At 71.0% G+C, this 50,209-nt stretch carries 54 protein-coding genes and 1 pseudogene; 29 read left to right on the plus strand and 26 right to left on the minus strand.

The genetic code is table 11. The features are described 5' to 3' along the window. Window positions 1–22 precede the first annotated feature (22 nt). Complete coding sequence (locus tag AC3EUV_RS27590; protein WP_435604132.1) at window positions 23–610, plus strand: Uma2 family endonuclease; 588 nt, start codon at window positions 23–25, stop codon at window positions 608–610. Window positions 611–686: 76 nt separating this feature from the next. Here AC3EUV_RS27590 and mctP read toward each other — a convergent pair whose 3' ends face one another. From mctP to AC3EUV_RS27605, 3 genes are all read right to left on the minus strand, one after another. Next, window positions 687–2,354 carry a monocarboxylate uptake permease MctP gene (mctP, locus tag AC3EUV_RS27595; RefSeq protein WP_435604133.1) on the minus strand — a complete coding sequence of 556 codons (1,668 nt, stop codon included), beginning with the start codon at window positions 2,352–2,354 and terminating at the stop codon, window positions 687–689. Next, window positions 2,351–2,611 carry a DUF3311 domain-containing protein gene (locus AC3EUV_RS27600; RefSeq protein ID WP_432144669.1) on the minus strand — a complete coding sequence of 87 codons (261 nt, stop codon included), beginning with the start codon at window positions 2,609–2,611 and terminating at the stop codon, window positions 2,351–2,353. Before AC3EUV_RS27600 ends, mctP begins: the two co-directional genes overlap by 4 nt. Window positions 2,612–2,818: 207 nt before the next feature. Beyond that, window positions 2,819–3,577: a GntR family transcriptional regulator gene (locus AC3EUV_RS27605; RefSeq protein WP_432144712.1), complete on the minus strand. Its 759-nt coding sequence runs from the start codon at window positions 3,575–3,577 to the stop codon at window positions 2,819–2,821. Between the two features lie 246 nt (window positions 3,578–3,823). Between AC3EUV_RS27605 and AC3EUV_RS27610 the strand changes: the two genes are divergently transcribed. From AC3EUV_RS27610 to AC3EUV_RS27625, 4 genes are all read left to right on the plus strand, one after another. Continuing rightward, the gene (locus AC3EUV_RS27610) at window positions 3,824–5,092 is read left to right on the plus strand and encodes an extracellular solute-binding protein (protein ID WP_435604134.1); all 1,269 of its coding nucleotides are present in this window, start codon (window positions 3,824–3,826) and stop codon (window positions 5,090–5,092) included. A gap of 125 nt (window positions 5,093–5,217) precedes the next feature. Further along, a complete protein-coding gene (locus AC3EUV_RS27615; protein ID WP_432144667.1) occupies window positions 5,218–6,210 on the plus strand; it encodes a carbohydrate ABC transporter permease in 993 nt (330 codons plus the stop codon). After that, window positions 6,207–7,037: a carbohydrate ABC transporter permease gene (locus AC3EUV_RS27620; RefSeq protein ID WP_432144666.1), complete on the plus strand. Its 831-nt coding sequence runs from the start codon at window positions 6,207–6,209 to the stop codon at window positions 7,035–7,037. The genes AC3EUV_RS27615 and AC3EUV_RS27620 overlap by 4 nt, the downstream gene beginning before the upstream one ends. 8 nt (window positions 7,038–7,045) lie before the next feature. Continuing rightward, window positions 7,046–8,596: a glycoside hydrolase family 3 protein gene (locus AC3EUV_RS27625; protein ID WP_435604135.1), complete on the plus strand. Its 1,551-nt coding sequence runs from the start codon at window positions 7,046–7,048 to the stop codon at window positions 8,594–8,596. A gap of 56 nt (window positions 8,597–8,652) precedes the next feature. Here AC3EUV_RS27625 and nagB read toward each other — a convergent pair whose 3' ends face one another. Both nagB and AC3EUV_RS27635 read right to left on the minus strand, forming a co-directional pair. Then, entirely contained in the window at window positions 8,653–9,435 is a 783-nt protein-coding gene (nagB, locus tag AC3EUV_RS27630) for a glucosamine-6-phosphate deaminase (RefSeq protein ID WP_432144664.1), read from the minus strand. A 192-nt stretch (window positions 9,436–9,627) separates the two neighbouring features. After that, window positions 9,628–10,401 (minus strand): SDR family oxidoreductase, encoded by a 774-nt coding sequence (locus AC3EUV_RS27635; protein WP_435604136.1) that lies wholly within the window; start codon window positions 10,399–10,401, stop codon window positions 9,628–9,630. A 161-nt stretch (window positions 10,402–10,562) separates the two neighbouring features. Between AC3EUV_RS27635 and AC3EUV_RS27640 the strand changes: the two genes are divergently transcribed. Continuing rightward, complete coding sequence (locus AC3EUV_RS27640) at window positions 10,563–11,192, plus strand: TetR/AcrR family transcriptional regulator (protein WP_435604137.1); 630 nt, start codon at window positions 10,563–10,565, stop codon at window positions 11,190–11,192. Window positions 11,193–11,519: 327 nt separating this feature from the next. Continuing rightward, a complete protein-coding gene (locus AC3EUV_RS27645) occupies window positions 11,520–12,992 on the plus strand; it encodes a sensor histidine kinase (protein ID WP_432144711.1) in 1,473 nt (490 codons plus the stop codon). Window positions 12,993–13,167: 175 nt separating this feature from the next. Here the strand turns inward: AC3EUV_RS27645 and AC3EUV_RS27650 are convergent, their stop codons facing one another. Both AC3EUV_RS27650 and AC3EUV_RS27655 read right to left on the minus strand, forming a co-directional pair. Continuing rightward, on the minus strand, window positions 13,168–13,425 hold the full coding sequence (locus AC3EUV_RS27650) for a WhiB family transcriptional regulator (RefSeq protein WP_003983230.1): 258 nt from the start codon (window positions 13,423–13,425) through the stop codon (window positions 13,168–13,170). Window positions 13,426–13,745: 320 nt separating this feature from the next. Further along, window positions 13,746–14,729: a diacylglycerol/lipid kinase family protein gene (locus AC3EUV_RS27655; protein ID WP_432144661.1), complete on the minus strand. Its 984-nt coding sequence runs from the start codon at window positions 14,727–14,729 to the stop codon at window positions 13,746–13,748. Window positions 14,730–14,825: 96 nt separating this feature from the next. Here AC3EUV_RS27655 and AC3EUV_RS27660 point away from each other — a divergent pair, with 96 nt between their 5' ends. After that, window positions 14,826–15,296 carry a hypothetical protein gene (locus AC3EUV_RS27660; RefSeq protein ID WP_432144660.1) on the plus strand — a complete coding sequence of 157 codons (471 nt, stop codon included), beginning with the start codon at window positions 14,826–14,828 and terminating at the stop codon, window positions 15,294–15,296. A gap of 90 nt (window positions 15,297–15,386) precedes the next feature. Here the strand turns inward: AC3EUV_RS27660 and AC3EUV_RS27665 are convergent, their stop codons facing one another. From AC3EUV_RS27665 to AC3EUV_RS27680, 4 genes are all read right to left on the minus strand, one after another. Next, on the minus strand, window positions 15,387–16,346 hold the full coding sequence (locus tag AC3EUV_RS27665) for an RNA polymerase sigma factor SigF (protein WP_432144710.1): 960 nt from the start codon (window positions 16,344–16,346) through the stop codon (window positions 15,387–15,389). 43 nt (window positions 16,347–16,389) lie between these two features. Beyond that, window positions 16,390–16,803 carry an ATP-binding protein gene (locus AC3EUV_RS27670; protein WP_042148531.1) on the minus strand — a complete coding sequence of 138 codons (414 nt, stop codon included), beginning with the start codon at window positions 16,801–16,803 and terminating at the stop codon, window positions 16,390–16,392. A gap of 292 nt (window positions 16,804–17,095) precedes the next feature. Then, window positions 17,096–17,584, minus strand: a complete 489-nt coding sequence (locus tag AC3EUV_RS27675; RefSeq protein WP_432144659.1) for a GNAT family N-acetyltransferase — start codon at window positions 17,582–17,584, stop codon at window positions 17,096–17,098. A gap of 32 nt (window positions 17,585–17,616) precedes the next feature. Then, entirely contained in the window at window positions 17,617–17,877 is a 261-nt protein-coding gene (locus AC3EUV_RS27680) for a UBP-type zinc finger domain-containing protein (RefSeq protein WP_432144658.1), read from the minus strand. A gap of 58 nt (window positions 17,878–17,935) precedes the next feature. On the opposite strand from AC3EUV_RS27680, the gene AC3EUV_RS27685 reads away from it, so the two are divergent. Next, window positions 17,936–19,537, plus strand: a complete 1,602-nt coding sequence (locus AC3EUV_RS27685; RefSeq protein ID WP_432144657.1) for a Na+/H+ antiporter — start codon at window positions 17,936–17,938, stop codon at window positions 19,535–19,537. Window positions 19,538–19,661: 124 nt separating this feature from the next. On the opposite strand, the gene AC3EUV_RS27690 is transcribed toward AC3EUV_RS27685, so the two are convergent. Together AC3EUV_RS27690 and AC3EUV_RS27695 are read right to left on the minus strand one after the other, a co-directional pair. After that, window positions 19,662–20,585 carry a 1-aminocyclopropane-1-carboxylate deaminase/D-cysteine desulfhydrase gene (locus tag AC3EUV_RS27690; protein ID WP_435604138.1) on the minus strand — a complete coding sequence of 308 codons (924 nt, stop codon included), beginning with the start codon at window positions 20,583–20,585 and terminating at the stop codon, window positions 19,662–19,664. Window positions 20,586–20,686: 101 nt separating this feature from the next. After that, entirely contained in the window at window positions 20,687–20,926 is a 240-nt protein-coding gene (locus AC3EUV_RS27695) for a hypothetical protein (protein ID WP_387247580.1), read from the minus strand. 79 nt (window positions 20,927–21,005) lie between these two features. Between AC3EUV_RS27695 and AC3EUV_RS27700 the strand changes: the two genes are divergently transcribed. From AC3EUV_RS27700 to AC3EUV_RS27710, 3 genes are all read left to right on the plus strand, one after another. Continuing rightward, window positions 21,006–21,758 (plus strand): helix-turn-helix transcriptional regulator, encoded by a 753-nt coding sequence (locus AC3EUV_RS27700; RefSeq protein ID WP_435604139.1) that lies wholly within the window; start codon window positions 21,006–21,008, stop codon window positions 21,756–21,758. A 10-nt stretch (window positions 21,759–21,768) separates the two neighbouring features. Continuing rightward, window positions 21,769–22,692, plus strand: a complete 924-nt coding sequence (locus AC3EUV_RS27705; protein WP_386443488.1) for a glutaminase — start codon at window positions 21,769–21,771, stop codon at window positions 22,690–22,692. Window positions 22,693–22,799: 107 nt separating this feature from the next. Next, complete coding sequence (locus AC3EUV_RS27710; protein ID WP_042148548.1) at window positions 22,800–23,033, plus strand: hypothetical protein; 234 nt, start codon at window positions 22,800–22,802, stop codon at window positions 23,031–23,033. A 13-nt stretch (window positions 23,034–23,046) separates the two neighbouring features. Here the strand turns inward: AC3EUV_RS27710 and AC3EUV_RS27715 are convergent, their stop codons facing one another. From AC3EUV_RS27715 to AC3EUV_RS27730, 4 genes are all read right to left on the minus strand, one after another. Next, window positions 23,047–23,469, minus strand: coding sequence for a VOC family protein (locus AC3EUV_RS27715; protein ID WP_432144654.1), 423 nt, complete (start codon window positions 23,467–23,469; stop codon window positions 23,047–23,049). Between the two features lie 147 nt (window positions 23,470–23,616). Beyond that, window positions 23,617–24,555: a beta-ketoacyl-ACP synthase III gene (locus tag AC3EUV_RS27720; RefSeq protein ID WP_432144653.1), complete on the minus strand. Its 939-nt coding sequence runs from the start codon at window positions 24,553–24,555 to the stop codon at window positions 23,617–23,619. A 159-nt stretch (window positions 24,556–24,714) separates the two neighbouring features. Next, window positions 24,715–26,982, minus strand: a complete 2,268-nt coding sequence (locus AC3EUV_RS27725; protein ID WP_435604140.1) for a heavy metal translocating P-type ATPase — start codon at window positions 26,980–26,982, stop codon at window positions 24,715–24,717. 77 nt (window positions 26,983–27,059) lie between these two features. Then, window positions 27,060–28,052, minus strand: a complete 993-nt coding sequence (locus tag AC3EUV_RS27730; protein ID WP_435604141.1) for a helix-turn-helix transcriptional regulator — start codon at window positions 28,050–28,052, stop codon at window positions 27,060–27,062. 146 nt (window positions 28,053–28,198) lie between these two features. On the opposite strand from AC3EUV_RS27730, the gene AC3EUV_RS27735 reads away from it, so the two are divergent. From AC3EUV_RS27735 to AC3EUV_RS27745, 3 genes are all read left to right on the plus strand, one after another. Beyond that, the gene (locus AC3EUV_RS27735) at window positions 28,199–29,854 is read left to right on the plus strand and encodes an MFS transporter (protein ID WP_435604142.1); all 1,656 of its coding nucleotides are present in this window, start codon (window positions 28,199–28,201) and stop codon (window positions 29,852–29,854) included. 52 nt (window positions 29,855–29,906) lie between these two features. Continuing rightward, window positions 29,907–30,053 carry a hypothetical protein gene (locus AC3EUV_RS27740; protein ID WP_432144649.1) on the plus strand — a complete coding sequence of 49 codons (147 nt, stop codon included), beginning with the start codon at window positions 29,907–29,909 and terminating at the stop codon, window positions 30,051–30,053. Between the two features lie 117 nt (window positions 30,054–30,170). Beyond that, on the plus strand, window positions 30,171–31,256 hold the full coding sequence (locus AC3EUV_RS27745) for a magnesium and cobalt transport protein CorA (RefSeq protein WP_432144709.1): 1,086 nt from the start codon (window positions 30,171–30,173) through the stop codon (window positions 31,254–31,256). A 116-nt stretch (window positions 31,257–31,372) separates the two neighbouring features. Here the strand turns inward: AC3EUV_RS27745 and AC3EUV_RS27750 are convergent. Together AC3EUV_RS27750 and AC3EUV_RS27755 are read right to left on the minus strand one after the other, a co-directional pair. Continuing rightward, window positions 31,373–31,474, minus strand: a pseudogene (locus tag AC3EUV_RS27750) (NUDIX domain-containing protein); the annotation flags it as partial. 15 nt (window positions 31,475–31,489) lie between these two features. Further along, window positions 31,490–31,717 (minus strand): hypothetical protein, encoded by a 228-nt coding sequence (locus AC3EUV_RS27755; RefSeq protein ID WP_432144648.1) that lies wholly within the window; start codon window positions 31,715–31,717, stop codon window positions 31,490–31,492. A gap of 389 nt (window positions 31,718–32,106) precedes the next feature. Here AC3EUV_RS27755 and AC3EUV_RS27760 point away from each other — a divergent pair, with 389 nt between their 5' ends. The 4 genes from AC3EUV_RS27760 to crcB all read left to right on the plus strand — a co-directional run bounded on the left by AC3EUV_RS27760 (window position 32,107) and on the right by crcB (window position 34,218). Further along, window positions 32,107–32,832 carry a protein kinase domain-containing protein gene (locus AC3EUV_RS27760; RefSeq protein WP_432144647.1) on the plus strand — a complete coding sequence of 242 codons (726 nt, stop codon included), beginning with the start codon at window positions 32,107–32,109 and terminating at the stop codon, window positions 32,830–32,832. A 194-nt stretch (window positions 32,833–33,026) separates the two neighbouring features. Further along, entirely contained in the window at window positions 33,027–33,464 is a 438-nt protein-coding gene (locus tag AC3EUV_RS27765; RefSeq protein ID WP_432144646.1) for a fluoride efflux transporter FluC, read from the plus strand. Beyond that, window positions 33,461–33,847, plus strand: a complete 387-nt coding sequence (locus tag AC3EUV_RS27770; RefSeq protein ID WP_432144645.1) for a DUF190 domain-containing protein — start codon at window positions 33,461–33,463, stop codon at window positions 33,845–33,847. Before AC3EUV_RS27765 ends, AC3EUV_RS27770 begins: the two co-directional genes overlap by 4 nt. Further along, window positions 33,844–34,218: a fluoride efflux transporter CrcB gene (gene crcB, locus AC3EUV_RS27775; RefSeq protein WP_432144644.1), complete on the plus strand. Its 375-nt coding sequence runs from the start codon at window positions 33,844–33,846 to the stop codon at window positions 34,216–34,218. Before AC3EUV_RS27770 ends, crcB begins: the two co-directional genes overlap by 4 nt. A 233-nt stretch (window positions 34,219–34,451) precedes the next feature. Here crcB and snpA read toward each other — a convergent pair whose 3' ends face one another. Beyond that, window positions 34,452–35,117, minus strand: coding sequence for a snapalysin (snpA, locus tag AC3EUV_RS27780; protein ID WP_432144643.1), 666 nt, complete (start codon window positions 35,115–35,117; stop codon window positions 34,452–34,454). Between the two features lie 219 nt (window positions 35,118–35,336). On the opposite strand from snpA, the gene AC3EUV_RS27785 reads away from it, so the two are divergent. Beyond that, window positions 35,337–36,296, plus strand: coding sequence for a LysR family transcriptional regulator (locus AC3EUV_RS27785; RefSeq protein ID WP_432144642.1), 960 nt, complete (start codon window positions 35,337–35,339; stop codon window positions 36,294–36,296). 145 nt (window positions 36,297–36,441) lie between these two features. Then, window positions 36,442–37,728 carry a cation:proton antiporter gene (locus AC3EUV_RS27790; protein ID WP_435604143.1) on the plus strand — a complete coding sequence of 429 codons (1,287 nt, stop codon included), beginning with the start codon at window positions 36,442–36,444 and terminating at the stop codon, window positions 37,726–37,728. Between the two features lie 142 nt (window positions 37,729–37,870). On the opposite strand, the gene sodN is transcribed toward AC3EUV_RS27790, so the two are convergent. Continuing rightward, complete coding sequence (gene sodN / locus AC3EUV_RS27795) at window positions 37,871–38,266, minus strand: superoxide dismutase, Ni (protein ID WP_030085982.1); 396 nt, start codon at window positions 38,264–38,266, stop codon at window positions 37,871–37,873. Between the two features lie 196 nt (window positions 38,267–38,462). On the opposite strand from sodN, the gene sodX reads away from it, so the two are divergent. Further along, window positions 38,463–38,927: a nickel-type superoxide dismutase maturation protease gene (gene sodX, locus AC3EUV_RS27800; protein ID WP_432144640.1), complete on the plus strand. Its 465-nt coding sequence runs from the start codon at window positions 38,463–38,465 to the stop codon at window positions 38,925–38,927. Here sodX and AC3EUV_RS27805 read toward each other — a convergent pair. Then, the gene (locus tag AC3EUV_RS27805; RefSeq protein WP_432144639.1) at window positions 38,831–39,496 is read right to left on the minus strand and encodes a CGNR zinc finger domain-containing protein; all 666 of its coding nucleotides are present in this window, start codon (window positions 39,494–39,496) and stop codon (window positions 38,831–38,833) included. The two genes, sodX and AC3EUV_RS27805, sit on opposite strands and share 97 nt — an antisense overlap. 94 nt (window positions 39,497–39,590) lie before the next feature. Here AC3EUV_RS27805 and AC3EUV_RS27810 point away from each other — a divergent pair, with 94 nt between their 5' ends. Next, window positions 39,591–40,352: a class I SAM-dependent methyltransferase gene (locus AC3EUV_RS27810; RefSeq protein WP_435604144.1), complete on the plus strand. Its 762-nt coding sequence runs from the start codon at window positions 39,591–39,593 to the stop codon at window positions 40,350–40,352. Window positions 40,353–40,428: 76 nt separating this feature from the next. Here AC3EUV_RS27810 and AC3EUV_RS27815 read toward each other — a convergent pair whose 3' ends face one another. From AC3EUV_RS27815 to AC3EUV_RS27825, 3 genes are all read right to left on the minus strand, one after another. Then, the gene (locus tag AC3EUV_RS27815) at window positions 40,429–41,181 is read right to left on the minus strand and encodes an amino acid ABC transporter ATP-binding protein (RefSeq protein WP_387244287.1); all 753 of its coding nucleotides are present in this window, start codon (window positions 41,179–41,181) and stop codon (window positions 40,429–40,431) included. Between the two features lie 53 nt (window positions 41,182–41,234). After that, window positions 41,235–42,164, minus strand: a complete 930-nt coding sequence (locus tag AC3EUV_RS27820; RefSeq protein WP_435604145.1) for an amino acid ABC transporter permease — start codon at window positions 42,162–42,164, stop codon at window positions 41,235–41,237. A 62-nt stretch (window positions 42,165–42,226) separates the two neighbouring features. Further along, window positions 42,227–43,198 (minus strand): ABC transporter substrate-binding protein, encoded by a 972-nt coding sequence (locus AC3EUV_RS27825; RefSeq protein ID WP_432144637.1) that lies wholly within the window; start codon window positions 43,196–43,198, stop codon window positions 42,227–42,229. A 531-nt stretch (window positions 43,199–43,729) separates the two neighbouring features. Between AC3EUV_RS27825 and AC3EUV_RS27830 the strand changes: the two genes are divergently transcribed. The 5 genes from AC3EUV_RS27830 to AC3EUV_RS27850 all read left to right on the plus strand — a co-directional run bounded on the left by AC3EUV_RS27830 (window position 43,730) and on the right by AC3EUV_RS27850 (window position 47,626). Continuing rightward, entirely contained in the window at window positions 43,730–44,953 is a 1,224-nt protein-coding gene (locus tag AC3EUV_RS27830; protein WP_435604146.1) for an NAD(P)-dependent malic enzyme, read from the plus strand. A 160-nt stretch (window positions 44,954–45,113) separates the two neighbouring features. Further along, complete coding sequence (locus AC3EUV_RS27835) at window positions 45,114–46,076, plus strand: zinc-binding dehydrogenase (RefSeq protein WP_387244266.1); 963 nt, start codon at window positions 45,114–45,116, stop codon at window positions 46,074–46,076. Window positions 46,077–46,119: 43 nt separating this feature from the next. Continuing rightward, a complete protein-coding gene (locus AC3EUV_RS27840) occupies window positions 46,120–46,740 on the plus strand; it encodes a HutD/Ves family protein (protein WP_435604147.1) in 621 nt (206 codons plus the stop codon). Window positions 46,741–46,853: 113 nt separating this feature from the next. After that, window positions 46,854–47,063: a helix-turn-helix domain-containing protein gene (locus AC3EUV_RS27845; protein WP_018087470.1), complete on the plus strand. Its 210-nt coding sequence runs from the start codon at window positions 46,854–46,856 to the stop codon at window positions 47,061–47,063. Then, window positions 47,063–47,626 (plus strand): Clp protease N-terminal domain-containing protein, encoded by a 564-nt coding sequence (locus tag AC3EUV_RS27850; protein ID WP_435604148.1) that lies wholly within the window; start codon window positions 47,063–47,065, stop codon window positions 47,624–47,626. Before AC3EUV_RS27845 ends, AC3EUV_RS27850 begins: the two co-directional genes overlap by 1 nt. A 75-nt stretch (window positions 47,627–47,701) precedes the next feature. On the opposite strand, the gene AC3EUV_RS27855 is transcribed toward AC3EUV_RS27850, so the two are convergent. Beyond that, entirely contained in the window at window positions 47,702–48,583 is an 882-nt protein-coding gene (locus tag AC3EUV_RS27855) for an SCO6745 family protein (RefSeq protein ID WP_432144632.1), read from the minus strand. A 361-nt stretch (window positions 48,584–48,944) separates the two neighbouring features. Between AC3EUV_RS27855 and AC3EUV_RS27860 the strand changes: the two genes are divergently transcribed. Continuing rightward, complete coding sequence (locus AC3EUV_RS27860; protein ID WP_435604149.1) at window positions 48,945–50,117, plus strand: serine hydrolase domain-containing protein; 1,173 nt, start codon at window positions 48,945–48,947, stop codon at window positions 50,115–50,117. Window positions 50,118–50,209: the final 92 nt, after the last annotated feature.

The following is a 50,209-nucleotide window of genomic DNA, read 5'->3' on the forward strand; positions in this document are numbered from 1 at the left end:
CGTGGAAGAAGGAGAAGGCCTCATGACCGCGCTCGCCGACCGGCCGCACATCATGGAGACCGAGCATTTCGAAGAGGCCGCCCGGATACTCGCCCGCTTGGAAGAAGGCGCGCGATTGGAACTCATCGACGGGAAGGTCAAGAGCAAGCCCATGCCGGACGGGGATCACGGTCGGATCATCGAGTGGCTGACACGCATCTGCATTCAGTCACGACCTGAGCTGTGGCTCTACCCGGATCAGGGACTCAAGGCGGAGGAGGACCGCAGTGGCCGGGCCCGGCCGGACGGGGCACTCTCCGTCAGTGGTGCCTTTGTCGGCCAGGGGGAATGGGTCGACCCTGAGCCGGTGTTGATGGTTGTCGAGGTCACGTCCTCCGACTCCGACACGCACCAGCGTGACCGTGTGGAAAAGCCCCGTGCGTACGCGGGAGCCGGTATCCCGCTCTATCTGCTCATCGACCGGCAGGAATGCCAGGTGTCGCTCTACAGCGAACCCGACGGCACCCGCTACGAGGACGTCCGCACCGTCCCGTACGGCAAGTCCCTCCACCTCCCCGACCCCGTAGGCATCACCCTCGAAACCGAGCAGCTGAAGAACTGGGTGAACTGAACGGCGAACGCCAACGGGCCGCCGCGCCCCGGAGGGAGCGCGACGGCCCGTTGCCGGAAGCCGGCCGGCCGGTGGCTCAGTGCCCTGCCGGTGCCTTTTCCGTGGCGGGCGGGAGATCGACGGCGACGCCCTCGTCGCCGGCGTCCGCCGTGTAGTCGGCGGGGCTGGTCTCGTCGATGCCTTCGGGGGCCTTGGCGGCCTTCAGGGCGAAGGTGAGGACGACCGTCACCACCACGTTCAGGACGAACGCGGTCAGACCGATGTAGCCGATCTCGCCGATGCCGGGGATCTCCGCGCTGGAGCCGCCGAAGTGCTTCTGGGTCGGGCTGGCGACGCCGTAGGCCGCGAGCGTGCCGTAGAGCATGCCGACCGCCCAGCCGGCCAGCAGCGCCCAGCGGTGGAACCAGCGGGTGAAGAGGCCGCCGACCAGGGACGGCATGGTCTGGAGGATCCAGATGCCGCCCAGCAGCTGGAAGTTGATGGCGACGGTCTTGTCCATGGTGAGGACGAAGACCAGCGCGCCGACCTTCACCAGCAGCGAGACCAGCTTGGCGACCTTGTGCTCCTGCTCGGGCGTGGCGCCCGGCTTGAGGAAGTCCTTGTAGACGTTGCGGGTGAAGAGGTTGGCCGCGGCGATCGACATGATGGCCGCGGGCACCAGCGCGCCGATGCCGATCGCGGCGAACGCCACACCGGAGAACCAGCTCGGGAACATGTCCTCGAACAGCTGCGGGATGGCTAGCTGCGGGTTGCCCTGGATGTCCGTGCCGGCCTTGATCGCCATGAAGCCGAGCAGCGCCAGCAGGCCCAGCATGAGGGAGTACAGCGGCAGGATGGTGGTGTTGCGGCGGATCACATTGCGGCTGCGCGAGGACAGCGTCGCGGTGATCGAGTGCGGGTACATGAAGAGCGCCAGCGCCGAGCCGAGCGCCAGGGTCGCGTATGCCCACTGGGCGTTGGGGCCGCTGATCAGCTCGCCGCGCGGTTTGCCGGGCACGGCACCGGGCTCGGCCAGCGCCTTGCCGGCCGAGTCGAAGATCGCGTCAAAGCCGCCGAGCTTGACCGGGATGTAGATGATCGCCACCGCGATGACGAGGTAGATCAGCCCGTCCTTGACGAACGCGATCAGCGCCGGCGCCCGCAGCCCCGAGGAGTAGGTGTACGCGGCCAGCACGGCGAACGCGATCAGCAGCGGCAGGTCCTTGACGAACCAGTTGGTGTGCTCGCCGCCGCCGATGCCCATCACGTCCAGGACGGCCTGGATGCCGACCAGTTGGAGGGCGATGTACGGCATCGTGGCCAGGATGCCGGTGAGCGCCACGGCCAGCGACAGGCCCTTGGAGCCGAAGCGGCCGCGGACGAAGTCGGAGGTGGTGACATAGCCGTGCTTGTGCGAGACCGACCACAGGCGGGGCAGGAAGGTGAAGATCAGCGGGTAGACCAGGATCGTGTACGGCACGGCGAAGAAGCCGGCCGCGCCCGCCGCGTAGATCGCCGCCGGGACGGCCACGAACGTGTAAGCCGTGTAGAGGTCCCCGCCCAGCAGGAACCACGTCACCCAGGTGCCGAAACTGCGGCCGCCCAGGCCCCATTCGTCGAGGTTGGCGGACTCCTCGGCCTTGCGCCAGCGGGCGGCCAGGAAGCCCATGACCGTCACGGCCAGGAAGAAGAAGATGAAGACGGCCAGGGCGACGCCGTTGACGCCCTGGGTCTGCGAAGCGGCGAGCGCGTGCGTGGGGGTCACTGGTCCGCACCGCCCTTGCGGGCGCGCTGCTCACGCTGAACGAGCTTGTAGGCGAGGGTGGTGAGCGCGGTCGAGATCAGCACCCACAGCATCTGGTACCAGTAGAAGAACGGGATCCCGATGATGGTCGGCTCGACCTTGGCGTACGAGCTCACCCACAGCATCGCCACGAAGGGAGCGATCAGGCAGAGCCCGGCCACCACACGCGTGGGTGTGACGACCTGTCTGCGAACCGGTGATGCGGCTGACTGGGTCATGACCGTGGCTCCGTCCCCTGGCTGTCTCCTGTGCGATCGGCTGGAAATCTATGGCAGGGCAGTGGCACGCGTCACTAGCTGTCCGCATATCGGTATCAAGAATCCACCCGGCTGCGACCTGCGCCGCCGGTCCTCCGAGGCGGATCCGGCGGCGGCAGGGCAGGGGAAATACGGGCGGAGCGCTTTGCGCCCGGTGCGGGGCCTGGGTCAGTCCGTGGGGCGCCGCAGCCGGGCGACGAACTTGTAGCGGTCGCCGCGGTAGACCGAGCGCACCCACTCCACCGGCTGCCCCTGCGCATCGAGCGAGTGCCGGGAGAGCATCAGCATCGGCAGTCCGACGTCCGTGCCCAGCAGGCCGGCCTCGCGCGGGGTGGCGAGGGAGGTCTCGATGGTCTCCTCGGCCTCCGCCAGCCGGACGTCATACACCTCGGCCAGCGCGGTGTACAGCGAGGTGTACTTGACGAGGTTCCGCCGCAGCGCGGGGAAGCGCTTCGCCGACAGATGGGTGGTCTCGATGGCCATCGGCTCACCGCTGGCCAGCCGCAGCCGTTCGATACGCAGCACCCGGCCGCCGGTGGCGATGTCCAGCAGTCCGGCGAGCCGGTCGTCCGCCGTGACATAGCCGATGTCCAGCAGCTGGGAGGTCGGCTCCAGGCCCTGGGCCCGCATGTCCTCCGTATAGGAGGTCAGTTGCAGGGCCTGGGAAACCTTGGGCTTGGCGACAAAGGTGCCCTTGCCCTGGATGCGCTCCAGCCGGCCCTCGACCACCAGCTCCTGAAGTGCCTGACGCACCGTCGTGCGCGAGGTGTCGAACTCCGCGGCGAGGGTCCGTTCGGGCGGGACCGGGGTGCCGGGCGGCAGGGTCTCGGTGATTTCCAGCAAGTGCCGCTTGAGCCGGTAGTACTTGGGCACCCGTGCGGTCCGCGTGCCGCCGCTCTCGGCACCGCTGCCCCCGTCCGTGTCCATGACCCGCCTCTCCGACTCCTGTCGTGCTGCCGTCACCGGCGCCTCCGTACGTAGCGGCTCACATCGTGGCACGGGTGGGTTTCCCGCGCCCCCTTACAGGCCCCCGGCCCGCCGGATGTCGGTCCGGTAACGGACCTGACAGCGACTCTTATACACCCTTGACACCCCTAAAGGTCTAGGCCAAGCTGCGGGGCACTGGTCTAAACCATTAAAGACCACACACCCGGCCTTTGGGGGGAGAGCGCAATGAAGCGTGGACTCATGGCGGCGACGGCGGTCGCGGGAATGCTGGTGGGTGTCACTGCCTGTGGGTCCGGCGGCGGCACGAAGACGGGTGCGGACGGCTTCAAGGGCCAGAAGCTGACCGTCTGGGTGATGAATGGTTCGAATCCGGCGCAGTGGACCGAGCAGGTCTCCGCGCAGTTCAAGAAGAAGACCGGCGCCACCGTCGAGTTCAAGGTCCAGCAGTGGAACGGCATTCAGCAGAAGCTGAGCACCGCCCTTTCCGAGGACACCCCGCCGGACGTCGTCGAAATCGGCAACACCCAGACCGCCGCCTATGCCAAGGCCGGTGCCCTGGCCGAACTCGGCGATCTGAAGAAGGAGATCGGCGCCGACTGGATCGACGCCTTCAACAAGGCGTCGATCGTGGACGGGAAGCAGTACGCACTCCCGTGGTTCGCCGGAAACCGGGTGGTGATGTACAACAAGAAGATCTGGGCCGAGGCCGGTCTGAAGGGTACTCCCAGGACCCGCAGCGAGCTCTTCAAAGCCTTTGACACCATCAAGAAGAAGACCGACGCCGAGCCGCTCTATCTCCCCGGCCAGAACTGGTACTTCTTCGACGGTCTGACCCTCGGCACCGGCGCCGACCTGGTGAAGCAGCAGGGCGGCAGATGGGTCTCCAACCTCGGCGATCCCAAGGTCGCCAAGGCCATGGACATCTATAAGCAGTACCAGGCATTCAGCACCGCCCCCAAGAACAAGGACGAGGCCACCCCGCAGCAGGCCGAGGTCTTCGCCAAGGGCCGCACCGGCGCCCTGATCGCCATGGGCTATGAAGCCGCCACCGCCGTCAAGGCCAATCCGGAGATGAAGAAGGACATCGGCTTCTTCACCATCCCCGGGGAGAGCGCGGACAAGCCGGAGGGCGTCTTCCTCGGCGGCTCCAATTTCGCCGTCGCCGGAATGGGGAAGAACCAGGAACTCGCCAAGGAATTCCTGAAGGTGGCCCTGTCGAAGCAGAACGACCGGCAGATGGTGAAGGAGTCCGGCTGGGCCCCGAAGTCCGCCGACCTGGCCGGCGCCGCACAGGAGAATCCGGCCGTGGCGGCCGCGGCGCCGGCGGCGGAGAAGTCCGGGGGCACCACCCCGCTGATTCCCCAGTGGGCCGCGGTGGAGAACATCCCGAACCCGATCAAGAGCTATATGACCGCCGTTCTGAGCGGTAAGTCACCGGCCGATGCCGCCAAGGACATCGAGCCCGAGATCAACGCACGGCTCGCCAAGCAGTAACGGACACCCGGGGGCGCGCCCATCAGACGCCGGGTGCCGGCCGGTCGTCCCCGGCCGTCCCCGGCCGGCACCCGGGCACCGCCGGCGCACCGAGTTCTGACGGCATACGAGGGGGAGCAGGGGCCATGGCAGTGCAGCTCGACGGCGCGGTGAAGCAGACCGCGCCGCGGACCGGCAAGGGCGGCGCACCGCCCACCCGGCGCGGCGGAGGCAGCCGGCGGGCCGGGCGCGGCGCCCCCTACCTCCTGCTGCTGCCGGCCCTGCTGGCGACCGCGGTCCTCCTGGGCTGGCCGATGGTCCGCAACCTCCTGCTCTCCTTCCAGAACCTCAATATGAAGGAGCTGATCCAGCACCTCACCGACTGGCGCGGAATCGGCAACTACCAGGAGATCCTGGGCAGTGAGCAGTTCTGGCGGGTCACCCTGCGCACCCTCGTCTTCACCGCGGTCAATGTCGCCCTGATCATGATCCTCGGCGTGCTGATCGGCCTGCTGCTGGCACGGCTCGGCACGAAGATGCGCCTGACGCTCTCCGTCGCGCTGGTGCTGGCCTGGGCGATGCCGACGATCGCCGCCACCACCGTCTTCCAGTGGCTCTTCGACTCCCGCTACGGCGTCGTCAACTGGCTGCTGGACAAGCTCGGCCGGCACGGCATGGCCCACTACGACTGGGTGGGCAGCCAGCTGTCGACGTTCTTCGTCATCACCGTACTGATCGTCTGGCATTCGCTGCCCTTCGTGGCCCTCAACCTCTACGCGGCCACCACGACCATCCCCAAAGAGCTCTACGAAGCGGCCCGGATGGACGGCGCCGGCAGCTGGCAGGTCTTCACCTCCGTCACCTTCCCCTTCCTCAAGCCGTTCTTCCTCGCGACGACGTTTCTGGAGATCATCTGGGTCTTCAAGGCGTTCCCGCAGATCTTCGCCATCAACGAGGGCGGCCCCGACCGGCTCACCGAAACGCTGCCGATCTACGCCTTCACCGAGGGCGTCGGCAATCTCCACTTCGGCATGGGCGCCGCGATCTCCCTGCTGACGATCGTGGTGCTGCTGGCCATGACCGCGTACTACCTGCGGCTGACGGTCACCCAGGAACAGCAGGAGGAGAACGCGTCGTGAAGCACTCCCTCGCCGGCCGTGTCTGGCCCAATGCCACGGCGGCCGTGCTCGCCCTCGGCTTCGTCTTCCCGGTCTACTGGATGTTCAACACGGCCTTCAAGCCGACCCGGGACATCATCACCGAGGACCCCGTGTGGTTCCCCCTGCACGGCACCCTCGAACACTTCGCGACGGCCGTGCACGCCCCGGACTTCTTGATCCTGGTGGGCAATTCGGTCCTGGTGACCGTCTTCGCCGTCGGCCTGTCGCTGGTGATCGCCCTCTGCGGGGCGTACGCCCTGACCCGGATGCGCTTCCGGGGCCGTAAGGGCATCCTGTTGACGTTCATGGTCGCCCAGATGGCTCCCTGGGAGGTCATGGTGATCTCCATCTACCTGATCGTCCGGGACGCCGACCTGCTCAACAGCCTGCTGCCGCTCACCTTCTTCTACATGCTGATGGTGCTGCCCTTCACCCTGCTGACGCTCCGGGGCTATGTCGCCGCGGTGCCCAAGGAGCTGGAGGAGTCCGCGATGGTCGACGGCTGCTCGCGCCGCCAGGCGTTCCTCAAGGTGGTCTTCCCCCTGCTGGCGCCCGGCCTGATGGCCACCTCGCTCTTCGGATTCATCACCGCCTGGAACGAATTCCCGCTGGTGCTGGTCCTCAACAAGGAACCGGCCATGGGCACCCTGCCGTTGTGGCTCTCGCAGTTCCAGACTCAGTTCGGGGACGACTGGGGTGCCACCATGGCCGCCGCCTCGATCTTCGCCGTACCGATCCTGGTCCTCTTCCTGTTCCTGCAACGCAAGGCGGTCGGCGGTCTCACCTCCGGCGCAGTGAAGGGATAACGCAGCTCATGACGCCTCTCGCACGCTCCGTACGCTCCGCCGACACCCTCACCCGCGATGCCCTCGCCGTCCTCCAGCCCGGCTTCACCGGCACCACCGCGCCCGACTGGCTGCTGCGGCGCCTCGGCGAGGGCCTGGTCTCGGTCGGTCTCTTCGGCCGCAATGTCGCCGACCCGGCCCAACTCGCCGCGCTCACCGGCCGGCTGCGCGCCGAACGCGAGGAACTGATCGTCGCCATCGACGAGGAGGGCGGCGATGTCACCCGCCTCGAGGTACGCGGCGGCTCCTCCTTCCCCGGCAACCATGCGCTCGGCGCCGTCGACGACACCGGGCTGACCCGCGCGGTCGCCCGCGAACTCGGCCGACGACTGGCCGACTGCGGTATCAACCTCAACTGGGCCCCCTCCGCGGACGTCAACTCCAACCCCGCCAACCCGGTCATCGGTGTCCGCTCCTTCGGCGCCGATCCGCAGCTGGTCGCCCGGCACACCGCCGCCTACGTCGAGGGCCTCCAGTCCGCCGGTGTCGCCGCCTGCACCAAGCACTTCCCCGGCCACGGCGACACCGCCGTCGACTCGCACCACGATCTGCCCCGTATCGCCGCCGGTCTGCCCACCCTCCAGGAACGCGAACTGGTGCCGTTCCGCGCCGCCGTCGCCGCCGGCACCCGGGCCGTGATGAGCGCCCACATCCTGCTGCCCGCGCTGGACGCCGAGCACCCGGCCACGCTCAGCCCGGCCGCGCTGCACGGTCTGCTGCGGGCCCCCGAAGCCGAGGGCGGCCTCGGCTTCGACGGGCTGATCGTCACCGACGGGATGGAGATGCAGGCCATCTCCGCCACCTACGGCATCGAACGCGGCAGCGTGCTCGCCCTCGCGGCCGGCGCCGACGCCATCTGTGTGGGCGGCGGGCTGGCGGACGAGGACATCGTGCTGCGGCTGCGGGACGCCCTGGTGCGGGCGGTGCGCGCGGGCGAACTGCCGGAGCAGCGGCTCGCCGACGCCGCGGCACGGGTGCGCGCCCTGGCCGGCCGGATCCGGAGCACGGGCGTGGGGGAGGGGGCCGCACCCGCCCCCGGCATCGGCCTCACCGCCGCCCGGCGCGCCCTGCGCGTCACCACCGCCGGCCCGTACCGACCCCTGGCCGAGCCCGTCTACGTCGCCGCCTTCACCCCCCTCGCCAACATCGCCGTGGGCGACGAGACCCCCTGGGGAGTCGCCGCCGAACTGGCCCGTCTCCTCCCGGGCACCGAGACCGCCACCTGCACCGGCGAGGCCGCCGCCGCGGCCGGTACCGCCGCCCTGGTCGACGGCCTGCTCACGGCGGCCGCCGGCCGCCGCCTCGTCGCCGTGGTCCGCGACGTCCACCGCCACCCCTGGATGGCCGACGCGCTCCACACCCTCCTCGCCGCCCGCCCCGACACCGCGGTCATCGAAATGGGCGTCCCCCAGGCCCCGCCCCAGGGCGCCCTTCACGTCGCCACCCACGGCGCCGCCCGCGTCTGCGCCCGGGCCGCGGCCGAGGCCCTCACGGGCCGGAGGCCGTCGCCCGACGAGTGATCAGGAGCGGTCGGCCCCTTGGGGCACGGCGCAGCCCCTGCTCCCCCTGGCAGTGCCTACAGGCCCTGCCACTCCGGCTTCGCCGCATATGTGGCACGGAAGTAGTCTGCGAGCTTCAGCTTGGCGGCCGCGGCCTCGTCCACGACGACCGTCGCATGTGGGTGGAGCTGAAGCGCCGAGGCCGGGACCAGCGCGGCGACCGGTCCCTCGACGGCATGGGCCACCGCGTCGGCCTTGCCCTCGCCGGTGGCGAGCAGCACCAGATGGCGGGCCTCCAGGATGGTGCCGATGCCCTGGGTGATGACGTGGTGCGGCACCTCGTCGAGGCTGTCGAAGAACCGGGCGTTGTCCTCCCGGGTCTGCCGGGTCAGCGTCTTGATGCGGGTACGCGAAGCGAGCGAGGAACAGGGCTCGTTGAAGCCGATGTGCCCGTCCGTGCCGATACCGAGCAGCTGGAGGTCCACGCCACCCGCCTCGCGCAGCGCACGGTCGTACGCCTCGCAGGCGGCCTGCACATCCTCCGCCGCGCCATCGGGGCCCATGAAGGACTCCTCGGCGAGACCGAGCGGTTCGACCACCTCGCGCAGGACCACCGAATGGTAGGACTCGGGGTGCCCGGCCGGCAGTCCGACGTACTCGTCGAGCTGGCAGATGCGCGCCCGCGAGGCGTCCACCGCGCCGGCCCGGACCTTCGCCGCCAGCGCCTCGTAGATGGGCAGCGGGGTGGAGCCGGTGGCCACACCCAGCAGGGCGTCGGGCTTACGGCGCACCAGGGTGGCGATGGCCTCCGCGATCAGCTCGCCGCCCGCCACGGCATCCGGAACGATGACAACTTCCACGCTTGGCCTGCCGTTCTGGAGAATGATCCATGTGGTATAGACCAATCTAGCAGAGGGCGGCCCCCGGAACGCCTCGGCGCATCCGAACGGCCGGTCAAGTTTTCCGGCGTCCGGCACGCCTCCGGCCGGCAGTCCGCACCGGCGGCCCGCACCGCCCAACGGCACCCCGTCGGACCGCCGGACGGCACTCCGTCAGAGCAGCGCGCCACCTGTCGCGTCGATCCACTGCCCCGTCACCCAGCGGCTGTCGTCCGAGGCGAGGAAGGCCACGATGTCGCCGATGTCGGTGGCGTCCGCGACCCGGCCCAGCGGGGATATCCCGCTCACCTGCTGCCGCGCCGCGGCATTGGCCTCGCCTCGCAGCCACGCGGCATTCATGTCGGTGTTCACCGGGCCGGGCGCGACCGCGTTGACCGTGATCCCGTGCGGGCCCAGGTCCTTGGCGAGGGTCGAGGTGAAGACGTCGATCGCGCCCTTGGTCATGGCGTACGCGATCAACTCGGGCTTGGCCGCGCCCCGCGTCAGACCGGTCGAGGTGTTGATGATCCGCCCGCCGTCCCGCAGCCGGGGCAGTGCCTGCTGGGTGATGAAGAACGGCGCCGTGGTGTTGACCGCGAAGAGGGCGTCGAAGTCCTCCCTCGTCACCGCGTCGATCCGCTTCAGGGTGCCGTCGACGGCCTTGTTGATCCCGGCGTTGTTGACCAGAATGTCCAGCCCCTCGGCCTGCGCGTCGAACGCGCCCCACAGCGCTTCGGCGTCCCCCGGTACCCCCAGCTCGGCCCGCAGTGCGAAGGCCCGGCCCCCGGTGGCCTCGATCGCCGAGACCGTCTCCTTGGCCGCGGTCTCGTCCCGGCCGTAATGCACGCCGACCCGCGCGCCCTCCCTGGCCAGCCGTTCCGCGATGGCCCGGCCGATCCCCCTGCTGCCGCCTGTCACCAGTGCCGTCTTGCCGCTGAGCGCACTCATCGCGGTGCCCCTCCCGATCCCTGTGCGGATGTCCCCGGACGTCTGCAGAGGCACGCCGACGTGCACCGACGCACGCGCCCCCGCGCCGAGCGTTTTCTATATCGCTCGTTACAGAAAAACCGTAGCACGCGATCCGTACCGACCGCTATAAAATTCTTCCCATGGCGACCAAGGAGACGAAACGGCGCGGGCGGCCCCGGTCCTTCGACCGCGAGACGGCCCTGGAGCAGGCGGTCCGGTCCTTCTGGGAGCGGGGCTACGAGGCCACCTCGATCTCCGACCTCACCCGCGCCATGGGCATCAGCGCCCCCAGCCTCTACGCCGCCTTCGGCGACAAGCGGGCCCTGTTCGACGAGGTCGTGGCCGAGTACGGGCGGCTCTACGGAGGCTTCCTCTCCCGCGCCGTGGCCGAGGAGCCGACCGCCCGCCGGGGCGTCGAACGGGCCCTGCGGGAGGCCGCGGCCGAATACACCCTCCCCGGCCGCCCCCGCGGCTGCCTGGTCATCAGCGCCGCCCTGAACATCTCGCCCGCATCGGCCGAAGTCGCCGACTCCCTGCGGGAGATGAGGCTGTCGAACGTCCGGGAGATCGCGGGCGCCATCCGCGCGGACATCGCCTCCGGCGAGCTGCCTCCCGATACGGACGCCGGCGCGCTGGCCGCCTATGCCGGCGCCGTCATCCAGGGCATGTCCCAGCAGGCGCGCGACGGCGCGGAGCGGACGGAGCTGGAGGCGATCGCCGAGCTGGCGCTCAAGGCATGGCCACGGAAGACGGGCGGAGCGGTCTGCTGAAGACCCCCGGAAGCACCCGCGGGCCGCGGCGCCGGGACAGGACCCTCAACCTGTCCGGCACCGCAGCCCGGAGCTGACATCGGCCGGCCCCGCCTAGCGGGCGGGCGGCGCCCCCGTGTGCGGTAGGGGTGCATCCCGTCCTGGGACCGGTCGATCGGAGGCCTCGGCGCAGTCAGGGCAGAGAGCGCCTTCGGCCTCGTTCCGCTCTCCTGTGCGGGGAGGGCGGAGGTCTTTGCTGAATTCTGGACTAGACCATTCTCACTTGTCCATGCCCGTGCAGAGACAACACATACACCGTACGCCGGTAGGCTCCAAGACGTGCCCTCCATGAACGATCTCGTACGCCAGCACACCGCTCTGAGCGACACCGACCTCGAGTGGCTCCATCTGCTGGTCTCGGAGTGGCAGCTGCTCTCCGACCTCTCCTTCGCCGATCTTGTGTTGTGGGTGCCCACTCTCGACGGCACCCGCTATGTATCGGTGGCCCAGATGCGGCCCAATACGGGTCCCACCTCCTACCAGGACGACATGGTCGGCCATCTCGTTCCCCGGGGCCGCCGCCCGATGCTGGACTCCGCCCTGGACGAGGGCCGCATCGTGCGCGAGGGCGACCCGGAGTGGCGGGAGGAGGTGCCGGTGCGGGTCGAGTCCATCCCGGTGCGCCGCGAGGGCCGGGTGCTCGGGGTGATCGCCCGCAACACCAATCTGCTGACCGTACGCACGCCCAGCCGGCTGGAGCTCACCTACCTCCAGAGCGCCTCCGACCTCGCCCAGATGATCGCTGCCGGAACGTTTCCCTTCCCCGGCCAGCAGGTCGACATGGATGCCTCGCCGCGTGCCGGCGACGGACTGATCCGGCTCGACGCGGACGGCATCGTCCAGTACGCCAGCCCCAACGCCCTCTCCGCCTATCACCGGCTCGGTCTCGCCGCCGACCTGGTGGGCCACCACCTCGGCCAGGCCACCGCCGAACTGGCGCCCGCCCGCGGCCCGGTGGACGAGGCGCTGGTCAAGCTCGCCAGCGGCTGGGCCCCCCGGGAGTTCGAGGTCGAGGGCAACGACGGTGTGATCCAGTTGCGCGCGATCCCGCTCAAGCCCAAGGGGACGCACATCGGTTCCCTGGTCCTGCTGCGAGATGTGACCGAACTGAGACGTCGCGAGCGCGAGCTGATCACCAAGGACGCCACCATCCGGGAGATCCACCACCGGGTGAAGAACAATCTCCAGACGGTCGCCGCGCTGCTGCGCCTACAGTCCCGCCGGATGGATTCCGAACAGGGCCGCGAGGCGCTCAACGAGGCCGTACGCAGGGTCGGTTCGATCGCGATCGTGCACGAGACGCTGTCCCAGACCCTCGACGAACGGGTCGAGTTCGACGAGATCGCGGACCGGGTGCTGGCCATGGTCGCGGAGATCTCCCCGGGCAAGGTGACCACCCGCCGCACCGGACGCTTCGGCATCCTGGACGCCGAGGTGGCCACCCCGCTGTCGATGGTGCTCACCGAAGTGCTCCAGAACGCCCTGGAGCACGCCTTCGACCAGGTGGAGCGGGGTGTGGTCGAGGTTGGCGCGGTGCGCGGCGGCAGCCGTACCGAGCCGCGGCTGCTGGTCACCGTCCAGGACAACGGCCGCGGTCTGCCCGAGGGTTTCGATCCGCATCGCGCCGGAAACCTGGGGCTCCAGATCGTCCGGACCCTGGTGGAGGGGGAGTTGGGCGGAAAGTTCGACATGGTGCGGGCGCCCGAGCGCGGTACGCAGGTCATCCTCGACGTCCCGGTGCGCGCCGACAAGCAGCACTGAGGCCCGGGGCCGGCGTCGGCGACCGCGCCCGCCACGGCCCTGAACAGCAGGAAGCCCCGGACCATGCGGTCCGGGGCTCAAAGCTGTGTCGATGCGATAACGACCGGGCCTTTCAGCGCCGGGGGTGCATCGGGTGTACTGCGCGCTGCGGCTCGGGGGCCACGGGGCTGCTGGCTCAGGCGCTGGCGTTGCGCGCCCGGTTGCGAGCTGCACGGCGCTTCATCGCGCGGCGCTCGTCCTCGCTCAGACCACCCCAGACGCCGGAGTCCTGGCCGGACTCGAGCGCCCACTGCAGGCACTGCTCCATGACGGGGCAGCGGCGGCAGACGGCCTTGGCTTCCTCGATCTGCAGCAGCGCAGGACCGGTGTTGCCGATGGGGAAGAAGAGCTCGGGGTCTTCCTCGCGGCAAACGGCGCGGTGACGCCAGTCCATGGCTGCTCCATCTCCTCGTGTGACGGGATCGTTGCTTGTGAATGTGAACGCTTTCACGAATCCCTCCACAAGGGAAGGGCCGAAATCCAGTCGTGAACTGGCGCGGTCCTGTGGAATGAGGAGGAGGATTCGGGCTCTCAAGGGGGCCGGTAGAGCGGCCGTCCCGATCGCCATGAAGAGACTCGCAAACCTCGGCGACGGATACAACCCCTTCCGGAAACTTTTTTTTGAATCCTTGGTGTCGCCTAGCTCACAGCCGTCATTCCAGGGGGTGGAAACCAGTCTAAACGTTCGAGTGAAAGGACTTTGGGCCCTACTGCTCACACAATCACACGCAGTGCACGGCGTACGCCTGTGAACGTCACACTCGTACGCAGCCCCAGGTGGTCACCGTCCATCTGGAAGGGCAGTGGAACCTGCGAATGCAAGGTGAAGTTCGTGAGGTCGTGAAGTGAGAGGGCGTGTTTGCCGTGGGGCCCGCGCTCGGGCGTCGACGTCAGCAGCTGGGTCGCATGGCGGGCCGCCGCGGACGGGGAGAGCTTGCTCAGTGCGAACAGATCCAGGGCCGTGTCGAACGAGGCGTCCGGGGATGGATAGATCGGCCGGTTGCCCAGGTAGGTCCACGGGGCGGTGTTGCAGATTATGGCCAGCGCCAGATTCTCGACGGTCTCCGCACCGCCCTCGGTCCCGCCCGGACGTTCGAGGGTGAGGACGCCCTGCCGGCGGTTCGCCTCGCCCAGGAACTGCCGTACGACCTGTCGCACATACAGGGCGTGGGTCGAACGCTTGCCGCGTTCGCGCTGCTGCTCGACCCGGCCGACGACGCCGGCGTCGAAACCGAAGCCCGCGCAGAAGGTGAACCAGCGCTCCGGTACGCCCTCGTCCTCGCTGCCCGGGGTGCCCGCGGCCAGCCCGAGGCCGATCGTCCGCTCGCTGCCGTCGCGCAGCGCGTCCAGCAGGGCGCCGGTGGCCTCCACGACGTCATTGGGGAGGCCGAGCGCGCGGGCGAAGACATTGGTGGAGCCGCCGGGGACGACCGCCAGCCGGGGGTGCGAGTCGGGGTCGGGGCCGTTGGCCAGCAGACCGTTGACGACCTCGTTGACCGTGCCGTCGCCGCCGAGTGCCACCACCAGGTCGGTCTCGCCGCCCTCGGTGGCCTGCTGGGCGAGATCACGGGCGTGCCCGCGGTACTGCGTCTGTGCGACCTCCAGCTTGAGGTCGCTGGCGAGTGCGTGGGTGAGCACTTCACGGGTGCGGGCACTGGTGGTGGTTGCTGCGGGATTGACCACGAGAAGTGCGCGCATATGCAGCAGCGTACCTAGCTGCGGGTTCCGGTCTTGCGCCCCGTCCGGCTCCGGGGCGTCCCCGGAGGCCCGGACGGCCGGCGCTACCCTGCTGGGGTGAGCAGTCAGCAGAAGCAGTCCGCGTCCCGAGCCGCCGGCGCCCCCGCGGCGACCGCGTCCACCGCGCCGACCGGCCCGCGACCTGCCCGGCTGAGCGCCGCGGCGGCGCTCACCGCGGTCGAGGGGCTCGCCCTGGCCGCCCTCGGCGGCTACATGCTGATCATGGGTCTGGCCGGTTCGCCGGACAGTCCGCAGCAGGCGGAGATGGGCGGGCTCACCGTCCTCGCGCTCGCCGTGCTGCCGCTGGTGGCCGCCCGGGGGCTGTGGCTGCGCCGCCGCTGGAGCCGGGGCCCCTCGCTGATCACCCAGATCGTGGCGCTGCCGGTGGCCTGGACGCTGGTCAACGGCGGCGGTGCGCTGATCGCGGCCGGCATCGGACTGGCCGTGGCCGCGCTCGTCGTCCTCGTGCTGCTGGTCAATCCGACGGCCACCGAGGCGCTGGGTATCGGGCCGCGCGAGACGCCCTGAGGAGACTGCGGGGCGCTCGCCCCGGTATACGCCTGGAACGCACGGTGGGCGGGGCCTTCGAAGGCCCCGCCCACCGTATGTGTGCGCCGTTCACTCCTCGACGAGGAGCTTGTCGCGCAGCTGGGCCAGGGTGCGGGCCAGCAGGCGGGAGACATGCATCTGGGAGATGCCGACCTCCTGGGCGATCTGCGACTGGGTCATGTTGCCGAAGAAGCGCAGCAGCAGGATCTTCTTCTCCCGCGGCGGGAGATCCTCCAGCAGCGGCTTGAGGGACTCGCGGTACTCCACGCCCTCCAGCGCCTCGTCCTCGGCGCCGAGGGTGTCGGCGACCGCCGGGGACTCGTCGTCCGTGTCCGGAACGTCCAGGGAGAGGGTGCTGTAGGCGTTGGCGGACTCCAGGCCCTCCAGGACCTCCTCCTCGGAGATCGCCAGATGCTCGGCCAGCTCATGGACCGTGGGCGCCCGGCCGTGCCGCTGGGACAGCTCGGCGGTCGCGGTGGTCAGTGACAGCCGCAGCTCCTGAAGGCGACGCGGGACGCGGACCGCCCAGCCCTTGTCGCGGAAGTGCCGCTTGATCTCGCCGACGACGGTGGGGGTGGCGTACGTGGAGAACTCCACGCCGCGCTCCGGGTCGAAGCGGTCGACGGACTTGATCAGGCCGATGGTGGCGACCTGGGTCAGATCGTCCAGCGGCTCGCCACGGTTACGGAACCGCCGGGCCAGATGCTCGACGAGCGGGAGGTGCATACGGACGAGTTTGTTGCGCAGCTCCGCACGCTCCGGGGAGCCGTCGGGCAGCTTGCGCAGCTCATAGAACATCGCCCGGGCGCCGCTGCGGTCCTGCGGCTCCTGGGAATGCTGTTGATCCTGGCGCTTGTCGTCGGGGGCCGGCGCGTCGTGCTGCTGCGCCTGCTGCCCCGGCTGCTCGCTCTGCTCCATGTGGTCCGCCCGCTCTGCCTGCTCCGCCGCGTCCAACCGGCCGCCGTGGTCGTCTACGCCCACCGGATGCGGCCGGGCCTGCTGCTCGGGGATGGTCGCACCGGTCGCCACCCTCCCGCCGCGTTCGAGATCTTTCACGGGGCCCCCTGTTCGGTCATGACGGTCCGGGACCGGCGCCGCGCTCCTTGTACAGACTGATGGTGACCGTTTGGTCCTCGGAGACGGTGGAATCGACCTTGCCGGCGAGCGCGGAGAGCACCGTCCAGGCGAAGGTGTCGCGCTCCGGGGCGCGGCCGTCGGTCGTCGGGGCCGACACGGTGACCTGAAGTGCGTCATCGATGAGGCGGAAGACGCAGCTCAGCACACTGCCGGGGACGGCCTGTTGCAGGAGGATCGCGCAGGCCTCGTCGACCGCGATACGCAGATCCTCGATCTCGTCGAGGGTGAAGTCCAAGCGGGCTGCGAGCCCGGCCGTGGCCGTACGCAGCACGGACAGGTAGGCACCCGCAGCGGGCAGACGGACTTCCACGAAGTCCTGAGTCCCGGGCTCGCCTGCGATCTGGGACACCCTCACCTCCAAGGTGGCACAAGCTGGTTGAGCTGGAATGCGCGATATTCGCGTTGTTCGGGATATTCGCGCCGAACTTTTCTCCCCTCGGACGAAAGGAGAACGATTCGGCGCGACACATGGTTCGGCTGTGACGCTATCGCGATCTGTGGGCCGGTGTCGCCCGGAAGGAGCACCACTGCCGTCCGCGCGGCGATCCGGCCCCGGGTCGCCCGGCACCCTCACTGTCACTGATTGTAAAGCCACGGGTACGGACAGTGGCTAGGGGTGTGCACTGTCAAATCGATACCGATTACGCTCCGTTGACACGTGAAGCCTCCGCAAGGTTGTGCAGTGCCTTTCCAGTGAGCCGGAAGACCGTCCATTCGTCCATGGGCTGCGCGCCGACAGACCGGTAAAAACCGATGGACGGTTCATTCCAATCCAGGACTGGCCACTCGAAACGCTCATAGCCGCGGGCCACGCAGATCTTCGCGAGGGCCGCGAGCAGGGCCTTGCCGTGGCCGCCGCCGCGCGCTTCGGGGCGGACGTACAGGTCCTCCAGATAGACACCGTGCGTGCCCGTCCAGGTCGAGAAGTTCCGGAACCACAGGGCAAAGCCCACCGGGGCGTCGCCGTCCTCCGCGATCAGCGCGAAGGCGGCCGGCTGCGGGCCGAAGAGGGCCTCTTTGAGCTGCGGCTCGGTGGCCCGTGCGGCCTCGGGGACACGCTCGTACGCCGCCAGCTCGCCGATCATGGCCAGGATGACGGGGACATCGCCGGGTGACGCTTCGCGGATCATAGGTGAAGGCTAAACGGACTCCGGTGAATGCTTCACACCAGTTTCTGGTCGGTGAAGCACCAGCGCCAGGAGTCGCCCGGCTCGAACGTCCGCATCACGGGATGGCCGGTCTCCTCGAAGTGCCGGGTCGCGTGCCGGAACGGCGAGGAGTCGCAGCAGCCGATATGGCCGCAGGCCAGGCACAGCCGCAGTTGTACGGGGTGGCTTCCGGCGGCCAGGCACTCCAGGCAGGTGGCGCTCTGCGGTGCCGGCTCGGGGCGCGGCAATTCGGCAACGTGCGTGCACTCGCTCATGATGGCCAGGTTAGATCGCCGGGATGCCCGGTGAAGCGTACGGGGACGGGACGGGCCGATGGCTGTCATGCCGCTGTTTTTGCTGGTCGCGGGGAGCGCGGCGGTGGCCGGGCTGGCGCGCCGTACGCCGGTCCCCGCGCCGCTGCTCCTGGTCACCGCCGGGCTCGCGGCCTCCTACGTCCCCGGCATCCCCGACTACACCCTCGATCCGCACATCGTGCTGCCGCTGGTGCTGCCCCCGCTGCTGCACACCGCCGCGCTGGACAGCTCGTATCTGGGGCTGCGGGCCAATCTGCGGCCGGTGGCGCTGCTGTCGGTGGGCTATGTGCTGTTCGCGACGTTCGTGGTCGGCTATGCGGCCTATCTCGTCATCCCGGGGCTGCCGTTGACCGCCGCCCTCGTCCTGGGGGCCGTCGTCGCCCCGCCGGACGCCGTCGCGGCCACCGCCATCGCCCGCAGACTCGGGCTGCCGCACCGGATCACCACGATCCTTCAGGGCGAATCGCTGTTCAACGACGCCACCGCGATCACCGCGTACAAGGTCCTGGTGGCCGTGGCGCTCGGGGCGGGTGCCTCCTGGGGCGACGGGATCAAGCAGTTCGCCATCGCGTCCGTAGGAGGCATCGGTGTCGGCCTCCTCCTGATGGTGCCGCTGCACTGGCTGCGCGTCCGGCTGCGGGAGTCGGCGCTGCTGGAGAACACCCTCTCGCTGCTCATCCCCTTCGTCGCCTACGCGGCCGCCGAGCAGCTGCACGCCTCCGGGGTACTTGCCGTCGTCGTGGTCGCTCTCTACCTGGGGCACCGCTCCTGGCAGGTCGACTTCGAGACCCGGCTCCAGGAGGATGCCGTCTGGAAAATGGTCTCGTTCATCCTGGAGTCCGTGGTCTTCGCGCTGATCGGGCTCCAGCTGCCGGTCGTGGTGCGCGGGCTGGGGGAGTTCAGCGGGGCGCAGGCCCTCGGGTACGCGGCCGTGCTGTTCGTCGTCGTGGTCCTGTCGCGGTTCGTGTGGGTCTTTCCCGCGACGTTTCTGCCGCGCCTGCTGTCGGCCCGGATCCGCACCCGCGAGCCGGAGGTGACCTGGACCGCGCCGGTCATCGTCGGCTGGGCCGGGATGCGCGGGGTGGTGTCGCTGGCCATCGCGTTCTCCATCCCGGCCGCCCTGCACGGCGGGGCGGCCTTCCCGGCGCGCAACCTCGTGCTCTTCCTGACCTTCACCACCGTCATCGCGACCCTCGTCGTCCAGGGGCTGACGCTGCCGCCGCTGATCCGTGCGCTGAAGCTGCCCGGCCCGGACGCCCAGGCCGAGACGCTCGCCGAGGCACAGGCCCAGGACGGGGCCTCGCGGGCCGCCGAGGAGCACCTGGAAGAACTCCTCCAGGACCCGCGCAACGCCCTGCCGGGGCCCCTCGTCGACCGGTTGCGCAGTGTTTTGGAGCGCCGCCGCAACTCCGTGTGGGAGCGGCTCGGCGCGGCCAACGAGGTCACCGGGGAGTCCGCCGACGAGACCTACCGGCGGCTGGCCCGGGAGATGATCGAGGCCGAGCGCGGGGTGTTCGTCCGGCTGCGGGACGACGGACGGATCGACGACGAGATGCTGCGGACGCTGCTGCGCAGACTGGACCTGGAGGAGGCCACGGCCTATCGGGAGGGGGCCTCTTAGGGGCCGGCGTCGGGTTTCGGGCCGGCCGCGATGTCTGGGGGAGGGCCCGGTCGCGCGAGGTGCTGCGGCCAGGTGATCCGTGCAGGTCAGGGCCGCGGTCGGGGGACGCGGACCGGGGGCCGGCTCACGGGGTGCCGGTGATCACGGCGGCCACGGTGCTGCCGGGGGCGAAGGCGCCCTCCTCGGCCAGGGTCGTCAGACCGTGGAGCAGCTTGGCGACGTAGATCCGCTCCAGCGGCAGGCCGTGCCGGTCCTCGAAGGCCGCCGCGAAGGCATCGAGTTCCGGGGTGCGGCGGGCGTATCCGCCGCAGTGGAAGCGGTCCTCCAGCCGCCAGTCGCCGCGCGGTCCGCCGAACGCCGCGCGCTGTAGTTCCTCGACCGCCTCCTGGAGGAAGTGCGGCCGGCCGCCCTTCAGTACGGGGAAGCCCAGGGCGCGCTGCCCCGGACCCAGGCCCCCGGCGAGTCCGGCGAGGGTGCCGCCCGTGCCGCAGGCCACCGCGACCGTGTCCGCGGCCCCGCGCAGCTCCCGGCCCAGCTCCGTACAGCCCTGTGCGGCAAGGGCGTTGCTGCCGCCCTCCGGTATGAGCCGGAACGCGCCGAAGCGGTCGCGCAGCTCGGCGAGCACCTCCGGGTCGGCCCTTCGGCGGTAGCGGGCCCGGTCGATGAAGTGCAGCCGCATCCCGTCGGCGGCGCAGCGGGCCAGCGACGGATTGCGCGGTGCGTCGGCCAGCTCGTCGCCGCGGACCACGCCGATGGTGGCGAACCCGAGCAGCCGGCCGGCCGCGGCGGTGGCCCGCAGATGGTTGGAGTAGGCGCCGCCGAAGGTCAGCAGCGCCCGCTCACCCGCCGCGGCCGCGGCCCGCAGATTCGGCGCCAGCTTGCGCCATTTGTTGCCCGGAAGCTCCGGGTGGATCAGATCGTCCCGCTTGAGCAGCAGCCGCACCCCGCGGCGGGCGAACGGTGCGTCCTCGATCTCCTGGACGGGGGAGGGCAGGCGCGGGCGCAGGGCGCGCGGGTCCGGCAGCGGGCCGGGGACGGTGCTGGTCACGCGTCCATTGTCCCGGGTGCCGCGGGGCAGCCCCATGGGTACGCCGTGGCTCCACAGCTCCTCGGGGTGCTCCACGAACGGGCCGGACCCGGCAGGCACCCCTAGTCGTGCGCGTGCAGGAACGCGTCGCCGTGGGCGTTGACGTGCGCCTCCAGGGTGTTGAGCGCGTCCTGGGTCGCCTCGGGGGAGCCGCTGCCCCGCCGTTCGGCGAAGTACGCGGCGCCCAGCTTTCTCAGAAGCTCGGTGCCGGCGCGGTTCTGCTGCACCTCGTCGACCTTCTGCTTGCCCTGTGCAAGCCCCTGCCGGGCCTGCTCCTTGGCGCGGTCGAGAAACCCTGACATGTGCCACCTCCGTGCGGTCCGTGTCGTAAGGGATCAACGGCGCGGACGGCCGTGGGGTTCCCGTGCCAGGCTGGGGCATGTGGGCGAAACGCGCGACTTGAAGGGGCCGTCCGGCGTACCCGGCGGCTACCAGGAGCGTGCCTCCCGGGTGGCGGGCGCGGTGCTCTGGACCCGCGCCATGCCGCCTTCCGCCCGGCCGGTGCTGCCCGACGGTTGTACGGATCTGATCTGGAGCGCGGGCCGGCTGCTGGTGGCGGGTCCGGACACCGGGCCGCAGTCCGTGGGCGGGGTGCCGCCCGGTACCCCCTTCGTCGGGCTGCGCTTCGCGCCCGGCCAGGGGCCCGCCGTCTTCGGCGTACCGGCCCGGGAACTGCGTGACCGGCGGGTGCCGTTGGCGGACCTGTGGCCCGCCGGCCGGGTACGGGAGCTGACCGAGCGGCTGGCGGCCGCCGGGGAGCCGGGCGGCGCGGCCGGTATCGGCCGCCTGCTGGAGGAGGCCGCCGCGGCCCGACTCCGGCAGGGCGCCGGGGACGACGGCCGGACCGCCGCCGTCGCCGCGGAGCTCGCCCGCGGCCGCCCCGTCGCCGAGGTCGCCCGCGCGGTCGCGCTCAGCGAACGCCAGCTGCACCGGCTCAGCCTGGACGCGTTCGGCTACGGCCCCAAGACCCTGGCCCGGGTGCTCCGGCTGGTGCGCGCGCTCGACCTGGCGCGCTCCGGGATGCCCTGCGCACAGGTCGCCGCGCGCGCCGGCTACGCGGACCAGGCGCACCTCGCGCGCGAGGTGAAGTCGCTGACGGGGGCCCCGATGGGGGTGCTGCTCGCCCCGGGTTAGCGTGTCCGTCATGGACTACCAGGCCGTTCTCGAGGAGGTAGCGGCCCATGCCCGGCCGTTCGTGCGACAGGGGCGGGTCGCCGACTACATACCGGCGCTGGAGCAGGTGTCCGCGGACCGTTTCGGGATCGCGGTGGCCGACATCCACGGCGAGGTGTACGGGGTCGGCGACTGGGAGGTCCCGTTCTCCGTCCAGTCCATCTCCAAGGCCTTTTCGCTGGCGCTGGTGATGGCGCAGAGCCCCGGCAGCAACGACGACGGCATCTGGCGGCGGGTGGGCCGTGAGCCGTCCGGTACGCCGTTCAACTCGCTGGTCCAGCTGGAGGCGGAGAACGGCATTCCGCGCAATCCGTTCATCAACGCGGGCGCCCTGGTGGTCACCGACCGGCTCCAGACCCTCACGGGCGACGCCAGCACCTCGATGCTGCACTTCCTGCGGGAGGAGAGCGGCAACCCGGACCTCGCCTTCGACCAGGCGGTGGCCGACTCCGAGGCCGAACACGGCGACCGCAATGCCGCCCTGGCGCACTTCATGGCGTCCTTCGGCAACCTGGAGAACCCCGTCCCCAGCGTCATCGAGCACTACTTCTGGCAGTGCTCGATCGAGATGAGCTGCCGGGATCTGGCCGTGGCGGGCGGCTTCCTCGCCCGCCACGGGCTGCGCGCCGACGGCAGCCGGCTGCTGGAGGCCCGCGAGGCCAAGCGGATCAATGCGGTGATGCTGACCTGTGGGACGTATGACGCGGCCGGGGAGTTCGCCTACCGCGTCGGGCTGCCCGCGAAGAGCGGGGTCGGCGGCGGCATCATCGCGGTCATCCCCGGCCGCTGCACGCTGTGCGTCTGGAGCCCGGGCCTCGACGCCCGCGGTAACTCCGTGGCGGGCGCCGCGGCTCTGGATCACTTCACGACGTTGACGGGGTGGTCCGTTTTCTGAGCGGGGGGCGCGGCCTGACCTGGACCGCGGGGCCCCGCCCCCGGGCCCCCCTTGGCGTTGTGGCCCGGGAACCGCTGGCGCATCGTGGGCGTAGGAGGTGCACCGCCATGGAGCACGAGATGCGCGCTGAGTACGAGGAAGGCGTTCTGCCGCATGCGGACACGCCGGTGAAGATCTGGCACATGGTGCGGCTGGACGGCACCACGGCGATGTGCGGACGGGAACTGGCTCCGGCAGCCGCCACCCAGACGGCCGAGGTCTGGGGCACGCCCCAGGGGGAGCCCTTCTGCCACAGCTGCGGCGCGATGTACCTGCGTGAGCACCCCGGGGACATCGGCTAGGCGTACCCACCTCCTAGGGCAGCGGGGCGAACAGGTCGACCCCATGGCCGTCCGGGTCCTGTACGACGGCGTAGCGCTGCCCCCAGAAGGCGTCCCATGGCGGCTTCTCGCCCGTGTAGCCGGCGTCGGTGAGCTCCGCGTAGAGCTTGTCGACCTCGGCGGGGCCGGTGCACTCGAAGGCCAGCCCGGTGGGGGTGCCGCCCTGGGGCGGGGTCCAGTCCGGGTCGATGGCGCGTGCGGTCTCGTAGGAGTCCCACATCAGCCGCAGCCCTCCGGGGAGCGATGCCTCGGCGTGCGGGGCGGTGTCCGCGTCGGCCGGGATGTCCAGGCCGAGGCGGCGGTAGAAGGCGAGGGCGGCGGGCATGTCGGCGACGACCATGCCGAGGGCCGCGAACCGCGGGACGGAGGGGGTGGCGGGGGACGGTGAAGTGGTCATACGGCGAGCGTAGGCAGGCCGCCGGGCCGCGTCTTGAACGAATCGGACGCGGGGCCGGCTTGCCGCACGGACAGCGGCGGGGCCAGCCGTTTCACAGACGAATGCCGATCCCGCCCGTCTCCCGGACACCCGCCGATCCGGCCCGCCTCACGGGCAGTGGATGACCTGTCCCGCGTACGACAGGTTGCCGCCGAAGGCGAACAGCAGGACCGGGGCGCCGGAGGCGATCTCGCGCCGTTCGACCAGCTTGGACAGGGCGAGCGGGACGGAGGCCGCGGAGGTGTTGCCGGAGTCGACGACGTCCTTGGCGACCACCGCGTTGACCGCGCCGATCCGCTCCGCGACCGGCTCGATGATCCGCAGGTTGGCCTGGTGCAGCACCACACCGGCGAGATCGGCGGGGGTGATCCCGGAGCGTTCGCAGACCTTGCGGGCGATGGCCGGCAGCTGGGTGGTGGCCCAGCGGTAGACGGTCTGGCCCTCCTGGGCGAACCGCGCCGGCTCGCCTTCAATACGGACCGCGGCGCCCATCTCCGGCACCGAGCCCCACAGCACCGGGCCGATCCCCGGCTCCGGCGCGGCGCCGACCACCGCGGCGCCCGCCCCGTCGCCGACCAGCACACAGGTCGAGCGGTCCGTCCAGTCGACCACGTCGGTGAACTTCTCCGCCCCGATGACCAGGGCGTGGGTCGCGGAGCCGGCCCGGATGGCGTGGTCGGCGGTGGCCAGCGCATGGGTGAAGCCGGAGCAGACGACGTTCAGGTCCATCGTGGCGGGGGAGGGCAGCCCGAGCCGGGCGGCGACCCGGGCCGCGGCGTTCGGGCTGCGGTCGTGGGCCGTGCAGGTGGCGACCAGCACCAGGTCGATGTCCTGCGGGGCCAGGCCACTGGCGGCCAGGGCCTTGGCCCCGGCGGCGGCCGCCATCGAGTCCACCGTCTCGTCCGGGGCGGCGACATGGCGGGTACGGATGCCGACCCGGCTGCGGATCCAGGCGTCGTCGGTGTCGACGATCTTGGCGAGGTCGTCGTTGGTGAGCACGCCGGAGGGCTGGTAATGGCCGAGAGCCAGGACGCGTGACCCGGTCATGAATTCCCCTGTACGTGGGTGGTCGGTATGCCCACCAGTCTCACCCCTCGGTGCCGCCCGGCGGCTGCGTGAACTACCAATGTTCGGTCGCCAGAACTGGAGACAGTTGTCAGAACCGGGGTGTGGCGGCCCCTGGTACCGGGCCCGGCCCCCTGCCCGTCACGACAGCGCCCGGAAGCGCCGCAGCCGCAGGCTGTTGCCGACGACGAAGACCGAGGAGAAGGCCATGGCGGCCCCGGCGATCATCGGGTTGAGCAGGCCGGCCGCGGCCAGCGGCAGTGCCGCGACGTTGTAGCCGAAGGCCCAGAACAGATTGGTCCGGATGGTGCCGAGCGTCGCCCTGGCCAGCCGGATGGCGTCCGCCGCGGCGCGCAGATCGCCCCGTACGAGGGTGAGGTCGCCGGCCTCGATCGCGGCATCCGTGCCGGTGCCCATCGCCAGCCCCAGGTCGGCGCGGGCCAGTGCGGCCGCATCGTTGACGCCGTCCCCGACCATGGCGACCGAGCGGCCCTCGGACTGGAGCCGGGCGACGACCGCGACCTTGTCCTCGGGGAGCACCTCGGCGATCACCTCGTCGATCCCGACCTCGGCGGCCACCGCCTTCGCCACGGCCTCGTGGTCGCCGGTCAGCAGGACCGGGGTCAGTCCCAGGGCGCGCAGCCGGCGCACCGCCTCGGCGCTGGTGGGCTTGACCGCGTCGGACACGACCAGCACCGCGCGCGCCGCGCCGTCCCAGCCGACGGTGACCGCGGTACGGCCCTCGGCCTCTGCCGCGGCCTTGGCGGCCGCCAGCTCCGGCGGGAGGAACTGGCTCCACCGGTGCAGCAGCTGCTCGCGGCCCACCAGGACGGCATGGCCGTCGACCACTCCCTGGACGCCCAGGCCCGGGACGTTCACGAAGTCCTCCGGGGTGGGCAGGGTGGCGCCCCGGGCCTCGGCCCCGGCGGCGACGGCGCGGGCGATGGGGTGCTCGGAGGCGTGTTCCAGCGCGCCGGCCAGCCGCAGCGCCTCGGGCTCCGTCTCTCCCTCGGCGAGATGGACCGCGGTCAGCGTCATCACTCCGGTGGTGACCGTGCCGGTCTTGTCCAGGACGACGGTGTCCACCCGGCGGGTCGACTCCAGCACCTCGGGGCCCTTGAGCAGGATGCCGAGCTGGGCGCCGCGTCCGGTGCCGACCATCAGCGCCGTCGGGGTGGCCAGCCCCAGGGCGCACGGGCAGGCGATGATCAGGACGGCGACGGCCGCGGTGAAGGCGGCCACCGCGCCGTGGCCGGTGGCGAGCCAGTAGCCGAGGGTGCCCAGGGAGAGCGCGATCACGAGCGGGACGAAGACCGCGGAGATCCGGTCGGCCAGCCGCTGTGCCGCGGCCTTCCCGTTCTGGGCGTCCTCGACCAGCCGCGCCATACGGGCCAGCTGGGTGTCGGCGCCGACCCGGGTGGCCTCGACGACCAGCCGGCCGCCCGCGTTGACGGTGGCACCGGTGACGGTGTCGCCGGGGGAGACCTCGACGGGCACGGACTCACCGGTGAGCATCGAGGCGTCGACGGCGGAGGCGCCCTCCACCACCTTCCCGTCGGTGGCGATCTTCTCGCCGGGCCGTACGACGAAGCGGTCCCCGACGTGCAACGCGCTGACGGGGACGCGGACTTCACGGCCGTCCCGTAGTACCGCGACGTCCTTGGCGCCCAGCTCCAGCAGCGCCCGCAGCGCCGCGCCCGCCTTGCGCTTCGCGCGCGCCTCGAAGGAGCGGCCGGCCAGGATGAAGGTGGTGACCCCGGCCGCGGCCTCCAGGTAGATCGCGCCGCTGCCGTCGGTGCGGGCAAGGGTCAGCTCGAAGGGGTGGGTCATGCCGGGCATGCCCGCGGTGCCGAAGAACAGCGCCCACAGCGACCAGCCCAGGGCCGCGAGGGTGCCCATGGAGATCAGGGTGTCCATCGTGGCGGCGCCGTGCCGCAGGTTCGTCCAGGCGGCCCGGTGGAACGGCCAGGCGCCGTACGCGACCACCGGGGCGGCCAGGGTCAGCGAGAGCCACTGCCAGTTGGTGAACTGAAGGGGCGGCACCATCGCCATCAGCACCACTGGGACGGTCAGCACGAGGGAGACCAGCAGCCGCTGACGCAGCGCGGCGAGCGCCGGGTCGTCCCGGTCGTCCGCGGTGTCCCCGGCCTCGCCGCCGGAGGGTTCGGCGGCCGGTGGCTCCGGGACCGTCGCGGTGTAGCCGGTCCGCTCCACGGTGGCGATCAGATCGGCGGCCGCGACGGCGCTGCCCTCCGCGACCGTCACCTGCGCCTTCTCGGTGGCGTAGTTGACGGTGGCGGTGACGCCTTCCATGCGGTTGAGCTTCTTCTCGATGCGGGCGGCGCACGAGGCGCAGGTCATCCCGCCGATCTCCAACTCGACGCCGTGCGCTCCGATCACGGTGGTCATACCTGCTCCTCGGTCTGCTGCGAGTGCCTGTCTCCGGCGTCAACCATATACCCCCCTAGGGTATTCCCGGCGTGGCGTCACGACGTCGCGCCCTTGTCCTCGTGCCCGTCCTCGCCCGCCGCCCGCTGCGCCCGGCCGCCCATCGCCCGCAGATACGCGACCAGCTCCGGCGGTTCGTGCACGGTGAACTCGTGCCCCAGCAGGGCCAGCCGGACCGCCAGCCACTCCAGCGCCTCGGGGCTGCTGCGCCAGCGACAGGACGCCTCGCCGGCCGGTTCGAGCTCGCCGGCCGCCGCGCCGCCCAGCCGGGGGGCCACCTCCGCGGCCGGTGCGTACACGGTCGCCACCGCCCGGTACGTCGCGGCCGCCCCCTGCATCCGCTCCCGTACATAGCTGCCCGCGTCGGCGGCCGGCAGGGTGCGCGGCGGGGTGCGGACGCCGGTGGGGAACGGCTCGCTCAACCGGTCCACCCGGAAGATCCGCCAGTCCTCGCGGTCGTTGTCGTACGCCACGAGATACCAGCGGCGCCCCGCCGCGACCAGGCGGTGCGGCTCCACCAAGCGCTTGCTGCGGGCGCCGGCCCCGGCCCGGTAACGGAAGCGCAGCCGCTCATGGTTGGTGATCGCCGCGGCGAGCACGGTCAGATGCTCCGGGTCGACGGTCGGGTGGTCGCCGTACGGCAGCGCGACGGTGGCCGTGCCGAGCGTGCCCACCCGCCGCCGCAGCCGGGCCGGCAGCACCTGCTCCAGCTTGGCGAGCGCCCGTACGGACGCCTCCTCGATGCCCTCGATGGTGTGCCCGGCGGCCGAGCGCAGACCGACCGCGATGGCCACCGCCTCGTCGTCGTCCAGCAGCAGCGGCGGCATCGCGGCGCCCGCCGCCAGCCGGTAGCCGCCCTCCGCGCCCATCGTGGCGTGCACCGGATAGCCCAGCTCGCGCAGCCGGTCGATATCGCGGCGGATCGTCCGGGTGGTGACCCCCAGCCGCCCGGCCAGCTCACTGCCGGGCCATTCGCGCGGGGTCTGCAACAGGGACAGCAGATTCAGCAGTCGCGCCGATGTCTCACTCATGGGACCGATGATGGCGTTCCCAGTAGGACCGGGGCTGTCCTATATCGGGCCTAGTGTCGAAGACCTCGACGCCCCGGCCGGCCACCGCCCGGCGGCCCGGCGTCCGTTACCCCTTCCTTCCGCACCGGTTCCCCTGGAGAACGCCCATGGCCACGACCGTGCCCGCGGCCCCCGAGGCGGCCGTCCCGGCCCCCGCGCCGGCCGCCCGCAGACGGTGGATCGCGCTCGCCGTCCTGCTGACCGCGAGCTTCATGGACCTGGTCGACGCGACCATCGTCAATATCGCCGTCCCGAGCATCCAGCGGGACCTCGGCGCGGGCTTCAGCGCCGTCCAGTGGGTCACCGCCGGCTACTCCCTCGCCTTCGCCCTCGGGCTGATCACCGGCGGCCGGCTCGGTGACATCTACGGCCGCAAGAAGCTGTTCCTGCTCGGCATGGGCGGCTTCACGCTCGCCTCCGCGCTGTGCGGCATCGCGGCGGGCCCCGGGATGCTGGTCGGCGCACGGGTGCTCCAGGGCGCGATGGCCGCGCTGATGGTGCCGCAGGTGCTGGCGATCATCCACGTCAGCTTCCCGGCGGGCGAACGCGGCAAGGTCTTCGGGATGTTCGGCGCGGTGGTCGGACTCGGCGCGGTCTGCGGCCCGCTGATCGGCGCCCTGCTCACCGAGGGCGATCTGCTCGGACTGGAGTGGCGCCCGATCTTCCTGATCAATCTGCCGGTCGGGATCGCCGGTCTGCTCCTCGGCCGCCACTTCCTGACCGAGTCCCGGGCCCCGCGCGCCCTGCGGGTCGACCTCCCCGGCACCGCGCTGGCCACCGTGGGCCTGCTGATGCTGCTCTACCCGCTCACCCAGGGACGCGAGTCCGGCTGGCCGTGGTGGGGCTTCGTATCGATGGCCGCGAGCCCGCTCGTCCTGGCGCTCTTCGTCCGCTACGAGCGGATCAAGGCCCGCAGGGACGGCTCACCGCTCGTCGAACTCGCCCTCTTCCGGGTGCGGACCTTCGCGGCGGGCGCCGGCGTCCAGCTGACCTTCGGCGTCGTCAGCGGCCTGTTCTTCCTGGTCTGGACGCTCCATATGCAACTGGGGCTGGGCTGGGGCCCGCTGCACGCCGGGCTGACCGGGGTGCCGTTCTCGCTCGCCTGCTCCGCCGCGGCCGGGCTGTCCGTACAGAAGCTGGTGCCGCGGTTCGGCCGTGCGGTGCTCCAGGCCGGTGCGCTGACCATGCTCTGCGGTGCGCTGCTCTACCTCTGGGAGGCCGGGCACTACGGCACCGCCCTGGAGTCCTGGCAGATGGCCCCGGCGATGCTGCTGATGGGGGGCGGGATGGGCCTGATCGTCGCCCCGATCACCGACGCGGCGATCTCCGAGGTCCCGGCCGAGCACTCCGGATCGGCCTCCGGCATCTTCAACACCACCGGCCAACTGGGCATGGCACTCGGTCTCGGCCTGTCGTCGGTGGCCTTCTTCGGGGTCGTCGGCGGTACGGGGGAGACGCGGGGCGCGGCGGCCGCGGCCCTCGCCCCCTCCTTCGTCGACGCGACGACCCACGCCCTGTGGTGGATCTCCGGCGGCCTGGTCCTCATCTTCGGGCTGCTGTTCCTGCTGCCGCGGCGGTCGCCCGCGGTGGCGGCCCAGGACGCACCGGACGCACCGGACGCGCCGGACGCACCGGACGCGCCGGACGCACCGGACGCGCCGGACGCACCGGACGCGCCGGACGCGCCGGACGCGCCGGACGTATCGGAGCGGACGGACCGGGACGGCGTGGGGGCGGAGGAGCGGCCCGCCCTGGTCTCCTGACGAACGGCCCCGCGCCGGGGCCGCCGCGCACCAGCGCCGCTCCGGCCGCCGGATGATTCAGCTCACGGTCGAGCCGCTGACACCGCTGACCGCCCGGCAGCGGCGCGCCCTGGACGCCCAGGTGCGGCGGGTCGGCGAAATCCTCCAGGGCACCGCGGAGTTGACGATCGGCAGGGTCGGCGTGGGGCCGCACGCTTAGCCGGGGACCCCGGAACACACCGCGCGACCCGGGGCCACCGCCCCGGTCCGCTGCGTAAAAACGGCCGCTTCGCCGTACCGTTCGCGGCCTCCGGCTTGCCATACTGGCCGGGTGTCGATGATCAGCAACCTCCGCAAGGCCGTCCGGCTGCCGCAGCCGCGTCACCGGGGAGTCGACCTCAGCCACCCTGCGCGGTCGCCGCTCGGCACCGCCGTGGTGAACTGCGCGGTGTACGTGGACGGCGTGCGGCAGAAGGGCGACCACCCGGCCGATGTGGCGATCCGCCGGGTCCGGAAGACCGGCCGGGGATTTGTCTGGATCGGGCTGCATGAGCCGTCCGAGAAGGAATTCGCCGGAATTGTCGAGCTGTTCGGGCTCCACCCGCTCGCCGTCGAGGACGCGGTCTACGCCCATCAGCGGCCCAAGCTGGAGCACTACGACGACTCGCTCTTCACCGTCTTCAAGACCGTCTGCTACGTCGATCACGACCGGCTCACCGACACCAGTGAGGTCGTCGAGACCGGCGAGATCATGGTCTTCACCGGCACCGACTTCGTGATCACGGTGCGGCACGGCGGGCACGGCTCACTGGGCCCGCTGCGCGAGCAACTGGAGAGCAACCCCGAGCAGTTGGCGATCGGCCCGTCCGCCGTGCTGCACGCCGTCGCCGACCTCGTCGTGGACGACTACCTCGATGTCACCTCCGCCGTCCAGGACGACATCGACGACGTCGAGAGCGAGGTCTTCTCCATCCGCGGCAGCGGCGGGGCCGGCCGGATCTACCAGCTCAAGCGCGAGCTGCTGGAACTCAAGCGCGCGGTGGCCCCCCTGGACCGGCCGATGCAGGAGCTGGCGACCCAGTCGATGTCCGAGGTCGACCCGCGGATCAAGACGTACTTCCGGGATGTCGCCGACCATCTCGACCGGGTCACCGAGCAGATCACGTCCTTCGACGAACTGCTCAACTCCATACTCCAGGCCCATCTCGCCCAGGTCACCGTCGCCCAGAACGAGGACATGCGCCGGATCAGCGCCTGGGTCGCGATCCTGGCCGTACCGACCATGGTCTGCGGTGTCTACGGCATGAATTTCGACCATATGCCGGAAAAGCACTGGACCTTCGGTTATCCGCTGGTGATGAGCGTGACCGTGGCCATCTGCTGGGTGATCCACCGCGGCTTCAAGCGGAACGGCTGGCTTTAGGGCGGACACGCCTGACGCCTCTGGCGGGCGGCTACGGCAGCGCAGACCCGTTGTGCAGGTAGTGGGGGATGCCGCGGGTCAGTGCCTCTGTGGCCGCCACGAAGCGGGGTGCCATGCCGCAACAGCACATCGGCAGCGACTCGCTTGCGGGCTTGCCGGGCATTCCCTTCCGCGAGGTAGGCATACCAGGCGTCCGGCTCTTCGGGAGTGGGTGTCATGGAGAGGTGCCTTCGCTACGGGGCGTCAAGATGTCGGCGAGGAATCCGCGTCTTTGCTGAGGCGTCGAACTGTGCCAAGAAGTCGCGCACGGGCCGGTAGTTCCGGTGGCCCTCCAGCGTGCACCGAAGGTCGGCGAGCTGATTGACGACACGGACCGAACCGAGCGACGGATTCGCGGTCAGTAACCCCACCCCGAAGTGCACCACGGCGTCCCAATCGGCGCGGTGGACATGGATTGTCACGAGGTTGATGTGACTCAACGCGAGCGATCGTGCTCTTACTGACTCCCTGAGCGCCACTGTCCGCTGAGCGTGCACCAGTGCTTCCTCATACCGTTCCATGTCCCGGCAAGCGAGGGCACTCTCACTCGCGAGCGAGGCTTTTCCCGGCCGGAGTCATGCGCCATCCAGCCGGCCATCTCACTGAGTGCGGCGGCCGCGGCGAAGACCTGCGGTCCGCTGGTCGCGTCCACCAGGCGGCGGGCGACTTCTTCGTTCAGGTGACGAACCACCGAGAGGACACAACGATGCCCGGCCAAGGTCCCTTTGATCTCCCCGCCCACGTCGAAGACGCTGTAGGACCGCTGAGCCGCCGCCTCGTTGTCAACCGGCGCGGCTCCACGGTCTGGGACGTGCGGACTACCACCGGCCGATGCGCGGTCAAGCTGGGCTATCGCAGCCGGACGCACGCATGGACGGCGCTGGCACCTGCCCGAGAGGCGGTCATTCTTCGGCAGCTCATTCCCGAAGAGGTCCGCTTCGGGGAGTGGGAGGAGGGGACCTGGAGCGTGCAGCCATGGCGGGACGGTGAATCGCTCTTTGCGCTGTGGGAGCCTTCCCGGCACCCCACTGAGCCGCGGGAGCCCGACCTTGCCGAAGCGCTTTCGTGTGCCGCCGCGCTGGCCGCTCTGCATGAAGCCGGGTGGGCGCATGGCGACGTGCAGCCCAACCACTTCGTCATCGGCCCCACCAGGACGGCCCTCATTGACTTGGCGCTTGCCCGGGGCGGCGTGATCCCCGAGTCCTATGACTTCAGCTATCGGGGCTGTCTGGTCCACTACGAGGCGCCGGAGATCTCCGAGAGCATCTTGGCGACGGGTACCGCTGTGCCGACGCAGGAAGCAGACGTGTACGCGCTGGGCGCGTCGTGGTTCCTCGCCGCCACCGGATGGAGGCACGTCTCCTATCCGGACGACGCCGACCGCAAGGACCAGCGGCAAGCCATCGTCGACAAGCCCCATCGGCCGATCAACGTACCGGGGCCGCTCGGGCCCCTGATTGAGGGCATGATGAGCCGCGATCCATTGCTGCGGCCGACCAGCACCGAAGTGTGCGCAGCCCTCCACGGCATGCTCTGAGAGGGCGAGTCGATGACGGGATCACCTTGCGATCACGGATCCCGCCGAGCAGGATCTGAAACTGTCTGAGCTGCACGGATGCCCAGCGACAGCGGAAGCACGTCACCGCCCCGCCATCCACACCCCCACCGCCCGCCGCGGCACCCGCAGCGGAGCGGCGGTAGCCTGAGATCGCCGATGATCTCGGGAGACACATGGACCAGCGACGCCGCCGGGCGGCCCCCTGGCGGGGGCAGTGGCCGGTGATCGGTGTGGTGGCCGCGGGCGGCGGCATCGGCGCCGCGGCCCGTTACGGCGCCGCCCTCCTCTGGCCTACCGGGGACGGCTCCTTCCCCTGGACGATCCTGGCCGTCAATGTCGTCGGCTGTGCGCTGATGGGCGTGCTGATGGTGCTGGTCACCGAGGTCCGGCAGGCCCACCGGCTGCTGCGTCCGTTCCTCGGCACCGGCATCCTCGGCGGCTTCACCACCTTCTCCACCTACGCCGTGGACATCCAGCGGCTGATCGACGCCCGGCACCCCGCCCAGGCCATGGCCTGTCTCGCGGGCACCCTGCTCGGCGCGCTCGCGGCCGTATGGGGCGCGGTGACCGGCACCCGGGCACTTCTCGAACTGAGGCGGCGGACGGTATGACACACGGCACGGCACACCCCGGCGGCACCCCGGCGCTCCGGCTCACCGTCTTTGTCGGCGAACAGGACGGCTGGCACCACAAGCCGCTGTACGCGGAGATCGTGCACCGCGCCCGCGCAGCCGGACTGGCCGGGGCCAGCGTCTTCCGCGGCATCGAGGGCTTCGGCGCCGGCTCCCTCGTCCACACCCAGCGGCTGTTGTCGCTGAGCGAGGAGCTGCCGGTCGCGGTCGTCATCGTCGACACCGAGCAACGGATCCGCGCCTTTCTCCCGCAGCTGGACGAACTCCTCGCGGGCGGCGGCCTGGTCACCCTCGACCCGTGCGAGCGGATCAGCTACCCGCGCACGGACGGTCCGGCTGCGGCGGAGGGCGGTCGCGGGTGAACTGGCTGCTGGTGGTGGCCGGTGCGGCGGTCGGGGCGCCGCTGCGCTATCTCACCGACCGCTATGTGCAGTCCCGGCACGACACGGTCTTCCCCTGGGGGACGTTCACCGTCAATGTCGTCGGCTCGCTGATCCTCGGCCTGCTGACCGGCGCGGTCGCCGTCGGCGCAGCTTCCTCGCACGCCCAACTGCTGCTCGGCACCGGCCTCTGCGGCGGCCTGACGACCTACTCGACCTTCTCGTACGAGACGCTCCGGCTGGCGGCCGACGGGGCGCGGGGCTATGCCGCCGCCAACGCCCTGGCGAGTGTGGCGGCCGGGCTCGCGGCCGCGTTCGCGGGGGTGGCCGCCGCCCGGGCGCTGTGGGGCTGACCCGGCGGCCTTGCGGCCCGGCGGCCTTGCGGCAGACGAAAGCGGTGGGGCTCCGGGGGGAGCCCCACCGCGGGGGCGGCGCACGATGCGAGGGCTGGTGGGGTACGAGGGCCGGCCGCCAGGTTCCGGCACTCGACAGCCCCCAAGTCGTTCGCGGACCCGGCCACCGTCAGCTCGGTCAGGTCCGCGGGCCGCCGCCGGACTTCGTTACGTCAGCGGGACCGTCGGGGAGGTCAGGAGACCTTGCCGAAGCGGATGCCCGCCAGGCCGTTGGCCCAGAGCTGGTCCACCTTGGCGCGCTCGTTCGCGTCCGGGTTGGCGTTCTGACACGAGGTGCCGGGGCCGCCGCCGGACATCAGCTCGCTGCACGGGCCCTCGTAGTGGTCCGGCAGGCCCAGCACATGGCCGGTCTCGTGCGCGGTCACCCGGGTGGAGTTGTACTCCTGGTTCTGGGCGTAGTCCAGGAAGACGAAGCCCTTCCCGTGCCCGTCCGTGCTGGCGTACGAGCCGCGCGGGTCGTCGCCCTCGCGGTACTCGAAGTCGCCGCCGCTGCCTTCCTGGAGCTTGACGTTCTGCACCGCGCCGTTCCAGATGGAGGCGCTCTGCGCTATCTGGTCCGCGAACTTCGGGGCCTTGCTGGCGTCATAGGTGACGGTAACCGAGGCCGCGTGCGGGTGCGCCTTCATCTTGGCCTTGGCCGACTTGATCACGGCCTCGAAGAACGCCTTGGTATCCGCCTTCTCGGCGGCCGAGCCGTTGTACGCCGCGATCGAAGCGGCGGTGCTGTGGGAGGAGTTGGTGGGGGAGGGGGAAGCTGCCGAAACCGGCGCCGCGGCTGCGAGCGCGGCGACGAGGCCCAGACCGAGCGCCGCCGACAGCGCCGTCTTGGGAGATCTCATGTGGGGGCTCCTTAATTTCCGAGGGCCGTACGGTCGCCGTGTGGGGCGGCGACCGGGGCCCTGCGGATTTCTTGGTGCCGTTGAGTCTGGACGGAGTTCACCCGGAAGACGGAGATGTCAGGCGGCGATAGCGTCAGCCAATACCCTGCGCAAAAAAAGGGAGTTCAGACAGGTTTGAGAGTCTGGTGTCACGTATGCCGACGTCGTTATGCTCCGGACGTGGAGCTCGAGGTAAGGCATCTTCGCGCATTGTGCGCCATCGCCGACACCGGCAGCGTACGCAAGGCTGCCCGGCACCTCGGCATGACCCAGCCTTCCCTGACCACCCAGCTCCACCGCATCGAGAAAGCCCTCGGCGGCCAGCTCTTCTTCCGCGAACCGAGCGGCAGCCGGCCCACCCCGCTGGGGCATTCGGTGCTGTGCCGGGCCCGGCCGATAGTGGCCGAAATGCGGGCACTTCTTGACGAGGTCGCCTCGGCCTCGCAGCGCGAACAGGGCACCCGGCTGCATATCGGCAGCACCAACAGCCCGGCCGTCGCCGGCTGGCTGCGCAGGCTACGGGTACGGCTGCCGCAGACGGACACCACGATAAGAACCGATGTGTCCGCCAACGCCCTGCTGCACATGGTCGCGACCGGGCAGCTCGACGCCGCCTTCGTCCACGAGGTCGAGGGCTCCCCGCTGCGGGTCCCCGACGGCCTGGCCGAACATGAACTCATCGCCAGGGAACCGCAGTTCATCGCCCTGGCGGACTCCCACCCGGCGGCCGCCCAGGAGGTCATCCGGGTGGCGGATCTCGCCGGCGACCAGTGGATGGTCGACCCGACCGTGGACGGCGAATGGGCCGGACTGCGCCGCATCTGGGCCGCGGCCGGAATCAACCCCCGGGTCGTGCACGGCGACTACCTCACCACGGTGGATCTGGTCACGGCCGGCGAGGTGGTCACCCCCTGCCAGCCGACCGCCCGCTCCCGCCACGGCATGGCGATCCGCCCCCTGTACGGCGATCCGCTGGCCGTCCGCCTGTTCATGGCCTGCCGCCAGGACGACACCCCCGCGGCCCCGGCGGACGACCTGTTCGCCGACCTGACCGCCTCGTACATGGAGATCGCCTGGGCGAGCGACGCCTACCGGGCGTGGCTGGTCCGGCACGACGGGCCGCTGCCGGTCGGCTCCTAGGGCTCCCACGCGCCCCGGGCCGCCGTCGCCCCTGCCGCCAACCGTGTGAAAGGCGCGGGCCCGGTCTTCCCGGAGCGGCCGGGCGGCGTGGGGATGGCCGAGAGTGGGAGGTCCGAGCGCCGGCGCGGCCAAGGCTGGAGACCCCGTGGACAGCACCCTTTCCCTGGTTCTGCTTCTGGTGTTCCTGTGGTGCCTGTGCTCGCGGCGGATGGAGCGCTACGAGCTCACCGCGCCGGCCGCCTTCGTCCTGCTGGGCCTGCTGCTGGGCGAGGGCACCGGGGTCCTCGACCTCGCCCTCCCGCACGAGACGGTCAAGGCGCTCGCGGAGATCACCCTGGTCTGGGTGCTGTTCACCGATGCCGCGCGGCTCTCCTTCCGCGCCCTGCGCCCGGAACTCGGGCTCTACGTACGGCTGCTGGGGATCGGACTCCCGCTGTGCGTGGGCCTCGGCGCGCTGCTGGCGGCCGTCCTGCTGCCCGGTGTCTCGGGCTGGTCCGCCCTCTACGTCGGCGCCGCACTCGCCCCGACGGACGCCGCGCTCGGCGCCACGATGATGGTCAACCCCGTGGTACCCGCGAAGATCCGCCGGGTCATCAACGTGGAGAGCGGCCTCAACGACGGCATCGTCACACCGCTGGTGGTGCTCGCCCTGGCCGGGGTGTCCGCGGCCGAACACCAGGCCGGGCCGGACGCCGCCGGCCATGCCCTGGTGGAGCTGGCCATCGGCACGGCGTACGGCGCGGTGCTCGGGCTGGCCGCCGGCTGGCTGCTGCGCACCACCCTCCGCAACGGCTGGGCCGCTGAGGACTTCGCCGGCGCGGGCGTCCTGGCCCTCTCCCTCCTCAGCTACACCTCGTCCCTCGCGATCGGCGGCAACGGCTTCGTCGCCGCCTTCGTCGCCGGCCTGGCGTTCGGCACGACGCACGGTGCGCCCCCGCGGGTGCTGCTGTACGTCGAGCAGTCCGGGGCGCTGCTCTCCGTCCTGGTATGGCTGGTCTTCGGCGCCGTGCTGCTTCCCGATGTGTTCGCCCATGTCACCTGGCAGGCCGTGGTCTACGCCGTCCTGAGCCTGACGGTGATCCGTATGGTGCCGGTGGCGCTGTGTCTGGCCGGCAGCGGGCTGGACGCCCGGACGGTGGGGTTCATCGGCTGGTTCGGCCCCCGCGGACTGGCCTCGATCATCTTCGGCCTGCTCGCGGTCGAGGAACTCACCCCCGAAGGGGCCCGCCAGGTCCTCCCGGTGATCGCCTGCACCGTCCTCCTCAGCGTCCTCGCCCACGGCCTCACTTCCGCGCCGCTGGCGAACCGCTACGGCGCGAAGGCCGGGGTGCCGGCCCCGGCCGGCACCCCGCCCCAGGACCTGCCGGTCAGAGGCATGGCGGCGGGCGGTTTCCGGCACCTGCGCCGCGGGGGCGGTCCGTCCGTGTCGTGAGGGCGCACAGGGCTATTACTCGCGCCGGGCAAAAGAAGACCGCACCCGCTCCGTCATGGCCGCCGTGCTCGGCGGTATGCGGACCGGGTGCGGACAGATCGGCTGGGCCACCCGCGAAGCCGCGGGTCCGCCTGTGCCGGGGTCAGGCCTTCTTGGTCTCCCAGAAGATCTTGTCGATCTGGGCGATGTAGTCCAGCGCCTTCTGGCCGGTGGCCGGGTCGTTGGAACCCTTGGCGGCGCTGAGCGCCTTGAGGGTGTCGTTGACCAGCTGGTGCAGCTCCGGGTACTTCTCGAAGTGCGGGGGCTTGAAGTAGTCGCTCCACAGCACCGAGACGTGGTGCTTGGCCAGCTCGGCGCGCTGCTCCTTGATCAGGACGGCGCGGGTGCGGAAGTCCGCATCCTCGTTGGCCTGGTACTTCTCCTGGACGGCCTTGACCGACTCGGCCTCGATGCGGGCCTGGGCGGGGTCGTACACACCACAGGGCAGGTCGCAGTGCGCGCTGACCTTGACCTTGGGGGCGAACAGGCGGGAAAGCATGTTCAGTCCTTCCTCGTGATCGTCTTCTCAGGTGCGAGATTACTCGGTGCGGGAAGGCTTTTCTCGGGCGGGCCGGGGGTCTTAGGGCAAAAGTCCGGTGTCACGCTGGGACTGTTGGAGGATGGGCCGGTGGGCGAAGCGAGACGGGGGTGCCCCCGGACGGAGTCCGGGGGAGGGTCGGAGCGGGAGGTACGGGATGCCGGAGCGGGTGCACGAGCGCGAGCCGGAGCGGGACGCGGACGCGGGGCAGGAGCGGGGCGGCCTGCTTCGCGCCTTCGGGCTGGCCGAGGTGTACAACCCGTCGATGGTGCCGACGCTCCAGCCCGGCGACCAGCTGGTGGTGCGGTACGGGGCGGTGGTGCGGCCCGGTGACGTGGTCGTGCTGCGGCATCCGTTCCGGCAGGATCTGCTGATCGTCAAGCGGGCCGTGCAGCGGCGCGACGGCGGCTGGTGGGTCCAGGGGGACAATCCGTTCGTCGAGAACGACAGCCGGGAATTCGGGGTGGTTCCGGATGAACTGGTCATCGCCCGCGCCTGGATCCGGGTGCGGCCGCCGCGGGACATTCAGCGGTCGGTCGCCGGGGTGCTGTCCTGGGTCGTCTCGTCGGTCCGGCCGGTACGGGCCGCGCGTTCGCTCTCCAGGCGCTTGCGGGCGCGGTAGGCGGCGACATTGGCGCGGGTGGCGCAGCGGTCGGAGCAGTAGCGCCGGGAGCGGTTGGTCGAGGTGTCCAGGTAGACGTTGCGGCAGGGCCGCGCCTCACAGATGCCCAGCCGGTCCACGCCGAGCTCGGTGAGGTGGAAGGCCAGCCCCATGCACGCGGTCGCAGTGAAGCCGGCGGTCGCGTTGGCGGCGTGATCGGCGATGTGCATGTGCCAGTCGGGGCGGCCTCCCCCACTCTCGGCTCCGCTCGAGCGGGAGGTGCCCCCATCGTCCCGGCGCTCGTGGCCGGAGATCTGCGGGCTGACCGGGAATTCCATCATCAGGGCGTTGAGCAGGTCCACGGCCAGCACCTCGTCACCGGCGTCGGCGGCCTCGAAGACGGCGCGCAGCCGGGCGCGGACCGTGCGCAGCCTGGTGACGTCGCTGTCGGTCGCGCGCCGGGCGGCCTGCTGGGCGGGACCGAAGAGTTCCCGGACGACCTCGACGGAGGTGAGGGTGTCGGTGCCGCGCTCGGGCTGTTCGGTGTTGACCAGTCGCACGGCATAGTCCGAGTAATAGGCCAGTTCCACTTGTAGTCCTTACGGGCGGAGGCTAGGGTACGGATGCATGCTCGTAGTAAGGGGTGTCCTCGCTACGAGGGTATTACGGCCTGGAGGGGAAGCGATGACCGAGACCGTCGTCGGCGCCGATTGGCAAGCCTGGCAGAACAGTTGGGACCGCCAGCAGGAGTGGTACCTCCCCGACCGCGAGGAGCGGTTCCGGGTGATGCTGGACATGGTCGAGGCCCTGGTGGGTCCCGCGCCCCGGGTACTGGATCTGGCATGCGGCACGGGCAGTATCTCCGACCGGCTGCTGAAGCGTTTCCCCGAGGCCGTGAGTGTGGGCGTCGATCTGGATCCCGCGCTGCTGGCCATCGCGGAAGGGTACTTCGAAGGCGAGCCCCGGGTCCGCTTCGTACGGGCCGATCTCAAGGACCCGCGGTGGACCGACAAGCTGCCGCACGACACCTACGACGCGGTGCTCACCGCCACCGCGCTGCACTGGCTCCACACCGAGGATCTGCGCGCGCTCTACGGGCAGCTCGGCACGCTGGTGCGGGACGGCGGGGTCTTCCTGAACGCCGACCACATGCCCGAGGAGGGCACCCCGCGGATCAACGCCGCCGAGCGGGCCTTCCGGCATGCGCGCATGGGGGCGGCGAAGGCGGCCGGCGCCGTGGACTGGGCCGAGTGGTGGCAGCTGGCGGCCGCCGATCCACGGCTGGCCGCGCCGACCGCCGAGCGCTTCGAGATCTACGGCGAGCATGCCGACGGCGACACCCCGTCGGCCGCGTGGCACGCCGCCGTGCTGCGCGACGGCGGCGTCGCGGAGGCCCGGCCGGTGTGGGCCTCGCCCACCGACGCCCTGGTACTGGGCCTGAAGTAGCCCGGCCCGGCAACAACGGAGCGCGCCGTCCCGGTGGAACCCTCCACCGCGACGGCGCGCTCCGGAATCTGCCGCCCTACAGCACCTTCGACAGGAACGACTTCGTCCGCTCGTGCTGCGGGTTGCCGAGGACCTCGCGCGGGTGGCCGGATTCGACCACCACACCGTCGTCCATGAAGACCAGCGAGTCGCCGACCTCCCGGGCGAAGCCCATCTCATGGGTCACGACGATCATCGTCATACCGTCCGCGGCCAGGTCCTTCATGACGTCCAGGACGTCACCGACCAGCTCCGGGTCGAGGGCCGAGGTCGGCTCGTCGAAGAGCATCAGCTTCGGCTCCATCGCCAGCGCACGGGCGATGGCGACGCGCTGCTGCTGGCCGCCGGAGAGCTGTGAGGGGTAGTTCCCCGCCTTGTCGGCCAGGCCGACCCGGTCCAGGAGCTTGACCGCCCGCTCCCGCGCCGCGGCCTTGGACTCGCCCTTGACCTGGATCGGCGCCTCCATGACGTTCTCGATCGCGGTCATGTGCGGAAAGAGGTTGAAGCGCTGGAAGACCATGCCGATGTCCCGGCGGCGGGCGGCGACCTCCCTGTCGCGCAGCTCGTAGAGCTTGCCGTTGTGCTCGCGGTAGCCGACCAGTTCACCGTCGACGGACAGCCGCCCGGCGTTCACCTTCTCCAGGTGGTTGATGCAGCGCAGGAACGTCGACTTGCCGGAGCCGGACGGGCCGATCAGGCAGAAGACCTCCCGCGGCGCGACCTCCAGGTCGATGCCCTTGAGGATGTGGGCCGCGCCGAAGGACTTGTGGACGCCCTCGGCCTTGACCATTGGGCCGCCGCTGCTGCCCGCGGCCTTGGTCGTCGTGAGCTTGCTGGCGGTCATTAGACCCCTCCACGGTTGAAGCCGCCGGACAGCTTTGCCTTGGCGCGCTGGAGCGGAGTGAGCGGGAGCTGGCGGCTGGAGCCACGGGCGTAGTAGCGCTCCAGGTAGTACTGCCCGATGCTGAGCACCGTGGTGGCGATGAGGTACCAGGCGGCCGCGAGGATCAGCATCTCGACCACGACGCCGGAGTCCCGCCCGACGTTCTGCGCCGCCTGAAGCAAATCGTAGTACTGGACGGCGATGACCAGCGAGGAGGTCTTCAGCATGTTGATGACCTCGTTGCCGGTCGGCGGCACGATCACCCGCATCGCCTGCGGCACGATGATCCGGCGCAGCGTCTTGGCGTGGCTCATGCCCAGCGCGTGCGCCGCCTCGGTCTGGCCCTCGTCGACGGCGTTGAGGCCGGCCCGGCAGATCTCCGCCATGTACGCCGCCTCGTTGAGGCCCAAGCCCAGCAGCGCGCACAGGAACGGGGTCATGAAGTCCGACCACTCGTCCTTGTAGATCGGCATGATGTCGATGTACTGGAAGACGAGGCCCAGGTTGAACCAGAGGAACAGCTGGACATAGACCGGCGTGCCGCGGAAGAACCAGACGTAGAACCAGGCGACGGTCGAGGTGACCGGGTTCTTGGACTGGCGCATCACGGCCAGGATGACGCCGCCCACGATGCCGATGATCATCGAGAGCACGGTGATCAGCAGGGTGTTGCGCAGGCCCTTGAGGATGTCCGCGTTGAACATGTACTGGGGAATGGCGTCCCAGTTGACGTCCGCGGTGGCGAAGGCCCTGCCGAGCAGAGCGATCAGCCCGATGACGACGATCGCCGCCACCCAGCGTCCGTAATGGCGTACCGGGATGGCTTTGAGGGACTGGGGCGGCGGAGCATCTGCCGGCGGCTGGGCCGACTTGTCGACGTCAACTGACACGGGTGTTGCCTTTCAGCATTCGGCGGGAGGTGCGCGGAGCGGACGGGGCGGCGGGCGGCGGCTCAGCCGCCATTGAGCTGCACCTTCTTGACCGCGGCGTCCTTGACGTCCCACTTGTCCAGGACCTTGGCGTACGAGCCGTTCTTGATCGCGCGTTCCACGGCGGCCTTCAGCGCGTCACGCAGCTTCTCCTGGCCCTTGGGGACCGCGATGCCGTACGGGGCCGCCTTCAGCGGCGCGCCGCCGACCATCTGGAAGTCCTTGCCGCCTCCGGAGACCTTCACCGCGTACGCCGCGACCGGGTAGTCGCTGGAGACGGCGTCCACACCGCCGGTACGCAGCCGGGTCTGGGCCTCGGAGTCGTTGTCGAATGCCTCGATCGAGATCGGCTCCGAGTCGTTGGACTCACAGGCCTTCGACTTGTCCTTGGCCAGGTCGTGCGAGACCGTGCCGCGCTGCACCGCGATCTTCTTGCCGCACAGGGTTTCCCAGCCGTCGACGCCGTTGGTCTTGCCCTTGCGGGTGTAGAGCGAGACACCGACGTTGAGGTAGTCGATGAAGTCGACGCCCTTGCCGATCTTCTTGCCGGTGTTGCTGTCGATGCCCTCCTGGCGCTCCTTGGTGTCCGTCATCGCCGACATCGCGATGTCGTAGCGCTTGGACTTCAGACCGCCCATGAGGGTGTCGAAGGTGGCGTTGTTGAAGTTGAGCTTGATGCCCAGCTCCTTGCTCATCGCCGCCGCGAGATCCGGGTCGATGCCCTCGATCTTGCCGTTGGAGCGGAACTCCACCGGCTTGTAGGTGATGTCCGAGCCGACCTGGAGGAAGCCCTTTTCCTGGACGTCCTTGGGTAGCGTCTTGAACAGCGGGGCATTGACGTTGCGGCTCTTCTTCGCCTCGCGCTTGGCGATGGCCTCGTTCGTCTGGTCGCCGCAGGCGCTGAGCAGCAGCAGCGAGGCGGCGACCGCGGTCGCTGCGGCCACGGCTGTACGAGACCTGCCGGCGGCCGTGCGACGGGTGGTGCTTGCGGTCATGCTGAGCCTCCTGCGGATGGAGAAGCCGACGTGACAAAAGGGCCGGGGCACACCTTTGGGCGTCGCGACCTCGGTTGGTGACGGAATCCTGCCATCCGGACTCCGGTATTCGGACTGTCGTTCAGGTCAAAATCGGATAACGGACGGGGACGCCGGGGTGGCGGCCGGATGCCGCACGGGAGCTGTCCCGCCGGTGAACTGCCCGATACGGGCGGGTCCGCTCCGGGCATCTCGGAATCCGGACGGTACAGAGCGGGCTCTTCTGGGTTTTTTGTGTATTTCGCCGTTATTGTCGGAGCTCTGAACCCGAGAGTAATGAATCTGACTCGTCGGGGCTCGCGCCCGTCAGGTAGAAAGGTGCGTTACACCCCTCATCCGGGGCTCAGGGCGCGTGTGCGGCGCGCCCGGCGTCCGTACCTCCCCCCGCTCGGCAGGTATCTGCCGAGCAGGGCGCGGACGCGGTGCCCGCCCACCCCTCAACCAGGGAGTGGCCACCCTCAAGCAGATTTACGAATAAAAGGGGTAAGACAAGTGGCAGCGGAGATCGTCAATCCTCGCAGCGACAACAAGAGTGGTACGGACGCGGACGGTGCGCCCGACGACGCCTTCGATCCGGCGTTCGCGCTGCATCGCGGCGGCAAGATGGCCATTCAGGCGACCGTGCCGGTCCGGGACAAGGACGACCTGTCCCTCGCCTACACACCGGGCGTCGCCAAGGTGTGCAGCGCCATCGCCGAGCAGCCCGAGCTGGTGCACGACTACACCTGGAAGTCCCAGGTCGTCGCCGTGGTCACGGACGGCACCGCGGTGCTGGGCCTGGGCGACATCGGCCCGGAGGCATCCCTCCCCGTGATGGAGGGCAAGGCCATCCTCTTCAAGCAGTTCGGCGGCGTCGACGCGGTGCCGATCGCGCTCGCCACCACCGACACCGACGAGATCATCGAGACCGTCGTCCGGATGGCGCCGTCCTTCGGCGGCGTCAACCTGGAGGACATCTCGGCGCCGCGGTGCTTCGAGATCGAGCGCCGGCTCCAGGAGGCGCTGGACATCCCGGTCTTCCACGACGACCAGCACGGCACCGCCGTGGTCACCCTGGCCGCGCTGCGCAACGCCGCCAAGCTCACGGACCGTTCGCTCGGTCAGCTGCGGGCGGTCATCTCGGGTGCCGGTGCGGCCGGTGTCGCCATCGCCAAGATCCTCATCGAGGCGGGCATCGGAGACGTCGCGGTGTGCGACCGCAAGGGCATCGTCTCCACCGACCGCGCCGACCTCACGGACGTCAAGCGCGAGGTGGCCGGCTTCACGAACAAGGGCCGGCTGACCGGTTCGCTGGAGGACGCGCTGGACGGTGCCGATGTCTTCATCGGGGTCTCCGGCGGCACGGTGCCGGAGGAGGCGGTGGCGAAGATGGCGAAGGACTCGCTGATCTTCGCGATGGCCAACCCGACCCCGGAGATCCACCCGGACATCGCGCACAAGTACGCGGCCGTGGTTGCTACCGGGCGCAGCGACTACCCGAACCAGATCAACAACGTGCTGGCCTTCCCGGGCATCTTCGCCGGTGCCATGCAGGTGCGGGCCTCGCAGATCACCGAGGGCATGAAGCTCGCCGCCGCCGAGGCGCTGGCCGCCGTGGTCGCCGACGAACTCAGCGCCGACCGGGTCATCCCCTCGCCGTTCGACGAGCGGGTCGCCCCGGCCGTCACCGCCGCCGTCGCGGCCGCCGCCCGCGCCGAGGGCGTGGCACGCCGCTGACCGCGCCCCCGCGCGGGGCGCACGACGACGGGCCGGGCCCGCACCTCTCAGGGGTGCGGGCCCGGCGTCGTCGTGCGGGCGGTGTGCGGCCGGGCCGACGCGGTGCGTGTCACACCCGTACGCGGTACCGCAGCGCCCGGCCGCGGCCTACGTTGGGATCATGTTTGCTGCCTATGCCGCCCGCATCGACCGTGACCAGCCGCTGAACGGCCTCGAATTGGGGGAGCGCCCGGCCCCTGACGTACGCCCCGGCTGGACGACCGTCAACGTCAAGGCCGCCTCCCTGAACCACCACGACCTGTGGTCGCTGCGCGGGGTGGGGATCACGGACGAGGCGCTGCCGATGATCCTCGGCTGCGACGCCGCCGGTATCGACGAGGACGGCAACGAGGTCGTCCTGCACTCCGTCATCGGGCAGACCGGCCACGGAGTCGGCCCCAAGGAGAAGCCCTCCATCCTCACCGAGCGCTATCAGGGCACGTTCGCGGAGCAGGTCACCGTCCCCTCCTGGAACGTGCTGCCCAAGCCGAAGGAACTGTCCTTCGAGGAGGCCGCCTGCCTGCCGACCGCCTGGCTGACCGCGTACCGGATGCTGTTCACCAACGGGGGCGTACGGCCCGGGGACAGCGTCCTGGTGCAGGGCGCCGGCGGCGGGGTGGCGACCGCGGCCATCGTGCTCGGTGCCGCCGCGGGTCTGCGGGTCTTCGCCACCAGCCGGGACGAGGCCAAGCGCAAGCGCGCCCTGGAACTGGGCGCCGAGGCGGTGTTCGCCAGCGGTGAGCGGCTGCCGCAGCGGGTGGACGCGGTGATCGAGACGGTCGGCGCCGCCACCTGGTCGCACTCCGTCAAGTCGCTGCGCCCCGGCGGCACCCTGGTCATCTCGGGCGCCACCAGCGGCTTCACCCCCAAGAGCGGGGAGCTCAACCGGATCTTCTTCCTGGAGCTGAAGGTCGTCGGCTCCACGATGGGCAGCAAGGAGGAGCTGGCCTCGCTGCTCAGCTTCTGCGCGGCCAAGGGCATCCGGCCGGTCATCGACTCGACGCTGCCGCTGGACCGGGCGCGCGAGGGGTTCACCAAGATGGCCGAGGGCGAGCTGTTCGGCAAGATCGTGCTGACCGTCTGACGGCCTGACGGGCCGCCACCACTTCACCGGAAGGCTGCGGAACGTGCGGATCCTGCGGGCGGCGGGGCGCCCCGCCATGCCGTGGAGCAACGGCGGCGGGGTGACCCGGGAGGTCGCCGTCCACCCGCCGGGCGCCGGCTGGGACACCTTCGCCTGGCGGGTCAGCCTGGCGGACGTCACCCGGGACGGGCCGTACTCACCGCTGCCCGGCGTCCAGCGGATCCTCACTGTGGTCGACGGGGCCGGGCTGGAGCTGACGGTGGACGGCACCACCCGGCTCCTGACGGACCGCTGCCGCCCGTTCGCCTTCCCCGGCGGCGCGGAGACCGGCTCCCGTTTGCCGGCCGGCCCGGTCGTCAATCTCAATGTGATGCTGCGGGCGGGGCGGGCGGCCGCCACGGTGGAGAGGGTGCGGGGGCGCCGGGTGGTGGAGCCGGTCCGGCGGCCCGCCGACGGAGGCGCCGGGGGCCCGGAGGCCGTGCTGATCGTGGCCGTCGAGGGGGAGACCCGGCTTCGGGCGGACGGCGAACCCGAGGCGCGGCTGGCGCGGTTCGACGCGGCGCTGCTGGCGGGGCCGGACGCGGCGCCCGTCGAGCTGCGGACGGACGGCAGCGCGGCGCTGATCGCCCTGTCCGCCGCTGACCCGGCCCGCCCCGAGGGCTGATCCTCCGGTCCACCCGCCCGCAAATCTCTCAAGTGCACGTGTCCCTGGCCGAGTTGTGCCCGGCATGTCAATGATGGTTGACGCTCTCGATGTGTCAACGTACATTGACATCCATGACCGAAGCAACGGATCTCGCCGAGCGGGCCGGCGATCGGGACCCCAGGGTCGGGCTCCGCGCCGTGGCCGCGCTCCGCCGGCTGCTGGAGCAGCTCGAAGCCGTGCAGGTGCGCAGCGCCCGTGCGCAGGGCTGGTCGTGGCAGGAGATCGCGGCGGAGCTGGGTGTCAGCAGACAAGCGGTGCACAAGAAGCACGGGAGGCGCTGATGTTCGAGAAGTTCACGGCCGGGGCGCGTGCGGTGGTGCGGGGTGCGGTGGAGCAGGCGGACCGTACGGGGAGCGAGGTGATCGGCGAACCGGAGCTGCTGCTCGCGCTGCTGGAGCGCACGGATTCCCCGGCCGCCGGGGCGCTCGCCGCCCTCGGTGTCCACGAGCGGCGGGAGTCGGTCGCACAGGCCCTCGCGCAGGTGCGCCGGCGCGGCGGGGTGTCGACGGCCGACGCGGCGGCGCTGGCCGGGATGGGGATCGATATCGACGCGATCGTGGCGCGGGTGGAGGAGGCCCACGGGGCCGGCGCGCTGGCCGCCGGCGGGACGGCCGGGCGCCGGAAGCGGGTGCGCCGGCCGTTCACCGCGGAGGCCAGGGCCGTACTGGAGCGCGCCCTGCGGATCGCGGTCGGCCGGGGGGAGCGGTCTCTCGGCGATGAGCATCTGCTGCTCGCGCTGACCGCCGGGCCCGGACCGGCCGGGGCGGTGCTCGCCGACCACGGGGTGACACATGACGCGGTGGTGCGGTGGCTGGACGAGTCGCGGGGCCGGCGCGCGAGTTGAGCCGGGCGGCCCGTGGGTCAAGGGGCCCGCTCGTCAGGTCCGGCGGGCCGCTGTGAGACCCCTGCGGGCCTGCCCTTACGGGTGGCCGACCTTTACCCTCCCGATGCCCAGAGTGCTGTGCCGGGGCAGATAGCCCGCCTCGAAGACCGCGCAGAGGAGCGGGGTGAGCAGCTGCGCCAGCCGTTCGGCGCGGGAGTGGCCCAGCGCCCGCCACGGTCCGGCCGCCAGCCGGTCGGTCGTCCGCTCGATCGCCTCGCGCTCCTTGCGGGCGCGGTCGGTCGCGGTGCCGTCCGGGGCGATCCAGCCACGGGCGGCGAGGCGGTGCCGGGCATCGCTCCACTCCTGTGCGCTCCAGCCGCGCCCCACGAAATCCGCGGCCGGCGCGGCACCGACCGCGGCGAACGACACCAGGGCCTCGCACGGGTCGAGTTCGCAGGTCAGCAGGGCCGCCAGATGGCCGTCGCCGCGGTGTTCGCGCAGCACCGTCGCGGCCTGCCAGAGCACCAGATGGGGCGCGTCCGGCCAGGGCAGATCGCGGTTGGCGGCGGCCAGCGGGCGGGCGGCGGTACCGGCGTTCTCGGCGGCCTGGCGGGCGAGTCGGGCCGCCTCGGTGAGCTGGGCGGTGGTCAGCCGGCCGTCGATGAGGGCGGTCAGCGCACGGTCCATCGCCACCAGCCGGGCGTCCAGCACCTTGGCCGGTTCCGCGACGGTCCAGATCCGCGGGAGGTACCGGGTGATCATCCGCGGGCAGAAGGTGTAGTACGTCGCGGCGACCAGCTCGGGCCCGGCGGCGCCCAGCGGGGCCGTGCGCCAGGCGAAATAGCTGGGCCAGCGGGAGGCGACCTCATGGCCGAGGCCGGCGGCGACCTGGCGTGCCTCGGGGGCGAAATACAGGGTGGCGTGCAGTGGCTCCAGCAGGTGCCACATCCGGCGGGCGACCGCAAGGTATTCCGACATCGCTTTCCCTCATGGCCTTCACGATGCGTGCGCAGACGGGAGAGGTGGACCGTGGTCCGGAACAGGGTCGTCGGCCCCGCGGAACCGGGCAGCTGGGGCTCCCGGAACCCGGGGCCGGACGAAAAGCCGTGCGAAGTACTGACTTCCCCGATTACGCCGCGTGAATCCAGACCGCAGATGGCAACTGTGGGTAACAGAAGCCCGGTTGGGGGGAATCCGGTTCCGGCCGCCGTGGGGCGGGTGGCTCAACCTCCCCTCGCGTACCGGAAATTCGGTCGAACCCCGGCGGCCGCGCACGTACGGTGACCCGGCCGCGGTCCACGGAGGGCCGGGCCGTACGACGCGAGGAGGCGAGCGGCAGATGCCACAGCACGGATGGGCCGACGAGGGCTTCGGGGCGGTGGCGGACGCCTTCGCCCGGAATTTCGCCGAGGGCCGCGAACTGGGCTCCGCCGTGGCCGTGTTCGCCGACGGGCGCAAGGTCGTCGACCTGTGGGGCGGGACCGCCGACGACCGGACCGGGCGGGCCTGGGACGAGGACACCGTCCTTCCCGTGATGTCCGTCGCCAAGGGCCTGATCGCCTTCTGCGCCCATCTGCTCGCCCAGCAGGAGAAGTGGGACCTCGACGCTCCGGTGGCCCACTACTGGCCGGAGTTCGCCCAGCGGGGCAAGGAGGCGATCACCACCCGGATGGTGCTCGCCAACACCGCCGGAATCCCGCTCGCCGAACGGCAGTTGACCTTCGAGGAGCTGACCCGGTGGACGCCGGTGATCCGCGCCCTGGAGGAGCAGCCTGCGCTGTACGATCCCGGCACCGCGTACGAGTACCACGCGCACGCCTTCGGCTTCATCATCGGCGAGGTGATCCGGCGGCTGACCGGCCGTACGCCCGGCGGGTACTTCCGCGAGGCCATCGGCGACGTCCTGGGTCTGCGCACATGGATCGGGATGCCGCGGGCGGAGGTGCCGCGGCTGGCCCGGCTCGCCGAGGCCGGGGGGCGCGGCCCGCTGCCGAGCGCCGACCTGCTGCCCATGCGGGCCCTGACGATGAACGGCGTGCTGCCCTTCCCCGGTCTCGACGATCCGCACGGCTACAACTCGCCCGCCCTGCTGACCGCCGAATTCCCCGGCGCGGGCGCGGTCTCGACGGCGCGCGGGCTGGCGGCGCTGTACGCGGCGGCCGCGACCGGTGTGGACGGCGCGCCGCGGCTGCTCGGCGCCGGCACCGTGACCGATGCGGTCCGGCAGCTGTCGGGCGGTGCGTCCTGGTCGGGGTTCCCGGACCTCGGCGCCCGCTGGGGGAGCGGCTTCCTCGTCGACTCGCCGTTCCGCCGGCTGCTCGGTACGCGCTCCTTCGGCAACAGCGGGGCGGGCGGTCAATTCGCCTTCGGTGACGACGAGTTCGGGGTCGGCTTCGCCTATACCGCCAACCTGATGGGCGCGGGCGGCGACCCGCGGGTCGACCGGCTCATCGGCGCGGTACGGACCTGCGTCGGGGCGCAGGAGCCCACGGAGGGCGTGGCCGGAAGCTGAGGGGACGGCCGCGGCGGAGAGCTGGCCGGACGGCCGCGGGGGGGGGGGGGGGGGGGGGGGGGGGGGGGGGGGGGGGGGGGGGGGGGGGGGGG

It is taken from the genome of Streptomyces sp. bgisy130, from assembly GCF_057708345.1.

Coding starts and splice junctions, on each gene's coding strand:
- AC3EUV_RS27590 (WP_435604132.1), top strand. CDS start 23: ATGACCGCGCTCGCCGACCGGCCGCACATCATGGAGACCGAGCATTTC.
- AC3EUV_RS27600 (WP_432144669.1), bottom strand. CDS start 2,611: ATGACCCAGTCAGCCGCATCACCGGTTCGCAGACAGGTCGTCACACCC.
- AC3EUV_RS27605 (WP_432144712.1), bottom strand. CDS start 3,577: ATGGACACGGACGGGGGCAGCGGTGCCGAGAGCGGCGGCACGCGGACC.
- AC3EUV_RS27610 (WP_435604134.1), top strand. CDS start 3,824: ATGAAGCGTGGACTCATGGCGGCGACGGCGGTCGCGGGAATGCTGGTG.
- AC3EUV_RS27615 (WP_432144667.1), top strand. CDS start 5,218: ATGGCAGTGCAGCTCGACGGCGCGGTGAAGCAGACCGCGCCGCGGACC.
- AC3EUV_RS27625 (WP_435604135.1), top strand. CDS start 7,046: ATGACGCCTCTCGCACGCTCCGTACGCTCCGCCGACACCCTCACCCGC.
- AC3EUV_RS27635 (WP_435604136.1), bottom strand. CDS start 10,401: ATGAGTGCGCTCAGCGGCAAGACGGCACTGGTGACAGGCGGCAGCAGG.
- AC3EUV_RS27640 (WP_435604137.1), top strand. CDS start 10,563: ATGGCGACCAAGGAGACGAAACGGCGCGGGCGGCCCCGGTCCTTCGAC.
- AC3EUV_RS27645 (WP_432144711.1), top strand. CDS start 11,520: ATGAACGATCTCGTACGCCAGCACACCGCTCTGAGCGACACCGACCTC.
- AC3EUV_RS27650 (WP_003983230.1), bottom strand. CDS start 13,425: ATGGACTGGCGTCACCGCGCCGTTTGCCGCGAGGAAGACCCCGAGCTC.
- AC3EUV_RS27655 (WP_432144661.1), bottom strand. CDS start 14,729: ATGCGCGCACTTCTCGTGGTCAATCCCGCAGCAACCACCACCAGTGCC.
- AC3EUV_RS27675 (WP_432144659.1), bottom strand. CDS start 17,584: ATGATCCGCGAAGCGTCACCCGGCGATGTCCCCGTCATCCTGGCCATG.
- AC3EUV_RS27680 (WP_432144658.1), bottom strand. CDS start 17,877: ATGAGCGAGTGCACGCACGTTGCCGAATTGCCGCGCCCCGAGCCGGCA.
- AC3EUV_RS27685 (WP_432144657.1), top strand. CDS start 17,936: ATGGCTGTCATGCCGCTGTTTTTGCTGGTCGCGGGGAGCGCGGCGGTG.
- AC3EUV_RS27695 (WP_387247580.1), bottom strand. CDS start 20,926: ATGTCAGGGTTTCTCGACCGCGCCAAGGAGCAGGCCCGGCAGGGGCTT.
- AC3EUV_RS27705 (WP_386443488.1), top strand. CDS start 21,769: ATGGACTACCAGGCCGTTCTCGAGGAGGTAGCGGCCCATGCCCGGCCG.
- AC3EUV_RS27710 (WP_042148548.1), top strand. CDS start 22,800: ATGGAGCACGAGATGCGCGCTGAGTACGAGGAAGGCGTTCTGCCGCAT.
- AC3EUV_RS27715 (WP_432144654.1), bottom strand. CDS start 23,469: ATGACCACTTCACCGTCCCCCGCCACCCCCTCCGTCCCGCGGTTCGCG.
- AC3EUV_RS27720 (WP_432144653.1), bottom strand. CDS start 24,555: ATGACCGGGTCACGCGTCCTGGCTCTCGGCCATTACCAGCCCTCCGGC.
- AC3EUV_RS27725 (WP_435604140.1), bottom strand. CDS start 26,982: ATGACCACCGTGATCGGAGCGCACGGCGTCGAGTTGGAGATCGGCGGG.
- AC3EUV_RS27730 (WP_435604141.1), bottom strand. CDS start 28,052: ATGAGTGAGACATCGGCGCGACTGCTGAATCTGCTGTCCCTGTTGCAG.
- AC3EUV_RS27735 (WP_435604142.1), top strand. CDS start 28,199: ATGGCCACGACCGTGCCCGCGGCCCCCGAGGCGGCCGTCCCGGCCCCC.
- AC3EUV_RS27740 (WP_432144649.1), top strand. CDS start 29,907: ATGATTCAGCTCACGGTCGAGCCGCTGACACCGCTGACCGCCCGGCAG.
- AC3EUV_RS27745 (WP_432144709.1), top strand. CDS start 30,171: ATGATCAGCAACCTCCGCAAGGCCGTCCGGCTGCCGCAGCCGCGTCAC.
- AC3EUV_RS27765 (WP_432144646.1), top strand. CDS start 33,027: ATGGACCAGCGACGCCGCCGGGCGGCCCCCTGGCGGGGGCAGTGGCCG.
- AC3EUV_RS27770 (WP_432144645.1), top strand. CDS start 33,461: ATGACACACGGCACGGCACACCCCGGCGGCACCCCGGCGCTCCGGCTC.
- snpA (WP_432144643.1), bottom strand. CDS start 35,117: ATGAGATCTCCCAAGACGGCGCTGTCGGCGGCGCTCGGTCTGGGCCTC.
- sodN (WP_030085982.1), bottom strand. CDS start 38,266: ATGCTTTCCCGCCTGTTCGCCCCCAAGGTCAAGGTCAGCGCGCACTGC.
- sodX (WP_432144640.1), top strand. CDS start 38,463: ATGCCGGAGCGGGTGCACGAGCGCGAGCCGGAGCGGGACGCGGACGCG.
- AC3EUV_RS27810 (WP_435604144.1), top strand. CDS start 39,591: ATGACCGAGACCGTCGTCGGCGCCGATTGGCAAGCCTGGCAGAACAGT.
- AC3EUV_RS27815 (WP_387244287.1), bottom strand. CDS start 41,181: ATGGTCAAGGCCGAGGGCGTCCACAAGTCCTTCGGCGCGGCCCACATC.
- AC3EUV_RS27825 (WP_432144637.1), bottom strand. CDS start 43,198: ATGACCGCAAGCACCACCCGTCGCACGGCCGCCGGCAGGTCTCGTACA.
- AC3EUV_RS27835 (WP_387244266.1), top strand. CDS start 45,114: ATGTTTGCTGCCTATGCCGCCCGCATCGACCGTGACCAGCCGCTGAAC.
- AC3EUV_RS27845 (WP_018087470.1), top strand. CDS start 46,854: ATGACCGAAGCAACGGATCTCGCCGAGCGGGCCGGCGATCGGGACCCC.
- AC3EUV_RS27850 (WP_435604148.1), top strand. CDS start 47,063: ATGTTCGAGAAGTTCACGGCCGGGGCGCGTGCGGTGGTGCGGGGTGCG.
- AC3EUV_RS27855 (WP_432144632.1), bottom strand. CDS start 48,583: ATGTCGGAATACCTTGCGGTCGCCCGCCGGATGTGGCACCTGCTGGAG.
- AC3EUV_RS27860 (WP_435604149.1), top strand. CDS start 48,945: ATGCCACAGCACGGATGGGCCGACGAGGGCTTCGGGGCGGTGGCGGAC.